Origin of the sequence: Actinacidiphila rubida, assembly GCF_900110255.1 — a bacterium.
GTDB classification, from domain to species: domain Bacteria; phylum Actinomycetota; class Actinomycetes; order Streptomycetales; family Streptomycetaceae; genus Actinacidiphila; species Actinacidiphila rubida.
The window spans coordinates 1-42,373 of the sequence record NZ_FODD01000056.1 but is presented as its reverse complement, the minus strand read 5'-3'; the positions used below and the strand labels follow the sequence as shown (position 1 = coordinate 42,373).

General features: G+C 75.3%; 41 protein-coding genes. 22 read left to right on the top strand and 19 right to left on the bottom strand.

What is annotated here, in order from left to right:
- Window positions 1–204: 204 nt before the first annotated feature.
- The 4 genes from BMW99_RS35155 to BMW99_RS35140 all read left to right on the top strand — a co-directional run bounded on the left by BMW99_RS35155 (window position 205) and on the right by BMW99_RS35140 (window position 3,564).
- Window positions 205–699: a MarR family winged helix-turn-helix transcriptional regulator gene (locus BMW99_RS35155; RefSeq protein ID WP_069467105.1), complete on the top strand. Its 495-nt coding sequence runs from the start codon at window positions 205–207 to the stop codon at window positions 697–699.
- A 68-nt stretch (window positions 700–767) separates the two neighbouring features.
- Window positions 768–2,474, top strand: coding sequence for a SpoIIE family protein phosphatase (locus BMW99_RS35150; protein ID WP_075018208.1), 1,707 nt, complete (start codon window positions 768–770; stop codon window positions 2,472–2,474).
- A gap of 65 nt (window positions 2,475–2,539) precedes the next feature.
- The gene (locus BMW99_RS35145) at window positions 2,540–2,950 is read left to right on the top strand and encodes a DnaJ family domain-containing protein (RefSeq protein ID WP_069467116.1); all 411 of its coding nucleotides are present in this window, start codon (window positions 2,540–2,542) and stop codon (window positions 2,948–2,950) included.
- Between the two features lie 29 nt (window positions 2,951–2,979).
- Window positions 2,980–3,564, top strand: a complete 585-nt coding sequence (locus tag BMW99_RS35140; RefSeq protein WP_245791762.1) for a hypothetical protein — start codon at window positions 2,980–2,982, stop codon at window positions 3,562–3,564.
- A gap of 33 nt (window positions 3,565–3,597) precedes the next feature.
- Here BMW99_RS35140 and BMW99_RS35135 read toward each other — a convergent pair whose 3' ends face one another.
- A complete protein-coding gene (locus BMW99_RS35135; protein WP_075018207.1) occupies window positions 3,598–4,695 on the bottom strand; it encodes a TolB-like translocation protein in 1,098 nt (365 codons plus the stop codon).
- A 208-nt stretch (window positions 4,696–4,903) separates the two neighbouring features.
- Here BMW99_RS35135 and BMW99_RS35130 point away from each other — a divergent pair, with 208 nt between their 5' ends.
- Window positions 4,904–5,167, top strand: a complete 264-nt coding sequence (locus BMW99_RS35130) for a hypothetical protein (protein WP_075018206.1) — start codon at window positions 4,904–4,906, stop codon at window positions 5,165–5,167.
- 82 nt (window positions 5,168–5,249) lie between these two features.
- On the opposite strand, the gene BMW99_RS35125 is transcribed toward BMW99_RS35130, so the two are convergent.
- Window positions 5,250–5,798, bottom strand: coding sequence for a DUF5949 family protein (locus BMW99_RS35125; RefSeq protein WP_079176292.1), 549 nt, complete (start codon window positions 5,796–5,798; stop codon window positions 5,250–5,252).
- Window positions 5,799–6,093: 295 nt separating this feature from the next.
- Between BMW99_RS35125 and BMW99_RS39610 the strand changes: the two genes are divergently transcribed.
- Together BMW99_RS39610 and BMW99_RS35115 are read left to right on the top strand one after the other, a co-directional pair.
- Window positions 6,094–6,690 (top strand): hypothetical protein, encoded by a 597-nt coding sequence (locus tag BMW99_RS39610; protein ID WP_079176291.1) that lies wholly within the window; start codon window positions 6,094–6,096, stop codon window positions 6,688–6,690.
- Window positions 6,691–6,809: 119 nt separating this feature from the next.
- Window positions 6,810–7,076 (top strand): chaplin, encoded by a 267-nt coding sequence (locus BMW99_RS35115; protein ID WP_069466884.1) that lies wholly within the window; start codon window positions 6,810–6,812, stop codon window positions 7,074–7,076.
- Between the two features lie 101 nt (window positions 7,077–7,177).
- Here BMW99_RS35115 and BMW99_RS35110 read toward each other — a convergent pair whose 3' ends face one another.
- Window positions 7,178–8,044: a tyrosinase family protein gene (locus BMW99_RS35110; RefSeq protein ID WP_069466885.1), complete on the bottom strand. Its 867-nt coding sequence runs from the start codon at window positions 8,042–8,044 to the stop codon at window positions 7,178–7,180.
- Between the two features lie 19 nt (window positions 8,045–8,063).
- Window positions 8,064–8,489, bottom strand: a complete 426-nt coding sequence (locus BMW99_RS35105; RefSeq protein ID WP_069466886.1) for a tyrosinase family oxidase copper chaperone — start codon at window positions 8,487–8,489, stop codon at window positions 8,064–8,066.
- A 439-nt stretch (window positions 8,490–8,928) separates the two neighbouring features.
- On the opposite strand from BMW99_RS35105, the gene BMW99_RS35100 reads away from it, so the two are divergent.
- Complete coding sequence (locus tag BMW99_RS35100; protein WP_075018205.1) at window positions 8,929–10,407, top strand: glycoside hydrolase family 26 protein; 1,479 nt, start codon at window positions 8,929–8,931, stop codon at window positions 10,405–10,407.
- Here the strand turns inward: BMW99_RS35100 and BMW99_RS35095 are convergent.
- Genes BMW99_RS35095 through BMW99_RS35055 form a run of 8 tightly spaced genes read right to left on the bottom strand, consistent with a single transcriptional unit; the run spans window position 10,379 to window position 21,630 of the window.
- A complete protein-coding gene (locus tag BMW99_RS35095) occupies window positions 10,379–11,599 on the bottom strand; it encodes a GNAT family N-acetyltransferase (RefSeq protein WP_079176290.1) in 1,221 nt (406 codons plus the stop codon). The genes BMW99_RS35100 and BMW99_RS35095 overlap by 29 nt on opposite strands.
- Window positions 11,596–12,321 carry a YveK family protein gene (locus BMW99_RS35090; RefSeq protein ID WP_075018204.1) on the bottom strand — a complete coding sequence of 242 codons (726 nt, stop codon included), beginning with the start codon at window positions 12,319–12,321 and terminating at the stop codon, window positions 11,596–11,598. The genes BMW99_RS35095 and BMW99_RS35090 overlap by 4 nt, the downstream gene beginning before the upstream one ends.
- Before the next feature lie 8 nt (window positions 12,322–12,329).
- On the bottom strand, window positions 12,330–13,640 hold the full coding sequence (locus BMW99_RS35085) for a glycosyltransferase (RefSeq protein WP_075018203.1): 1,311 nt from the start codon (window positions 13,638–13,640) through the stop codon (window positions 12,330–12,332).
- Window positions 13,637–14,452, bottom strand: a complete 816-nt coding sequence (locus BMW99_RS35080) for a polysaccharide deacetylase family protein (protein WP_075018202.1) — start codon at window positions 14,450–14,452, stop codon at window positions 13,637–13,639. Before BMW99_RS35080 ends, BMW99_RS35085 begins: the two co-directional genes overlap by 4 nt.
- Window positions 14,449–16,185, bottom strand: coding sequence for a lipid II flippase MurJ (locus BMW99_RS35075; RefSeq protein ID WP_079176289.1), 1,737 nt, complete (start codon window positions 16,183–16,185; stop codon window positions 14,449–14,451). Before BMW99_RS35075 ends, BMW99_RS35080 begins: the two co-directional genes overlap by 4 nt.
- Window positions 16,182–18,011: an O-antigen ligase family protein gene (locus BMW99_RS35070; protein ID WP_075018201.1), complete on the bottom strand. Its 1,830-nt coding sequence runs from the start codon at window positions 18,009–18,011 to the stop codon at window positions 16,182–16,184. Before BMW99_RS35070 ends, BMW99_RS35075 begins: the two co-directional genes overlap by 4 nt.
- Window positions 18,011–20,422 (bottom strand): exopolysaccharide biosynthesis polyprenyl glycosylphosphotransferase, encoded by a 2,412-nt coding sequence (locus tag BMW99_RS43000; protein ID WP_079176288.1) that lies wholly within the window; start codon window positions 20,420–20,422, stop codon window positions 18,011–18,013. The genes BMW99_RS35070 and BMW99_RS43000 overlap by 1 nt, the downstream gene beginning before the upstream one ends.
- Window positions 20,419–21,630 carry a glycosyltransferase family 4 protein gene (locus BMW99_RS35055; RefSeq protein WP_075018200.1) on the bottom strand — a complete coding sequence of 404 codons (1,212 nt, stop codon included), beginning with the start codon at window positions 21,628–21,630 and terminating at the stop codon, window positions 20,419–20,421. Before BMW99_RS35055 ends, BMW99_RS43000 begins: the two co-directional genes overlap by 4 nt.
- A 399-nt stretch (window positions 21,631–22,029) precedes the next feature.
- Here BMW99_RS35055 and BMW99_RS35050 point away from each other — a divergent pair, with 399 nt between their 5' ends.
- The 11 genes from BMW99_RS35050 to BMW99_RS35000 all read left to right on the top strand — a co-directional run bounded on the left by BMW99_RS35050 (window position 22,030) and on the right by BMW99_RS35000 (window position 30,361).
- A complete protein-coding gene (locus BMW99_RS35050) occupies window positions 22,030–22,440 on the top strand; it encodes a rodlin (RefSeq protein WP_069467202.1) in 411 nt (136 codons plus the stop codon).
- A gap of 350 nt (window positions 22,441–22,790) precedes the next feature.
- Complete coding sequence (locus tag BMW99_RS35045) at window positions 22,791–23,036, top strand: chaplin (RefSeq protein ID WP_069467203.1); 246 nt, start codon at window positions 22,791–22,793, stop codon at window positions 23,034–23,036.
- Between the two features lie 121 nt (window positions 23,037–23,157).
- Entirely contained in the window at window positions 23,158–23,658 is a 501-nt protein-coding gene (locus BMW99_RS42995; protein WP_069467445.1) for a chaplin, read from the top strand.
- 167 nt (window positions 23,659–23,825) lie between these two features.
- Window positions 23,826–24,179 carry a hypothetical protein gene (locus BMW99_RS35035; RefSeq protein WP_069467446.1) on the top strand — a complete coding sequence of 118 codons (354 nt, stop codon included), beginning with the start codon at window positions 23,826–23,828 and terminating at the stop codon, window positions 24,177–24,179.
- A 154-nt stretch (window positions 24,180–24,333) separates the two neighbouring features.
- Window positions 24,334–24,741 (top strand): rodlin, encoded by a 408-nt coding sequence (locus tag BMW99_RS35030; protein ID WP_069467447.1) that lies wholly within the window; start codon window positions 24,334–24,336, stop codon window positions 24,739–24,741.
- Window positions 24,742–24,849: 108 nt separating this feature from the next.
- Window positions 24,850–25,431: a dihydrofolate reductase family protein gene (locus BMW99_RS35025; protein ID WP_069466296.1), complete on the top strand. Its 582-nt coding sequence runs from the start codon at window positions 24,850–24,852 to the stop codon at window positions 25,429–25,431.
- A gap of 137 nt (window positions 25,432–25,568) precedes the next feature.
- A complete protein-coding gene (locus tag BMW99_RS35020) occupies window positions 25,569–25,976 on the top strand; it encodes a hypothetical protein (protein WP_245791761.1) in 408 nt (135 codons plus the stop codon).
- Between the two features lie 68 nt (window positions 25,977–26,044).
- Window positions 26,045–26,632, top strand: a complete 588-nt coding sequence (locus BMW99_RS35015; RefSeq protein ID WP_075018198.1) for an RNA polymerase sigma factor — start codon at window positions 26,045–26,047, stop codon at window positions 26,630–26,632.
- Window positions 26,629–27,399, top strand: a complete 771-nt coding sequence (locus BMW99_RS35010) for a hypothetical protein (RefSeq protein ID WP_143080599.1) — start codon at window positions 26,629–26,631, stop codon at window positions 27,397–27,399. Before BMW99_RS35015 ends, BMW99_RS35010 begins: the two co-directional genes overlap by 4 nt.
- Before the next feature lie 899 nt (window positions 27,400–28,298).
- The gene (locus BMW99_RS42990; protein WP_322900219.1) at window positions 28,299–29,573 is read left to right on the top strand and encodes a hypothetical protein; all 1,275 of its coding nucleotides are present in this window, start codon (window positions 28,299–28,301) and stop codon (window positions 29,571–29,573) included.
- Complete coding sequence (locus BMW99_RS35000) at window positions 29,570–30,361, top strand: isocitrate lyase/PEP mutase family protein (protein ID WP_069465881.1); 792 nt, start codon at window positions 29,570–29,572, stop codon at window positions 30,359–30,361. Before BMW99_RS42990 ends, BMW99_RS35000 begins: the two co-directional genes overlap by 4 nt.
- A 12-nt stretch (window positions 30,362–30,373) precedes the next feature.
- Here the strand turns inward: BMW99_RS35000 and BMW99_RS34995 are convergent, their stop codons facing one another.
- A complete protein-coding gene (locus BMW99_RS34995; RefSeq protein ID WP_069465880.1) occupies window positions 30,374–30,991 on the bottom strand; it encodes a class I SAM-dependent methyltransferase in 618 nt (205 codons plus the stop codon).
- 150 nt (window positions 30,992–31,141) lie between these two features.
- On the opposite strand from BMW99_RS34995, the gene BMW99_RS34990 reads away from it, so the two are divergent.
- Together BMW99_RS34990 and BMW99_RS34985 are read left to right on the top strand one after the other, a co-directional pair.
- Window positions 31,142–31,528 (top strand): VOC family protein, encoded by a 387-nt coding sequence (locus BMW99_RS34990; protein ID WP_069465879.1) that lies wholly within the window; start codon window positions 31,142–31,144, stop codon window positions 31,526–31,528.
- On the top strand, window positions 31,525–32,163 hold the full coding sequence (locus tag BMW99_RS34985) for a TetR/AcrR family transcriptional regulator (RefSeq protein WP_079138803.1): 639 nt from the start codon (window positions 31,525–31,527) through the stop codon (window positions 32,161–32,163). The genes BMW99_RS34990 and BMW99_RS34985 overlap by 4 nt, the downstream gene beginning before the upstream one ends.
- A gap of 97 nt (window positions 32,164–32,260) precedes the next feature.
- On the opposite strand, the gene BMW99_RS34980 is transcribed toward BMW99_RS34985, so the two are convergent.
- The 6 genes from BMW99_RS34980 to BMW99_RS34955 all read right to left on the bottom strand — a co-directional run bounded on the left by BMW99_RS34980 (window position 32,261) and on the right by BMW99_RS34955 (window position 40,148).
- Window positions 32,261–33,499 carry a S8 family peptidase gene (locus BMW99_RS34980; RefSeq protein ID WP_075018196.1) on the bottom strand — a complete coding sequence of 413 codons (1,239 nt, stop codon included), beginning with the start codon at window positions 33,497–33,499 and terminating at the stop codon, window positions 32,261–32,263.
- 269 nt (window positions 33,500–33,768) lie between these two features.
- Window positions 33,769–35,580: a discoidin domain-containing protein gene (locus tag BMW99_RS34975; protein WP_079138276.1), complete on the bottom strand. Its 1,812-nt coding sequence runs from the start codon at window positions 35,578–35,580 to the stop codon at window positions 33,769–33,771.
- Between the two features lie 212 nt (window positions 35,581–35,792).
- Entirely contained in the window at window positions 35,793–36,140 is a 348-nt protein-coding gene (locus tag BMW99_RS34970) for an MmcQ/YjbR family DNA-binding protein (protein ID WP_069462741.1), read from the bottom strand.
- An 87-nt stretch (window positions 36,141–36,227) separates the two neighbouring features.
- Entirely contained in the window at window positions 36,228–36,968 is a 741-nt protein-coding gene (locus tag BMW99_RS34965; protein ID WP_069462742.1) for a DUF72 domain-containing protein, read from the bottom strand.
- A gap of 81 nt (window positions 36,969–37,049) precedes the next feature.
- On the bottom strand, window positions 37,050–38,819 hold the full coding sequence (locus tag BMW99_RS34960; protein WP_069462743.1) for an FG-GAP repeat domain-containing protein: 1,770 nt from the start codon (window positions 38,817–38,819) through the stop codon (window positions 37,050–37,052).
- A gap of 234 nt (window positions 38,820–39,053) precedes the next feature.
- Window positions 39,054–40,148: an alpha/beta hydrolase gene (locus tag BMW99_RS34955; protein ID WP_079138277.1), complete on the bottom strand. Its 1,095-nt coding sequence runs from the start codon at window positions 40,146–40,148 to the stop codon at window positions 39,054–39,056.
- A 119-nt stretch (window positions 40,149–40,267) separates the two neighbouring features.
- Here BMW99_RS34955 and BMW99_RS42985 point away from each other — a divergent pair, with 119 nt between their 5' ends.
- Window positions 40,268–42,238: a SpoIIE family protein phosphatase gene (locus tag BMW99_RS42985; RefSeq protein WP_079138278.1), complete on the top strand. Its 1,971-nt coding sequence runs from the start codon at window positions 40,268–40,270 to the stop codon at window positions 42,236–42,238.
- The last annotated feature ends 135 nt before the right edge of the window (window positions 42,239–42,373 follow it).

The window sequence follows — 42,373 nt, the reverse complement described above, 5'->3', positions numbered from 1 at the left end:
GGAACTGCGCGAGCAACCCACCACCGGCCGGTGGACGGCAACGCACCGCAAGGGGCTGGGCGGACCCCGAAAGGGGCGCGGGGAACTGCGCGACAAGCCACGACGAGACCGGCGGACGGCAGCGCGCAGCGCGTGGCGCGGGGCAGGACGGAAGCCGAACCCAGCAAAACCCGGTGGCACCCCGCCGGCGGGGAGAATGAGGGGATGGCTGGGGAACTGCTCGGGACGAGGCTGCGGCATTTGGTGGAGGTGCTGGACGGCGACGTCGCCGCCGCGTACCCGGCGCTGGGGCTGGGCGGCGGCTTCCGGCCCCGCTTCACGCCTGTCGTGCGGGCGCTCGCGGCCGGCGGGCCCGCGTCGATCAGGGATCTCGCCGCGACGCTCGGCGTGACGCACTCCGCCGCGAGCCAGACCGTCGCGCAGATGGTCCGGCAGGACCTCGTCGTCACGGAGGCCGGCGCCGACGCCCGGCGCAGGATCGTGCGGCTGACCGCGAAGGCCGAGGCGCTGCTGCCCGCGCTGGAGCGGGAGTGGGCCGCCACGGTGGCGGCGGTCACCGCGTTCGAGGCGGAGCTGGCGTATCCGCTGGGCCGCCTCGTCGAGGAGGCGCTGGCCGCGCTGGAGCGCACGCCGCTCCGTGACCGGATCGCCGCCGCCCTGGAGGAGGCGCACGGCGACAGCGCGCCGCCCGGCCCCTGAATCGCCGATCCGCGGTGCTGCCCGCACTGTGGAAGGCGGGGCCGTACCAGGGACAGGAGGGCCGGACGATGGACCTTCCGCCGGACGACTGGCTCTCGCATGCGCTGCTGGACGGCACGCAGGCGGGCGTCGCCGTGCTCGACACCGACCTGCGGTACGTGTTCGTGAACCCGGCATTGGCCAGGATGAACGGCGTTCCGGCCGGTGAGCACATCGGCCGGACGACCGGCGAGGTCGTGCCGGGTGTGGACCCCCGGGAGGACGTGCTGCGGCAGGTGCTGGCGGACGGTCTGAGCCGGGAGGCGGTGTCCAGCGGGCAGACCCGCGCGGACTCGGTGCACGCCCGGCGGTACTGGCACGGCAGCTACCACCGGCTGGAGGATCCCCACGGCCGGGTGCGCGGCCTGGGCGCCATCGTGATGGAGGTGAGCGCGGACCGCGAGACGCAGCGCGAGGTGGAGCGGACCCGGGAGCGTCTGCTGCTGCTGGACGCGGCGGCGGTGCGGATCGGCTCGACGCTGGAGATGGAGCGGACCTGCCAGGAGCTGTGCGACCTGCTGGTCGAGGTGATCGCGGACGTGGCGACGGTGGAGGTGCTGTCGCTCGCCGGGGACGGGCACCGTCCGGCGCCGCCGGGGATGCTGCGGCTGCGCAGGGCGGCGATGGCGGCGCGGGTGCCGCTGGCGGGCAAGGTGGGGCAGTTCGGCGTGCCGGGCGAGTACGTGGACTACCAGCGCGGCTCGGCGATCCCGACGTGCCTGGAGACGGGGCGTCCGGTGGTGTCGAACTACGGGTCGGACGAGGCGCTGAGCCGGTCCGCGCCGAATCCGGAGCGGGTGGCCGCCTACCGGGCGGCGGGCATCCATTCGGGGATGGTGGTGCCGCTGTCGGCGCGCGGCGCCCGGATCGGAACGGTGTCGATGGTCCGTGCGGGCGACTCGCCGGCGTTCACGGAGGACGACGCGGCGGTGACCCGCGCACTCGCCGACCGGGCCGCGATCAGCCTGGACAACGCCCGCCGCTACAGCCGCGAGCACGGGATCGCGGTGGAGCTGCAGCGGGCGCTGCTGGCCGCGCCGGGCACGCCGCATCCGCGGGTGGACGTGGCCACGCGCTACCTGCCGGCGGGCGCGACCGACCTGGTGGGCGGCGACTGGTTCGACACCCTGGCGCTGCCGGGCGGGGTCACGCTGCTGGCGATGGGCGACGTGATGGGGCACGGCGTGGAGGCGGCCGTGGAGATGAGCCACTACCGGTCGATGCTGCGGGTGGTGGCGGGAGACTTCATGAGGGCGGCGGGGACGGTGGGGGCGCGGGCGCCCGGCCGGATCCTGCGGCGGCTGGACGACCTGCTGACGGCGGCCGGCGCCGAGCGGCCCGGGACCTGCCTGATCGGGCTGGCGGATCCGGCGTGCGGCGGCGCGTGGTTCGCCAACGCCGGGCATCTGCCGCCCGCGGTGATCAGTCCGGACGGCGACGTGTCGCTGCTCCCGGTGCCGCCGGGGCCGCCGCTGGGGGCGGACCTGTGCGGGCGGTACGAGACGGTGCGCGTGGAGTGGCCGGGCGGCCACACCCTGCTGCTCTACACCGACGGCCTGGTGGAGCGGCGCACCGAGGACATCGACGTGTCCCTGGAGCGGCTGGCGGGCCTGAGCCTGCCGCAGGCGGCCGGGCCGCTGGACGGGCTGCTGGGCGGGATCGTCAGCCGGCTGGCGCCCACCGCGGCCGAGGACGACGTGGCGCTGCTGGCGGCGCGGGCCCGGATCGGGGCCTGACGTAGGCTCGAAGGCGCGGACGCGTCCGCCGACGTGCCCGCTCGCCGGCCCCCGAGGAGTGAGCCGTGACCGAACGCAAGCCGCCCGGCGTGTCCTTCGAGACGTGGGCCGACCGGCAGATCCGTGAGGCGGAGGAGCGCGGCGCGTTCGCGAACCTGCCCGGTGCGGGCAAGCCGCTGCCGTCGGCGAACGCCCCGTACGACGAGATGTGGTGGATCCGCGGCAAGATGCAGCGCGAGGGCCTGTCGTTCCTGCCGCCGAGCCTGGTGCTGCGCAAGGAGGCCGAGGACGCGCTGGCGGCGGTGGACGCGGCGCGCTCGGAGGACGAGGTGCGGCGCCTCCTGCGCGAGGTGAACGCGAAGATCGAGGAGGCGATCCGCGTTCCGCCGGAGGGTCCGCCGCTGAACCTGGTGCCGTACGACGTCGAGGAGAAGGTCGCCGACTGGCGGCGCCGGCAGGGGAGTTCGCCTTCCTGACGGCGGGTGGCAGCTGGTAGGCATGGGGCGTGCGCTTCGATTCCGTGCCCATGCCGCCGGCGGTCGGTGCCCGGCCCCGTGACGTGCGCGGCTATCCCGTGCCGGCGATCACCCCGTGGGAGGGCGACCAGCCGCAGTTCGCGCTGACCGACTACGCGCGCAGTGCGAACTGCGCGCGCGGGCGGCGGTGTTCGGTGTGCGACGTGCTGATGCCGCGCGGCCCGGTGTGGCGGGTGGTGGGTGCGGCCGAGAGCGCCGCGATCGGCGAGGCGCTGGCCGCCGGGCGCCCGTACCGCAACATGGCGCCGACGCTGGAGGGTCCGGGGCACCGGGCGTGCATGCTCTACGCGTCGATGGTGTGCCCGTACCTGGCGCGGCCCAACGCCCGCCGCGGCCTGGACGCGCAGGACCCGGACGCGATGACGGAGCACGTCGTCCGGGGCGCGGCGCGCGGCGCGTCGGGCGCGGTGGTGGGCTTCGCGGACTACGAGTTCGCGGTCACGCCGGACCGGGTGCTGTTCCGGTTCGTCGACGTGGTGGAGTTCCTGCCGCACGACTCGGCCGACACGCACCTGCCGGAGCTGCGGGCCGAACTGGCCCGCGGGGAAGGGTGAGGAAGGCCGGGCAGCCGGCGGGCCGCGGCGGCGTCAGGCGCGGTAGGCGGGCAGGCCGGTGTAGCCGGAGACCCTGACCGGGGCGTGCGAGCCGTCGGCCGGCAGCGTCACGATGCCGGCCGGGGTGCGCGCGGCGATGGTGCGTCCGTCGGGCGACCAGGCGGGCTCGGTGTAGTCGGTGATCGCGTCGGGGGTCAGGTCCCGGTAGGTGGGGCCGCTGTTGGCGGAGTGCTCCAGGAACAGGTGGTCGTGGCCGCCGACGGAGCGGACGAACACGACGTCCTCGTCCTGGGTGGGTGCGAGGGCCGGCTCGGAGCCGTGGGTCAGCGCGGAGCCCTGCTGGCGCAGGTAGTCGTCGCGGAGGTAGACCTCGCCGGTACCGGAGTTGGCGTAGACCGCGGTGCCGTAGCGGCCGGCGGAGCTCGGCCAGCTGTTGCCGGTCTGCGGCAGCGGCGCGACGTTCGCGCCCGACTCGCGGTTCAGGCCCAGCACCTTGGGCGTCGCGCCGTGCGCGGTGGCCGGCACGGAGACGAGGGTGGCGACGCCGGCGGCCGAGCGGACCGCGAAGACGAGGTTGTCCAGGGCCGGTTGACTGGTCTGGGGGTCGGCGGCGCGCACCTGCCACGTGGGGTGCGACCAGTTCTGGCCGCCCGGATTCCTCGCGACGACGACGCGGCCGCTGCCGTCGGGGTCGCTGACCGCGAGGTCGCCGTCGCCGTCGACGAACGCGGCCCTGCGGCCGTCGGGCGACCAGGCCAGGTCGCGCACCTCGGTGCCGAAGTCGACGCGGGTGCCGTTCATCACCACGAAGCGGGTGCCGTTGCTGATCGTCAGCCCGTTGTGCGCGGTGCCGTTGGGCACGGGCGACGCCGACCCGACCGGCTTCACGCCGGAACCGCCCTGGCCGCTGCCGCCGTTGCCCGTCCCGCCGCCGGATCCGTTGCCGGAACCACTGCCCGATCCGCTGCCGGATCCGTTGCCCGCGGCGCCCGTGCCGGTGCTGCTGGGCGAGGCGGAGCCGGTGGCGTCGTTCGGGCCGCACGCGGACAGCATCAGTGCGGCACCCGCGGTGATGCCGGCGGTCAGGGCGATGGCGGCGGCGGTGCGGCGGCGCTTGTTCGGTGCGGACATGGCGGTTCCCCCCAGGAACGGCTCGCGGGCGCGAGGGCGCGGCTTGCGCTGAGTCCAGCGTGCCGCGCCGACTTCCGGACGCTGTCAGCCCGTTGTCACGGCCGCGCAACAGGGGCGCGCGACCTGACCGGGTGAAGTCCGCGGACGGGAGGTGACGGTTGGGGGCCGTGGGCGTGCCCTGGCGAGGGGGGCGGGCGTTGTAGGGATCATGAATGTTTGCCGAATCCTCACCACCGCCGCGGCCGGCTCGTTCCTGCTGGCCGCCGCCGCACCCGCCGCCCTGGCCGCCGACCTCGGCGGCACCCTGACCAGCACGGCGCTGACCGCCCAGGCCGCCGGGACGTCCGCGGGCTCGGCCACCTCCGGCGTCCTCGGCGAGACCGGGGTCGGGCAGAAGGTCACCGCGGTGAAGAAGGCCGTGCAGGCCGGATCCGACGCCGTCAGTGCCGGCAACGAGCTCGTCAACGGCTGACCGGGTCCACCACCCGCGCTGTCGCTCAGGGGCGCCCCCACCGCGGGGGCGCCCCTGCGTGCGTGCGGGGGTGGTCCGGCGGCTACTGGAGCGAGCCGACCGGGACCAGGGCGTGGGCGGCGGTGCCCAGCACCTCCGGGTCGGCGGCGAACTCCCGCAGCTCCGCCTCGCCGAGCGTCGCGCCGGGCGTGGCCTGCGGCCAGGGGCGGCTGGCGAGGATGACGTAGACCGAGCCGCGGGCCCTGGCCGCCGCCGTCCACTGGTCCGGCACCGGGCAGTTGGCGTGCAGGTACGGCATGCTCAGCACCGCCTTGCCGCCCTCGACGAGCACCTTGATCGCGGGCCGATGCGCGCGGGCCACGTCGAGGATCGCGCCGCCGACGGGCAGGCCGATCTCCTCGGCGGCCTCCAGCACGGCCTGCTGCGTGCCCTGCGGCCCGTCGACGCCGTCGCCGAGGGAGTACGCCATCAGGAACGGCATGTCGTCGCCGTCCTCCTCGTGCGCGCCGGCCCAGGGGATCACCACGAGGGTGCCGAGGCGCCGCGGCAGGGGCGCGGCGGCGCCTCCGGACGGGGTCCGGGAGGACGGGTTCGGGGTGGGCGGGGAGGGCACGGCGTTCGTCTGGCTCATGCGTCCGGACCCTATTCCCCGGGCGACCGCGGCGGCCGCCGATATCACCTCAGCGGGCGACCGGCAGAGCCCGGATTCGCCCGTTCGGGGATATCGCCGCACACCCGCGTCCCCGAACGGACCAACCGGTTATCGCACTTCTGATCGGATCAACGGCGAATCCTGGTGGCCGAATTGCGCGGCCGGGGCCGTCCGGCCCCCGGCGACGGCGCGTCGGCATCGGTTGCGGCGCGACAGTCCGCTTTTCACCGTGGGCGACGTAGGTTTTTTCACTTCCGAAGGGAATTCCGTCCCCATGCGCAGCAACCGGATCACGGGCGCGGTGGTCGCCACCGCTCTCGTCGCCGGCGTCACCGGAGGCGTGCTCACCGTCACGTCCGCCACCGCCGATGCCCCCCACCACTCCGCCCTCACCCGCCCGGCGGCGGCCGACACGGCAGCGACGACCCTCATCGACCAGGCCCGCGCGCTCGGCAGGGTCGGCCACCTGGCCACCCCCGTCGCCCGGCTGGTCGAGGACTCGCTGACCGGCACCGCCTCCCGCGACACCCTCTCCCAGGACGCGGCCGCCGCCCGCGCGTCGATCGACGCGACCCGGCAGGCGAACGCGGCCCGCACCACCGACCGCGCCGCCCGCGACGCGACCTCCGACGCCCTAGCCGACCTGCAGAAGGCCGTCAGCGGGCTGATCTCCTCGCTGACCGGCACGCTCAGCGGCCTGCTCAGCGCGGCCACAGGCGTGGTCGGCGGCCTGCTCAGCACGATCAGCGCGGTCCTCGGCGGGGCGCTGGGCAGTGCGCCCAGCGTGCCGTCGACCCCGTCGCTGCCCGCTCCCACCGCCACCGCTCCCGTCACCACCGCCGCCCCGTCCACCGCGGCGCCCGCCGCATGAGTCCTCCTCGAACATCACCGGTTCAGCTCAACATGCGTGACCACGGGTGATCCCGAGCCGTTGGCAGGGCGTCAAAAGCCGCAGGGTTTGCGGCTGATTCTCGTCTCAGGGAGATCTTGATGTCGCGTATCGCAAAGGCCGCGGCCATCGCCGCCGCCGCAGGTGCCGTGCTGGCCGTCGGCGCTGGTGCGGCTGCGGCCGACTCCGGCGCCCAGGGTGCCGCGGTCGGTTCGCCGGGCGTGGTGTCCGGCGACCTCGTCGAGGTGCCCGTCAACGTTCCGGTGAACCTCTGCGGCGACACGGTCGACGTGATCGGCCTGCTCAACCCCGGGTTCGGCGACCAGTGCTACAACGTCTCCGCGCACGAGGACGGCGGCAGCTGGTAGTCCGGAGCCTCCGGTGGCCCCCCGCCTCCTGAACCCACATCAGGAGGCGGGGGGCCGCTGCCATGTCCGGCCCGCGCGGCGCACTGCCCGCGCCTCACCCGTCACTCCTCGTAGGTGTAGAACCTGCGGTGGTCCATGACCGCCGACGGCTTCACGGAGAACGGCGGCATCGGCTCGTTGAGGCTGATCACCCGGCCGTGCTCGGGGTCGTGCGCCCGCAGCGGCCTGGCCGGCAGGTAGCCGGAGTGCGGGTGGCGGCGCTGCCAGCGCACCCAGATCAGGTCGATGAAGGCGTGGTGCAGCCAGAAGACCGGGTCGTTCGGCGAGGACCCGCCGATCATGTGGCCGCCGATCCACTGGTGCACCCGGTTGTGCAGGTAGCCGCCCTTGGTCTCGCTGACCGTCCAGCCCTCGATCTTGTTCCGGAAGCCCTTGGTGGCCGGCGCGGAGTTCCACGGCGCCGTGTCGTACGTGCTCATCGCGAGCGCGCCGTCCAGTTCGCTCCTGGTCGGCAGCACGATCGGCCGGTCCGGGCGGCCGATGTTGCGGGTGAGGTAACGCTCCTGCGTGACGCCGTAGGTGATCGGCCAGTCGCCGTACCGGTACGCGAACGGGCCCGTCATCACCTGGCCGTCGCTGTCGCGGCCGTTGCCGCCCATGAAGTCCGGTGCCCACAGCGGCGAGGAGGCCGACCGGTCCCGGGTCCAGTCCCAGTAGGGGACGGTCACCCCGGGGTCGATCATCTGCAGCTCGTGTTCGAAGGCCAGCAGGAACTGCCGGTGCCAGGGGAAGAACGTGGGGGCCATGTGGGCGAGCCGCAGGCCCGTCTCCCCGTCGGACGCGAAGTACTTGGCGTGCAGGGTGACGTACTTGTCGTAGCCGCCCATGCGCTTGAGCTCCAGGACGGCCTGCACGAACTGGCTGCGCTGGCTGCTGGTCAGGTTCCGCTGGTTCCTGCGCGTGTACACGGTCGGGCCTCTCTCCCCGTCAGTGGCGGAGGATCGGGAGCTGGACGGGGGCGGCGGCCAGCACGGCGTGCCCCATCACGTCGACCGCGCCGCGGGCCGTCGCCAGCGGGGTCGCGAAGGGCTGGTAGTGGTTGGCCATGCTGATCCAGCTGCCGTCCACGCGCCGCATGACGTGCAGCGGACGGCCGTCGACGAGGATGCCGATGCGGTCGTCGTCGGCGGTGGTGAAGCCCTGGATGCGGCGGCCGCGGTAGACCTCGTCGAACAGCGGCGTGCCGGCCGGCCGGGCAGGTGCCGCGGCGCCCTGGGCGGCGACGGCGGCGCCCGCGCCGTCGTGGCCGCCGGACTGCCCCGCGGCGAGCATCGGCCGCAGCGCGGCCCCCGTGCCGGAGACGGCGGCCACCGTGGTGAGGCCGGTTCTGAGCATCCTCCTGCGCGTCACCATGCCCCGTTCCTCTCTCGTCAGGTCTCGATGGCCGGAGCGGCCGGAATATCCGATGGGCCGGAACAGCCGGAACAGCCGGATGAGCCGGGTGAGCCCGGAGCAGCCGGAATACGGTGCAGGGCGGCCCTCATCCTCTCCCCGGGAGGACGGGAAACGGCGGATGATCGGTAAGCGGGGAACGGAAATTCATCCGCCCGAGTGATGTCGCGGGAATCGCCGCGGCGGTATTGGCGGAGAGGCTCGAAGGTCCATCCGTGGGAACGGCCGGCCGGTCGCGGGTAGGGGAATGCCGGACGGCGAAACAGGGCCCGCACGCTCGGCGCAGTCAAAAGCGCGTTTCTGTTCTTCGTACGTTATGACTGATCGTCAGAGTGCGGTGCGACTCGGGGCGCCGTGTGCCGACGACGAGGGAGTGACCATGGGCGGCCGGCGTCATTGGGTGGCGAGAACGGGTGTCGGTGCGGCCACGGCCGCGCTTCTGGCGGCAGGTCTGGCGACGGCGGCGCTGGGCGGCGAGTCGCCGTCGGGCCGAAACGCCGCGTCGGCGGGTCGTGCGTCCGGCGGAGCCGCCGGGGCGCTGCCGGCGGGCGGCTCGGGCAGCGGCTCGGGCAGCGGCCGGGGCGGCGGCCCGGGCGCGGCGGCCGTGGCCGGCGGCCTGCTCGGGGGGCCGGGCGGCGGTTCGGAGGGCGCGGCGCTGTCGCCGATGGGCGCGTTCACCGACTCCGGCGAGCAGGGCGTGCAGAACCTGGCGGGTCTGCAGGAGTGGCTGGGCGGCACCACCGTCCGCGTCGGCCACACCTACCTGCCGGGCGACAGCTGGGACTCCATCGAGGGCGCCGGCGACCTGCTGGACCCGTGGGCGCAGTGGAAGCACGCCGCGCCCGGCCGGCTGTTCGTGCTCAACGTGCCCATGCAGGAGCACAACGAGGACCGTCTGTCGGACGACGAGGTCCGCGGCCTCATCCGGTCCGGCGCGCAGGGCGCCGACGACGCCCACTTCACCAGGCTCGCGCAGCGGCTGGTCGCGCTGGGCGTCCCCGACACGGTGATCGTGCTCGGCTGGGAGATGAACGGCACCACGTACGCGCACCGCTGCGGGCCCGACCCGCAGGGCTGGAAGACGTACTGGAACCGGATCGTGGCCGCGATGCGGGCCGTGCCCGGCCAGCACTTCCGCTTCGACTTCGCGCCCAACCGCGGCCAGGACGCGGTCGCGTGGACCGAGTGCTACCCCGGCGACGCGAGCGTCGACATCGTCGGCATGGACTCCTACGACCAGCCCGGCGGCGAGAGCTTCTACGACCAGATCAACGAACCGTACGGGCTCCAGGCGCAGGTGGACTTCGCCGCCGCGCACAAGAAGGCCATCTCCTACCCGGAGTGGGGCCTGTTCAGGAACGGCGACAACCCCGACTACATGGCGCTGATGCTGTCCTGGATCTTCACCCACCGCCCGATGTACCAGACGGTCACGGACTACTGCCCGCACGGCGTGTGGCAGTGCGCGGAGAACCCGAAGGCGTCGGCGGTCTACCACGCGCTGATGGCCGGCCGGAAGACCGCCGCCCCCTCCGTCACGCCCTCCGCCGCGACCTCCGCCGCGACCTCCGCCGCGACCACCCCGAAGCCCGCGGCCACGGCCACTCCCTCGCCGGCCTCCGCGACCTCGCCCGTGACCTCACCCGCGTCCGCGTCCGCGGCGGATTCCGCCGCCACCCCGTCCGATCCGTCCGATCCCCCCACTCCCGACGGCACCACCCCCAGCACCGCCCCGTCCGCGCCGGCCCAGGGCTCCGCGGACGCGCACGGCGCCGCCGAGAACTGCTCGCCGATGCAGCTCAGTGCCCAGATGCAGCAGCAGTACGCCAGCGGCGAGGTGTGCGTCCGGCTCAGCCCGAAGAGCGGCCGGTCCGGCTGAGCAGCAGCGCGCGCAGCCGCCGCAGCCGGGCCGAGCGGGCGGCGGCGGCGCGCGCACGGGCCAGTCCGTAGCGCAGCAGCAGCGCCGGCGCCGACGCACGCCCGGCCATCAACAGCCTCTGGTTGGTCCGGTGTTCGGGCTGCCAGTGGAACTTGTGCGGCTCCGCGCCGCGCAGCAGGCTCAGGGTCGCCCGGCCTCCGCCCGCCGACTGCCCGACGCCGTGCCGCATCAGCAGGGTGGTGACGTCGACCTTCGCCGCCCGCAGCACCGGGTCCGCGCCGAACAGGTAGCCGCCGGCCAACTGCGGTGACAGCACGGTCAGGTTGGCGGCCACGACCCGGCCGTCCATGCGGAACTCGGTGACCGACGCGGCGCCGTCGGCCGCCATCCAGGCGGCCGCCCTGGCCAGGTGGCGGGCGAACCGGGGCCGTTCGTGCTCCGGCGTCACCCCGCGGCCGCGCCACTGCAGCAGGTGCAACCGCATCATCGTCTCGATCGCGGACGGCACCTCGTGCGGCGGCACCTCGCGCTCCTCCACACCGGCCGCCTCCAGCTTGCGCAGCGACGCCCGGATCCGCTGCCCGCGCGAGCTGCCGACCCGCGCGATCAGCCCGTCCATCGGCAGCCCCGGCAGCTCCAGGCAGACCGAGTCCGGCAGCCGCCGCGTCGTGCCGCGCCAGCACGCGAGGAGCCGTTCGGCCGAGGCGCCCTCCCGTACCTCCCGCAGGTCGACCACGGCGCCGCGCGCCGCCCGCCGGACCCCCGCGGCCAGCGCGGTGGCGACCCCGGCCTCGGCGTCCGCGAGCAGGACGTCCGTGTAGTCGGTGATCGCCCCGCCGAGAGGGACCAGCGCGGGCAGCGGCCGGTGGACGCGCATCAGCGGCGCGGCCGCCACGAGTTCGCCGCCGCGCCGGACCAGCACCACGCGCAGGCCGCGGCGCCCGCCGTACGACAGCCACCACGACCACAGCCAGGCGTGGCTCTGGAACGCGGTGGCCGTGTGGCAGCGCTGGTACAGCCCCGCCCACTCCCGCGCGAGTCCGCCGAACTCCCCGGCGTTCCGGCACACATGGACGGTCAGGGGGAGGTGCACGCTGCCGTCCGGACCGGCGGGGGCGTGCCCGTCGCGAGGAGCGGGCGTCCGCGGGGCCGCGATGGGGGCGGGGGCCTGCTGGGGATCGGTGGCGGTCATACGGAGGCCCGGGGGTGCTCGTGGGGGGACGGGGACGGGGCGGGGAACGCGGACGGGCGCGCGTCGTACGGGTCGTGGACGTCGTGGGGGCCGCGGCCGTCGCGAACGTCGCGGCCGTCGTACGGGCCGTGGGCGTCGTCGGGCCGGCGGCGGGCGAGGAGGGCGAGGGCGCCGAGCAGGCCGCCCGCGCTGGCGCCGACCGCGCCCGACAGGCCGGTCGACGGCGAGGACGGGCTCGCGGGCGCGGTGGCGGGGGAGAACAGCAGCAGCCGCACGCCGGTCGACGCCGAGGTGCGGTTGCCCGTCGCGGTCAGCGAGTCCGCGACGGCGTCCGCGATCCGCGCCGCCCGCGCGCCGCTGTCCGACGTGCCGGTCACGGAGATCATCGGCGCGTCGGGCGAGGTCGCCGCCTGCACGTGCCCGCGCAGCTCGGGCGCGGGCGTGCCGGCCGCGCTCTGCGCGCCGGCCAGCACCGCGGTCCCCGCGGTGATCCTGCCGTAGGCCTGAGCGAAGCCGAGCGCGGTCTGGGAGTCCGTGGCGTGCTGGGGGACCACCAGCACGTACGCGGTGGCGGCGTACTGCGGTGCGGCGGTCAGCCCGTAGCCGAGGCCGCAGGCCAGCCCGAGGCCGATGCCCAGGGGCAGTGGCGTCCAGCGCGGGAGGCGGTGCCACCAGCGGGCGCCGCGCGCCCCGCGCGCGTTCGGATCGCGGACGTCGTTCATCGGCAGGCTCATTTCTCGGCGGATGCGGGCGAGGCGGCGGGTGCGGCGGCGGGCGCGGGTGCGGCGGCGGGAGCGGGTGCGGTGGCCGGCGCGGCCCCGGGGGCCGGCTCCGGTGCGGCGCCGGGCGGTGACGCGGGCTCGGGGACGGAGACCGCGGGCGGCGCGGACGCGGCGGCGGGGACCGCCGTGTCCGCGGCCGTTGCGGCGGAGGAGCGGGCCGAGGCGGCGAGCAGCTCCTCGTACAGGGCCATCACGCGTTGCGCGGTGCGGGCGATGGCGTAGTGCTCGACGGCCGCGGGCACGGGCAGGCGGCGCGGCCCGGTGAGGCGTTCCTCGCGGACCGCGGCGGGCAGCTGGTACGCCTCGACGCGCCGGGCGCCCGGCGCGTCGTGCGGCGGCAGGTCCTCGACGGCCGGGCAGGCGACGTACAGCGCGGGCAGTCCGGCCGCCAGCGCCTCCAGGACCGCGACACCGAAGGTCTCCTCGGGCGACGGCGACACGAACAGGTCCATGGCGGAGAGGAGTTCGGGCACGGTGGGGTTGTCCGCGCTGGGGTCCTCGGCGGGTCCCGCGAACCGCACCCGGTCGCCGATGCCGAGCTGGTGCACCAGCCGCAGCAGCATCACGTGCTCGGGACCGTCGCCGCCGAGCAGCAGGTACGTGTCGGGGACGGCGGCGACCGCGTGGATCAGGCTGTCGAAGCTCTTGCCGCGCACCTGCCGGCCCACCCCGCCGACCACGTAGGCGGACAGCGGGATGTTCAGCCGGTTCCTGGCGGCGACCCGCGCGGGCGCGGAGAAGCGGAACGCGGCCGCGTCGATGCCGTTGGGCGCCACATGGACCCGCTCGGCGGGCACGCCCCAGCCGGTCAGGCGGCGGGCGACCGTCTCGGACACCGCGAGGGTGCCGCTGCCCAGGCGCTCGGCCGCCCGGTACAGGGTGCGGGTGCTCCCGGTCAGCGGCCGGCCCTCCAGCTGCGTCTCGCCCAGCGAGTGCTCGGTCGTCACGACCGTGCGCACCCGGGCGAGGCGCGCGGCGACCGTGCCGTACACGCGGGCCCGGTACAGGTGGGTGTGCACCAGGTCGTAGCGGCCCGCGCGGATCAGGCGCCGCAGGCGCGGCAGGACCGTCAGGTCCCGGTTGCCCGTCATGCCCAGGTGGGTGACGGGGACGCCGTCGGCGGTCAGCGCGTCGGCGACCGGGCCGGGGTTGGTGAGCGTGACGACCTCGCACTCCGCGGGCAGCGCCCGCAGCAGCAGCCGCAGTTGCTGCTCGGCGCCGCCGATGCCGAGGCCGGTGATGACGTGCAGGACCTTCATGAGTCCTCCCTCGGGAGTGCGGACGGCTCCGGGCGCTGGGGGCGGTCGCCGTGTCCGGACGGGTCGGTCAGGTACGGTCCGCGCATCCGGTGCAGCAGCCTCTTGGCGTGCAGGCGCGGGGAGTTGTCGCGGTTGCCGACGTAGGCGCGGGGCAGCGCGTACAGGCCGGCCAGCGGACCCGGGTCGACCGCGCACGCGTAGGCGTACCCGGCGCGGCGCACCGCGGCGAGCGTGCGGGTGTCCAGCGCGCCGTAGGGGTGGCAGAAGCCGACGGGCGCGGTGCCGGTGATCTCGCCGATCAGCCGGCGGCTCTCGGTGGCCTCGGCGGCGAGCGTCGCGTCGTCGGCGGCCGTCAGGTCCTGGTGGACCAGGCCGTGCGAGCCGATCTCCATGCCCGCGGCCTCCGCCGCGCGGATTCCCGCCGCGTCCAGCAGCGGCCGGCGCGGCCCCTCGGCATCCCAGTCGTTGGCGCCGCCGAGCCGGCCCGGCAGCACGAACACCGTGGCCGTGTGGCCGTGTTCGCGCAGCAGCGGCACCGCCTCGGTGAGGAAGTCGGCGTAGCCGTCGTCGAAGGTCAGGCCGACCAGCCGGTCCGCCCTGCCCTGCTCACGGGCCGCCAGCAGCTCGCGCATGCTGACGCCGGTCAGCCCGTGGCGGCTGAGCCAGCGCAGCTGCCGCGCCAGCCGTTCGGGGCCCACGGTCACCAGGTACGGGTCGTCCCGTGGGTCCCCCACCGCGTGGTACATCAGCGCCCAGGGCGCGCGCGACGCGGTCCGCGACCGCCGTGCGGGGAGGACGAGTTCAGGGGTCATGAGCGGGCCTTACGTGTCACGGTGGCGATCAGGGACGGGATTTCCGGGGCGCGCACGGCCAGCGCCACGGCGGCGAACACGGCCGGGACGGCGACGCCGCCGAGCAGCACGGCGCAGAGCGCCCCCGGCGCGACGGCGGCCAGCGCCCAGCCGGCGGCGGTCGCGGCCGCGGCGGCGAGCGCGATGCGCGCCAGCCCCGGGGCGAGGCTGCGGGCCCGGACGGCGGCGCCGTCGCGCAGCCGCGCGCCGATGCCGTGCAGCAGCAGGACCGCGGTGACGGTGATGCCCGCGGCGTTGCCCGCGGCGATGCCGCACGCCCCGAAGGGCCGGGCGGCCGCGGCGTCGACCACCGCCGTCACCAGCAGCCCGGCGGCCATCGACACCGCCGGGTACCAGGTCGGACGGGCCGCGGAGAAGTACGGCCGCACCAGCGCGCCGACCATGCTCTGGCCGAGCAGCCCCAGCGCGTACACCCGCATCACCGCAGCGGTCGCCGCGGTGTCGGCCGGGCCGAACTCCCCGCGCTGGAACAGCACACGGACGATCGCGGGCGCGCAGGCCGCCACGTACGCGGCGCCGAGCAGCACCACCACGGCGGCGAGCGTCAGGTCGCGTTCGACGCGGCGCCGGGCCCGCTCCCGGTCGCCGAGTGCCAGGGCGCGGGAGACCGCCGGGAAGGTGACGGTGCAGATCATCAGCGACATCACCATCGGCAACTGCGCGACCTTCTGGGCGTAGTTGAGGTGCGAGATCGCGCCGGGCGCCAGGGGCGCGGCGAAGAACCGCTCCAGCAGCACCTGCGCCTGGCGTCCGAGGGTGAACACCACGACGGGCACGACCAGGGCGAACGCGAGCGCGTCGCGGCGCCCGCCCGCGGCGGGTTCGGGCAGTCGCGGCCCCAGCCCCCGCAGGAACGCCGGGAGTTGGACCAGCACCATCAGCACGCCGCCGGCCGCGACGCCCGCCGCGGCCGCCCGCACGCCGTAACGGCCGTGCAGGGCCAGCAGGGTGGCGACGATGCCGACGTTGTAGGCCACGTAGATCGCCGCCGGCGGCACGAACCGGCGCTGGGCGCGCAGCGCCGCGCTGAGGTAGCCGGTGAGGCCGAACGTGAAGACGGTCAGCGCGGTCAGCCGGGTGCAGGCCACCGCCGTCGCCGGGTCGGCCAGCCCCGGCGCGAGCAGCCGCACCAGCAGCGGCGCGCCCGCCGCCAGGCCCGCGGTCAGCACCGCGAGGACGGCGAGCAGCCGCGGCAGCGTGCCCCGGACCAGCGGGCGCGGCCCGGCGCCGCGCGCCAGCACCGCGCTGAACGCGGGCACCATCAGCAGCGCCATCGCGTCCTCGATGAGCACGGTCGCCGCGACCTCCGGCACCGTCCACGCGACGAGGAAGGCGTCGCTCTCGGCGCCCGCGCCGAACAGGTGCGCCACCGCCTGGTCCCGGACGAGACCGAGCACCGAGCCGGCGACGGTCAGCGCCGCGGTCACGCCCGCGGCACGCGCCAGCCCCCGGGGCGCCGCGTCGTCCCCGCGCTCCCTCGGCGCGGCGTCGGGGCCGCCGCTGGTGCCCGCCTGCGCCGGGACGCCGGCGGCCGGGGCGGCGGCCGGGTGGGCCGACTCCCAGGGACCGGGCGGCGCTTCGTGCGCGCCGGGCACCGTCGCGTACGTCCCCGGCGTCGGCTCGGGCGCCGGGACGGGGCCCCGGAGGGGGCCGCCGGCGGGAAGGCTGCTCATGGCCGGCCGCCGGGACGGGTGAGAGGCGCCGCGTCCGGGCGCGGGTCCTGCGCGGGTACGGCGGCCGGCGCGGTGGTGCCGCCTGCACGGGCCGAACGGGCCGTCGACCTGCGGGCGGTGGGTCCGGCGGTGCTGCGGGCGGGTGCCGTCCGTCCGGTCGTGCGGGGCGCGGCGGCCGGGCGATGCTCGTCGTCCGAGCCGTGGTCCGCGCCGTGGTTCGGGTCGTCGTTCGCGCCCTCGCGCAGGCGGGCGTTCGTGCTGCCGGGCGCCCCGTCGTGCCCGCCGTCCGGCGCGTCGTCCGGTTCCTCGACGGCCCAGCTGGGGCGGCGGACCGGGCGGACCGGGAGCGCGGGGAGGACCGGCGGGGCGGGCGGCGGCACCGGCCGGCGTCGTCGCGGCGAGCCCGCCAGATCGCGGCCCGGGTGCAGCGGCCACCAGGCGCACAGACCCAGGACCAGGGCCGTCAGGACGGTCGCGGGCCCGCCGATGTCGGCGTACAGGAAGTCCACGCACGTCCACAGCAGCAGGCCGACCGCGGCGAGGCCGCAGGCCGGTGGCCCGGTGCGGCGGACCGGCGGGCGGGTCCGCGGGTGCGGGAGCGGGTCCGCGAACCGGCGGGGGCGGCGGGGCCGGAGGCGGGCGGTGCCCGCGACCAGGAGCGCCGCCCACGACCCGGTCAGCAGCGCGCAGCCCAGCAGGCCCTGCTCGCTGAGCACCAGCAGGTACATGTTGTGCGGGGACAGCAGCGGTTCACGGGCGAACGCCTGTCCGGCGCCCGCGGTGTCGCTGCCGGACGACAGGGCCAGGGACGCGTGCGAGTCGCGCTCGTCCGGGAAGCGTTTGAGGCCCACCCCGGTGACCGGGTGCTCGCGCCACATCGACACGGCCGCGCCCCACAGCGCGTACCGGTCGGTGACGGACGAGTCGGGGGTGCTGGTGACCTGCGTGATGCTCGCCACCCGCTGGCCGATCATCTGCGAGCCCACGCCGACCCCGCCGACCAGCACGCAGGCGGACGCCGCGGCCACCGCGCCCACCCGCAGCGCCTGGCGGCGGCCGGCCAGCAGCGTCATCGCCGCGCACGCCACGGCCGTGGCGATCCACGTCCCGCGGCTGAACGACACCACCAGCGGCACGGCGAGGGCGCCCGCGCAGGCCAGCGCGCCCAGGCGCAGCCGCCGCGACCCGCCGGGCGCCAGGGCGTAGGCCGCGGCGATCACCAGCCCGTACGCGACGACCGTCGCCATGCCCATCACGTCCGACGGGCCGAACGTGCCGACCGCGCGCACGTCCTGGCCCGCGTACGAGGCGCCGGTGCGCGTCGCGTACTGCCACACGCCCACGCCGCCCTGCACCAGTGCCAGGACGACGACCGCGCCCGCGACCACGGCGAAGTCCCGCCGGTCCCGCAGCAGCAGCACCACCGCGGCCGGCACCAGCACGAACACCTGGACGTAGCGCAGGAATCCGGCGACGCCCGTGCCCGGGTCGAGGGAGGTGACCGTGGCGGCCGCGAAGCCCACCACGGGCGCGCCCAGCACGAACGCGCCCAGCCGCCCCAGCGGCCGCCGACGCGTCCCCGCCAGCCGTAGCGCGCACCACAGCACGAGCACCGCGGAGGCCGCGTCGGCCGGGGTGACCTTGCCGGACGTGCTGACGTCGCCCGCGGCGACCGGCACGGCCAGCAGCAGGACGGTCGCGACCGCCGGTGCCAGGGGCGCGGCGTGCGCGAGCCGGGCCCGCCACCGGGGGGCGGCGGGTCCGCCGCGGGCGGGAGAGGCACCGCCGGTGGAGCGGCGGCGGACCGGGGGCGGGGCGAGGGACATCAGCTGCCGCCCACCCGGAACAGTTCGAGGGCGGTCCGCAGGATGATCGCCACGTCCTGCCACAGCGACCAGCTGTCGATGTAGTGGTTGTCGAACCGGGCGCGGTCGGCGATCGAGGTGTCCCCGCGCAGCCCGTGCACCTGGGCCAGCCCGGTCAGCCCGGCGGGCATCCGGTGCCGGTCCTCGTAGCCGGGGTAGGTCGTGCTGAACTGCTCCACGAAATAGGGGCGTTCGGGGCGCGGCCCGACCAGGCTCATGTCGCCGCGCAGGATGTTCCACAGCTGCGGCAGCTCGTCGAGCGACGTGCGGCGCAGCAGGCGGCCGACGGCGCTCATGCGGTGGTCGCCGGCGATGTTCCAGCGGGTCGCGGACTCGTCGGCGTCGCGCGGGCGCAGCGTGCGGAACTTCAGCAGCGTGAACGGCCGCCCGCCCAGGCCGATCCGCTCCTGGTGGAACAGCACGCCGGGGCCGTCCGTGAGGCGCACGGCGAGCGCGCACGCGCCGAGCACCGGCGCCAGCACGAGCAGCGCGAGGCCGGCCGCGCCCGCGTCCATGGCCCGCTTGGCCCAGCGGCCGGGGCGCGGCGCCGGGTACGGCTCGACCTCCAGCCTCCGGCAGGAGAAGCCCCACAGGTGGGCGGTGGGCACGGGGCCGCGGCGGGCGCGGCCGCCCTCCTCCGCCTGCCAGATGCAGCAGCCCTGCGCGGCCAGCAGCCGCACGGTCGCCGTGGTGCGGGCGTCCAGGGTCGGCGGGCCCACGACGACGGCGAACCGCACCGAGTTCTGGATCACCGCGCGGGTGATCTCGGCGTGTCCGGCCAGCACCGGCAGCGGCAGGTCGGGCGGGTCGTCGGGGGCCTGCGCGTGCAGCGCGGCGGCGAGCAGCCGGACGGCCGGGTCGGACGCGTCGGTGCCGGGCCCCGGCGTGACGACGCCCACCGGGCGCATCCCGTACTCGGGGTGGGCGTGCAGCGCGGCCGCGACCTGGCGGACTCCGGGCCCGGCGCCCACGATCAGGGTGGAGCCGGGCGCGCGGCGCGCGGCACGGCGCCGCAGCCCGTACACCGACGCCCGCAGCAGGCAGGCCGCCGCCGTGGTGACGGCGGCCGCGCCGAGCAGGCCGGGCAGGTCCATGGACGTGACGACCGCGGCGGCCGCGCCCCAGCCGACGGCGGCGCGTCCCGCGACGGCCGGCACTTCCCCGAGGGCCGAGGGCGCGAAGCCCGGCCGGTACAGGCGGCCCTGGTAGAGGGCCAGGAGCAGGACCGTCGTGGCGACGGCGGCCGCGACGGGAGGCGCCCCGGCGGCCAGCGCCCCGGCGACCGCGCCGGCGGCGTCCGCGCCCATCAGCAGCGTGGCGCCGCGGGGCCGGAACGCGCGGTGGCGCGGCTGGGGTTGGGCACGGACACCGGTCGCGGCCGGCTCAGGCGCGGCGGGCAGCGCGGCGGGGGACCGCGGCAGCTCGCGGACCGTGTCGGGTGGCGCGGGGGGCGCGGTTGGCAGCTCGGGCAGGACGGCCGCGGGCTGTTCGGGGCGCAGGGCGACGACGGTGCCGCGGGACGGCGTGGCGGCGACGGCCTCCACCACCACGGGGGCCGGATGGGGGGCGGCTCCGGCGCGGCCGCCGGTCCGCAGCGTGAGCGTGGGGGAGTCGACGCCGGACCCCGCGCGGCTGGCGAACGGGGTGACGTACCCGGAGTGGCCCGACAGGCCGACCGGGCCGAGATGGGCGGGGTGGCCGGGGTGGGCGGCGTGCCCCGGGTGGCCGGGCGGTCCGGGATGGCTGCCGCCCGCGTGCCCCGGGGGGCCCGGGTGGCCGAGGTGGCCGGCCGGGACGAGGTGGCCCAGGGGCGCGGGGTGCCCGGGCGGGGCGGTCGGCACGAGCTGGTGTCCGACGTGAGGGACGTGACCTCCCGGTCCGGCGTGGCCGAGCTGGCCGACGTGGGGGACCTGGCCGACCTGGCCGACCTGGCTGACATTGCCGACGTGACCGACGTGGCCGACGGAGGGCGCCGACGTGGGGAACGCCTGCGGTACGAGCGGGACGATCCGGCCCACCGCCGCGTTCGCCGTGCGGTCTGCGGCGCCCGGCTCCGACAGCCAGGCGTGCGGGGCCTGTTCGGCCCGTTCGGCCCGTTCGGCCCGGTCAGGGCGCGGTGCAGGCCGGGCGTCGCCGCTCTTCGCGGGTGCCGTCGAGCGTTCCGCCGCGGCCTCCGCGGTGCTCTCGACGGCCCGCGGCCGTCCGCCGGGCGGCTGCGGGGCGGCGCCACCGGCGCCCAGGGTGCGGCGGGGGGCGCGCGCCGGCGAGGGGCCGCCGCCCGCGAGGTCGGCGGCGTGGGCGGTGTCGGCGGTGTCGTGGAGGCCGGCGGTGTCGGCGGGGCCGTAGGGGGTGCCGTCGGGGGTGCGGGTCATCGGGGGGCTCCCAGCTGGGGCGCGGGGAGGGCCGTGGGCGCAGTGCGGTCGCCGGGGTCGTCGGGGTCGGCGTGATGGGTGAGCGCGGCGTAGAGCTCCGCGACCGCGTCCGTGGCGGTGTCCAGGGCGTGGTGGTCGCGGGCGTGGGCGAGGGCCCGCCCGGCGGTGTCGCGGCGCAGACCGGGATCGGTGAGCAGCCTCAGCAGGGCCGTGGCCAGCGCGGGTGCGTCGCCGACGGGCACCACACAGCGGGCCGCGTCGCCGTCCGGCAGGCTCTCCCGGGCGCCCGCGACGTCGGTGAGCACGACCGGCCGGCCGCACGCCATCGCCTCCAGGGGGGCCAGCGCCATGCCCTCCCAGCGGGAGGGCTGCACCACGACGTCGGCGGCCTGGTACCAGGGCAGCGGGTCGGCGACGGGACCGGCCAGCAGCACGCCGTCGGGGGCGCGGGCGAGCAGGCGGCGGGCGTCGGGGCCGTCCCCGACCAGGGCCAGCCGCGCGCCGGGCAAGGCTGCGGCGACCGCCGGCCAGGCGTCCAGCAGCACGTCCTGGCCCTTCTGCGGGCACAGCCGCCCGACGCAGACCACGAGGGGCGCGCCGGGACGGACACCGGCCAGGGCGGGCAGCGTGGCGCGGACGGCGGCGGGGTGCTCGGCGGGCGCGAAGTGCCCGGTGTCGACGCCGTTGGGGATCACCGACCACGCGCCGCGGATGCCGTGCGCCAGGCCCGAGGCGCGCTCCGCTTCGCTGACGCACAGCAGGCGGTCGGTCCAGCGGGCCGCGTGCCGTTCCCAGCGCACCGCGGCCGCGGCGACGGGCCCGCGGGCGGCCTCGTACGACCAGGCGTGCGGCTGGAAGACCGTCGGCACGGTGCCGTGCGCGGCCAGCCGGCCGGCCAGCCCGGCCTTGGCGCTGTGCAGGTGCAGCAGGTCGGGGTCGACGTCGCCGAGGACGTGGGCGGCGGCCGTGACCTCGACGGGCAGCCCGGGGCCGGGTGAGCGGCGGGCCGGCCAGCGCACGGCCTCGGCGCCCACCGCCTCGACGGCCCGGGTGAGCGGCCCACCGGGCGGGCAGGCGACGACGACGCGTGCGCCGTCCCGCACCTGCGCGGCGGCGAGCTGGGCGACGACGCGTGCGACGCCGCCCTCGACCGGCTGCGTCATGTGGAGCACCGTCAACCCGGCGAGTGCGTAGGGGTGTTGCGGCATCGCGGCGCCGTTCCCTCTCTCCGGGGTTCCTCCGGGAGGCCCCGGAGCAGCCCAAGTCCAGTCAGTGCGCGGCCCGTTCCCCCCGGAGGGCGGCGGGTCGCGTGCAGTCAACGATTTCCGTGCCTGTCAGGTAATCCCCACAGAACAGGAATGCACGCCGATGCGTGAAATCGGGTACGACGCGCGGCACTTCACTTCTCCTGATTTCGTATGACGATCGCATGATCGGGGTGGACGGCAGGTCAATCACCGGCCCTTCACGACACCCCTGCGGGAGGGTGAAATCCCTGCGCAGTGCCCGTTCTATCCATTCGGGTGAAGGATCATTACCAACCGGGATCAGCGGTGTTGGTCAGACCGGCCCTGGTACCGGGGCACCCTCTCTCAGAAGGACCAACCGTGATCAAGCAGATCCTCGCGACGGCAGCTGTCGCCGCCTCCTTCGCGGGCGTCTCCGCGACGGTCGCGCCGCAGGCGATGGCCCTCGGCGACGACCAGGGGACCACCACCGCCAACGGCAACGACTCCACGCAGGCGTACGGCAACACGTACACCAGCGGCTACATGAGCCCGTCGTTCGCGCTCGTCCAGGGCTCCCTCAACAAGCCCTGCATCGCGCTGCCCGCGAAGGCCAACCTGGGCTCGCTGGTGGGCGGCATCCCGATCACCGTGCAGGACCTCAACGTGCTGTCCTCGCCGCAGAACCAGCAGTGCACCGAGAACTCGACGCAGTCCAAGGGCGACGAGCCGCTCTCGCACATCCTGGACAACATCCCGGTGCTGTCCGGGAACGGCACGCACAACGGCTGACCGCCGCCGCCGGCCGCGCCGGCCTTCGCCCCGGCCCCGCGCAGCCCCGGCCGAAGGGCCGCCGGGATGTCCTCCCGCGGGCCGCGGAGCCGCCCGGCGTTCTTCCGGGTCCGCGAAGCCGCGGCGCCACGGAATTCCTGCGGTGCCTCTCTCTCCGTGAGCCCGGATTTCCCTGCCCGTTCACCGTCCATTCGAGTGGATAGTGATCGGCATGCGGGCCGGGGAGTTGCCTCAGGTCAGTAGTCCTCGTTAGCCCCGTCGAAAGCGGTGCGCTCCGGCCCGGATATTTCGGGACGGCCGCCACGAAAACCGTGGTGGAAATCAGCGCCGCAACGGAAAAGGAGTCACAAGTGAAGTACACGAAGGTCGCGGCCCTCGCCGCGGGCACGATGATCGCCGTCGGTTGCGCCGCTGCGCCCGCTTTCGCCGACTCCGGTGCGAGCGGTGTCGCGATGCACTCGCCGGGCGTCCTGTCCGGCGACGCCGTCGAGGTCCCGGTGGACATCCCGGTCAACCTGTGCGGCGACACCGTTGACGTCATCGGGCTGCTCAACCCGGCGTTCGGTGACAACTGCGCCAACCTGAGCGAGCACTGACCACCTCGCCCCTTCGGGCCCCGCAGTCTGAACAGGTACCGCCCCGGAGCGCGTGTCCCGCGCGCCGGGGCGGTGCGTCTCCCGGCCCCGCCCACTTCTCAGCGTGGAGAAACGATCGACCATGCGACAGATCCTGAGCCGCAGCGTGCTCACCGTCGCCGCAGCGAGCGGCATCCTCGTCGCCGCGGGCGGCCTGGCGAGCGCGGACTCCGACGCCGACGGCACCGCGGCCGGGTCGCCCGGCCTGCTGTCGGGCAACTCCGTGGAGGTCCCGGTGGAGGTCCCGGTGAACGTCTGCGGCAACAGCGTGGACGCCGCCGCGCTGCTCGACCCGGCGCTGGGCGACACCTGCTCCAACGGGGACCGCGTGCCGCCGGTTGCGACGCCGCCGCGCACCGCCGTGCCCCCGGCGCCGGTCCCGCCGCACCGGGCCGCGCCGCCGAAGGCCGCCCCTCCGTCGCTGGCCGAGACCGGGACCAGCGGCCGGCAGTTCGGCGCCGCGGGCGCGACCAGCGCGGCCCTGCTGCTGGGCGGCGCGATGCTCTACCGGCGCGGTGCCCGCCCCGCCCCGGCATTGACCGGCGCCCGGCACCGCGGCGGACCCGCGCACGCCCGGCATTAGACCGGCGCACATCCGGCATTAGATACGAGCAATAGCGCGCCGTTTCGCACCGTTCGGGTGATTGTCCGTTTCGCCGTTTACTCGACGTTTCCGTTGCAATCCGTGGTCGTTGTCCACGGAGAACGACAGCCGGGGAAATACGGCGTCGGCTACCGAAAGGGCGGCAAGTGAAGTACTCGAAGATGGCAGCGGCCGTGGCGGGCTCCGTGATCGCGGTCGGTGTGGGGGCTCCCGCCTTCGCGGACAGCGGAGCGGCGGCCACGCCCGCGATGCCCACGAGCATCAACGGCGGCGTCGACGAGCTCCTGGCCGCCCAGCCGGTGCAGAAGACGGTCGAGGGCACGCATCTGGACCGCGCCCTGCAGGGCGCGGACCGGACCACGGACACCCTGGGGTCCCAGGTCCCGGCCGAGGCGCTTCTCGGGCAGGCCGTCGGCGCCGCCCAGGGCGCCGCCCTCCCGGCGGTCACCGGAGCCCTGCCCGGCACCTCCCTGCTGGGCGGCCTCCCGCTCGGCGGCTGATGTCGGCGCCGGCCCGTCCGGCCCGACGTCACCGCAGGTCCGGCTCTCGCCCATCGGAGTGAAACGCCGGAACCAATTCCCTGGTGGGCGGTTGATCAGATCGCTCCACCAGACCCTCCGAACCGTGCATCCAAGCACCAAATAAGGGACAACAATGATCAAGAAGATGCTCGCCGGTGCTGCTCTCGCCGCTTCGGTCGCGGCCGTCGGCGCCACCGCCTCCCCGGCGATGGCCATCGGCAACGACGAGGGCACCACCACGGTGAACGGCAACGGCGCCGAGCAGGCCTACGGCAACACCGCGACCAGCGGCACCGAGAGCCCCCAGATCGGTCTGGTCCAGGGCACCCTGAACAAGCCCTGCGTGGGCCTGCCGGTCAAGGCGAACGTCGGCTCGCTGATCGGACTGATCCCGATCACCGCGCAGGACATCAACGTGCTGTCCTCGCCGCAGAACCAGCAGTGCGCCGAGAACAGCAGCCAGATCAAGGGCGACGAGCCCGCGTCGCACATCCTGGACAACATCCCGGTGCTGTCCGGCAACGGTGCCGCCAACCACTGAGGCACCCCGCCCCGCAGCGGGCCGCCGGCCGATCTCGGCCGGCGGCCCGTTCGCCGTTTCCCGGCGCGGAACCCCCGCCGCGCCCCCACCCCCGCCTACGGTGGGACGATGGCGCACCTCACCCAGCCCCCGGCGGGTCCCCGGACCACCTACTACACGGCCACCAGCATCGACGGCTTCATCGCCGATCCGGACAACTCCCTCGACTGGCTGCTGGGCATCGAGGGCGGCGACGACACCTTCGCCCCGTTCTTCAAGCACGTCGGCGCCTTCGCGATGGGCTCCACCACGTACGAGTGGGTGCTGAACCACGAGAACGTCGGCGAGCAGCCGTCGAAGTGGCGCAAGTGGTACGGGCACACGCCCTGCTGGGTGTTCACCCACCGCGACCTGCCGGGCGTCCCCGGCGCCGACATCACCTTCGTCCACGGAGACGTGCGGCCCGTCCACGAGGCCATGACCCGGGCGGCCGGCAAGCGCAACATCTGGCTGGTGGGCGGCGGCGCCCTCGTCGGCGCGTTCGCCGACGAGGGCCTGCTCGACGAGATCGTGCTGACCGTCGCCCCCGTCACGCTGGGCGCCGGGGCGCCCCTGCTGCCCCGCCGCCTGGCCTCCGGCGTCCTCGAACTGACCGGTGTCGAGGCCAACGGCCCGTTCGTCTCGCTCAGCTACGCCGTTCGTCGCTCCTGACCCGATCCGCCACGGTTCGCGACCCCCGGTGTGACGTTTTGCCGCCGTTCTGCGCCCCCCGTTGTAGTGCCGCGCGCGACCCGCGCGGCCGTAGCAGCGGACGGACCAGCGGGCGGAGGGACTTGATGGAACACGCGGTGACCGACACACCGCCGGCCACGAGCGCGCCCCGGCTCGCGGCGGACATCGTCGCGGTCGTGCGGGAGGGGACCGGCATCCGGCTCGACTACACCCCGGCCAGCCTGGCCGAGGCCGACCGGGTCATCGGCAGCATCCGGCGCGAACACCCGCCGATCGAGGCGGTGCTGCCCGCGCTGCACGGGTTCGGCGCGTACCTCGGCGAGGTCCTGGCCCGGACCACGACGGCGGCCTGGGTTGTCCTCGACGCGGAACAGCGCGGTACATTCGGCCAGCCGTTCGGCCTGCGCACGCCCGACGGGCGGATCTGGGACCCGCTCGGCAGAGCCGTCCAGCGGTACGAGAACGGGCCGCAGGACGCCCTGCACCGGTTCTACCGGGAGGTGGCGGACTGGGCGCGGACATGAGGACCGCCGGTCCCCGTGACCGGGCGGCACAGCAAGGTCGCACGTGTCGGTGAGCGCGAAGAGGTGCAGTGGGCAAGGCGGAGGTGCGCCGGCGCGCGAGGATGGACGACGCGGAACTGGGCGACGCGGTCACGCGGGCCCGGGGCGGTGACGAGGCGGCCTTCGCCGTCGTCTACCGCGAGGTCCACCCGATGCTGCTCGGCTACCTGCGCGGCCTGGTGGGCGACGACGCCGACGACGTGGCCTCCGAGACGTGGCACGACGTGGTCCGCGACCTCGACGGCTTCCGCGGCGACGGCCAGGGCTTCCGCGGCTGGGCCGCGGCGATCGCCCGGCACCGGGCGCTGGACCACATGCGGCGCATCAAGGCGCGCCCCCGCACCGCGGCGTTCGACGAGCGCACCACGGAGCCGGTGACGCTCCAGGACTCGGCGGGCGAGGCGATGGACAACCTGTCCACCCGGCAGGCCCTCACGCTCATCGCCGAACTCCCGCAGGACCAGGCCGAGGCCGTCCTGCTGCGGGTGGTGCTGGGGCTCAACGCCCCGATGGCGGCGAAGGTGCTGGGCAAACGGCCGGGTGCGGTACGGACGGCCGCGTACCGCGGCCTGAAGCGGCTGTCGGAACAGATCGCGGCGGGGAGGGGAGAGGAATGAGGCGCGGGACAGCGGGACGCGACGCCGAACGCGGCACGGCGGAACGTCTGATGGACGGGCTCGACGACGGCAGCGACGTGGCGCGGCTGCTGGCCGCGGCGGCGCGGCCCCTGGAGGGGCGCGCGGAGGACGAGGCGGCGGCGATCACCGCGTATCGCGCTGCGCGCGCGGCTTCCGTCTCGGCCTCGGCCCGTGCTGTCCCGGCCTCGGCCTCGGCCTCTGCCTCGGCCCGGCGCGGGCGCGGCTTCACGCTCAAAGCGGTGGCGGGCGCCGCGGCGTCGGTGCTCGTGCTCGGCGGTGCGGCGATCGCCGCGTCGGCGGGTGTGGGCGGCCCCTTCCACCGCGGTCGCGCGGCGGCTCCGGCGCCGGCCCCGCCGTTCGCCTCGTCCGCGTCCCCGTCCGGGCCGGCGCCGTCGCCCACGCGCGGGCCCTCCGTGCGGCCCACCGCGCCGTCGTCCGCCCCCACCGGCGGGGGCGGTTCCCCCTCCGCGACCCCGTCCGGGCCGTCGCCCTCCCCCAGCGGCACCGCCGCGCCGGGCGCCGCGGGCGGCCTCCGCGGCCTGTGCGTCGCCTATCTCCGCGACGTGTCCGGGGCGCCGGGCGGGCGCCGCCTCGACCCCGCGTCGCTGGCGCGGCTCACCGCGGCGGCGGGAGGACCCACCCGGGTCCGCACCTACTGCACGGCGCTCGCCCCCCACCCCACCGACGCGCCATCCCTCTCCCTCACCCTCCACCTCTCCCTCCCCCCGCCGTCCCCACTCCCCTGAGGGTTCCCTCCGGGGGTCAGCGGGTTCGACCAACGGGGTGCCGGCGGGGTGCCCCCGGGGCTTGCTGGGTTCGGCTTCCGTCCTGCCCCGCGCTGCGCGCTGCCGTCTGCGGGTCTCGTCGTGGCTGTTCGCGCAGTTCCCCGCGCCCCTTTCGGGGTCCGCCCAGCCCCGTGCGGTGCGTTGCCGTCCACCGGCCGGTGGTGGGTTGCTCGCGCAGTTCCTCGCGCCCCTGGTGTGCGTGCCCTTTGTCCGTGGGGTCGGGGGCGCTCCGGAAGCGTCTCCTCGGAAATGTGCATACGGGTTCGTACGTATCGGCACCCGGGGGCCGCGCACATTTCGCTGCGGGGAGCACTTCCTCCCCACCCCCTCCCGCTGATCCACCGTGCGGCGGGGGACATGGGGCACGGCCAATGTCCTCCCGCAGACGGGGACGGGCCGGAAGGGGACGATCCGGGTGTGTCCCCGCAGAACTGTGCATCCACCCGCCCAGCCGAGCGGAAGGACGGTGCACGCACAGTTCGAGGAGACACTCCCGGAGTGGCCCCTGACCCCACCCACGAACGTGCACCGCCAGGGGCGCGGGGAACTGCGCGACCAGCCACGACGAGACCGGCAGACGGCAGCGCGCAGCGCGGGGCACCCCGGAGGCCGAAGGGGCGCGGGGAACTGCGCGAGCAACCACGACGGCGCGGCACACGCCGGAACAAGCCCCGGGGGCACCCCGTTGGCGCGACAAGCCACGGCGGCGCGGCACACGCCGGATCAAGCCCCGGGGGCACCCCGTTGGCGCGACCAGCCACGATGGCGCGGCACGCGCAGCCCCCGGGGGGACCACCAGGGCGAACCCCCGGAGGGAATGTTCGGGGGGGACCGAAGGGTGGCGCTCGTACGGTGGGGGGATGGCGAGGGAACACGTGGTGCGGGGGTACGAGGAGGTCGTGGGGGCGCTCGGCGACCCCCACTTGGTGCCGGTGCCGGCGGAGGGGGGCGCGCCGTACGGGGCGGAGTGGCTGCGTGGCAGCGCCGCGCGGTTCAGCGCGGCGGACGACCCGGCCCACCTGCGCCGCCGCGCGATGGCGGAACGGGATCTGGCCCGGGTCGAGCCGAGCGCCCTCCGCAGCGCCGCCGCGGCCGGGGCGAGGGCCGGGGAGGGCGACGACCGCCTCGCCGTCGTGGGCGTGCTGGCTCAGGCACTGGGCCTGAAGGAGCCCGCCGCGATCGCCGCGGCCGTCACCACCGTCGCCGCGGCCTACTTCGGCGGCGCCGGCGCGAGGGCGGCCGCGGCCGCCGACGACGCCGTGGCCTGGCTCGTGCCGCGGATGGACGCCGCGGACGACGAGTCCGCGGCGAACCGCGTCGCGCTGCTCGTGCAGGCCTGCGACGCCACGGCCGCGCTGGCCGAACGGTCCCGCCGGGCGGCGGCCCACGCCGCGCCGGGCGTGACCGTCGACGAGCTGCTGGCGCGGACGCTGCGCGACGACCCGCCGGTCACGGCGCTGCGCCGGCTCGCGGTGCGGGACACGCGCGTCGGTGAACTGGCCGTCGCGGCGGGCGACCTCGTGCTGCTGGACGTGGCCGCGGCGAACCGGGACCCGGCCGGACGGCCGCCCCTCACGTTCGGGGTGGAGCCGCGCCGCTGCCCGGGTGCGGCGCACGCCCTGGCCCTGGCGGCCGGCCTGCTGTCGCGGCCCGAGGAGGAGGACGTGCCCGCGACGGACGGGCGCGACCCGGCGCGGGTCGTCGCGGACATGGTCGCGCACGTCCTGGACGCCGCGCGGACGTGGACGTCCTGGGACGGGGAGCCGGTGCCGAGCGGCGACCGGCTGTACACGCCGCACAAGGCGGTCCGCCGCGTCGCGGACCATCTGCTGGACCATCTCGCGGAGTTGGAGGCGCGCCTGGCGGGGGAGGAGCCGGAGCCCGACCACTGGCACGCCTCGGCGACGACGACCCCGGCCGACCTCGCGCCGTTCACCGCGGAGGATCTCGACGAGGCGCGCAGCCGGCTGACCCGGCTGGCGCGGATGTGGTCGCAGCGCCTGGGCGCGTTCAGCGGCGAGCAGCTGGACCGCTCCCCCGGCCCCGGCTGGTCGTTCCGCCAACTCGCCTTCCATCTGGAGGGTTCGGCGTACTACGCGGACTCCGTCGGCCGCCTGCCGGGAGGTGCGGCATGACCGGATCGGCCGCCTGCGCGGAGTTCGCGGCGCTCCACCGGCGTCCAGGGGTACCGCTGTTGCTGCCCAACGCCTGGGACCACGCGTCGGCGGCGGCGCTCGCCGCCGAGGGGTTCGAGGCGGTCGGGACGACGAGCCTGGGGGTGGCGGCCGCGGCCGGGCTGCGGGACGGCGCGGGCGCGGCGCGCGCGGAGACGCTGGCGGTGGCCCGACGGCTCGGCGGGGGCGGCCGGCTGCTGTCGGTGGACGCCGAGGGCGGGTTCAGCGACGACCCGGAGGAAGTCGCCGCGTTCGTGGCCGAGTTGGCGCGGGCCGGCGCGGTCGGGGTGAACCTGGAGGACGGCCGGGCGGACGGCGGCCTCACGCCGATCGCCGTCCATGCGGCGAAGGTCGCCGCGGTGAAGGCGGCGGTGCCCGGGGTGTTCGTGAACGCCCGCACCGACACGCACTGGCTGCGCCCCGAGGGACCCGACGAGACCCGGGCGCGCCTGTCCGCCTATCAACAGGCCGGTGCCGACGGGGTGTTCGTGCCGGGGCTCACCGATCCGGAGGCGATCGCGGGGCTCGTCCGCTTCCTGGACGTGCCGTTGAACGTCCTCTACACGCCCGCGGGCCCGTCCGTCGCGCGGCTGGCGGCTCTGGGCGTGGCGCGGGTCAGCCTCGGCTCGCTGCTGTTCCGGCGGGCGCTGGGCGCGGCGGTCGCGGCCGCGGTGGACGTCCGCGAGGGCCGGGTCCCGCGGGGGCCGGTCCTGGGGTACGGCGAGGTGCAGGAGCTCAGCGGCCCCTGAGGGCGCGGGCCGTCACGGCGAGACGGCAACGCCCAGCGTGTCCGCGCCGAGCGCCTTGGGCGCGCCCTTCTCGTAGAAGATGTCGACTTCGGCGAGGGTGAAGCCGGCGGCCCTGAGCATGTCGGCGACCGGCCGGGTGAGGTGGCAGCCGCCGAACAGCCGCTTCTGCAGCGGCTCCAGGCGGTACTGCCAGCCGCGGACCGACGGGTCGGGGGCCAGGCCGTGCTCGACGAAGTGCAGGGTGCCGCCGGGCTTGAGGACGCGGCGCAGTTCGCGCAGCGCCGCGTCGGCGTCGGGGATGGTGCACAGCGTCCAGGTGGACAGCGCCGCGTCGTGGCCGCCGTCGGGGAACGGCAGCCGCTGCCCGTCCAGCCCGGAGCGGCGGACCGGGACCCTCGCGCCCTCCAACCGCCGGGCGGCCAGCTTCCAGCCGACGTCCGAGGGTTCGACGGCGTCGACGCCGGTGACGGCGGCCGGGTAGTAGGGGACGTTGTGGCCCGAGCCGAAGCCGATCTCCACGACCTCACCCGCCAGGCCCGCGCACACCCGTTCGCGCAGCCGTCCCGCCTCGCCCAGCCCGCAGGCCACGTTGATCACCCGCGGTACGACCTGCTCGGTGTACACACCCATGAGGACCTCCGATGCCTTCCAGTCTCCCACCGGGGCCCCGCCGCCGTTGCGCCGTTCGCGGGATCGGTATTACGATACGAACCGGGTCGGATCGAAATCCCGCCGGGATCCGGACGACCGCACGACCGCGACGACGGCAGGGGGAACCTCATGCGTGTGACGGCTTTCGATCATCTGGTGCTCAACGTGGCCGATGTCGAGCGGGCCCTGGACTTCTACGGCGGACAGCTCGGGCTGGAGCCCGAGCGCGTCGAGGAGTGGCGGGCCGGCTCCGCGCCCTTCCCCTCGGTGCGGATCACCGAGGGGACGATCATCGACCTGGTGCACGGCCCGCGCGGCGAGTCCAACGTCGACCATCTGTGCCTGGTCGTCGAGCCGCTGGACTGGCAGGAGGTGCTGGACTCGGGCGCGTTCACCGTGCGGGAGGGTCCGGTCCGGCGCTGGGGCGCCCGCGGCTGGGCCACCTCCGTCTACGTCGCGGACCCGGACGGCAACACCGTCGAGCTGCGGTGGTACCCGCAGGACGTCGAGGCGTGAGCACCGCCGCGGGCCGGCCCCGCGACCCCGCGATCGACGCGGCGGTGCTGGCCGCCACGGTCGGGCTGCTGCGCGAGGGCGGCTACGCGGGCTTCGCCCTGGAGAAGGCCGCCGCCCGCGCCGGGACCACGAAGGCCGCGATCCGCCGCCGCTGGCCGGCACGGCAGCGGCTGGTGATCGACGCGCTGGCCACCGTGGTGGTCACCCCGCCCGTACCCGACAACGACTGCACCCGCTGCGACCTGCATGAGAGCGTGCGGCTGCTGGCCGAGACGCTGGACGAGCGGCTGCCGCCCGGCGTGCTGGCGCCGCTGGTCGCGGACTGCGCCGCCGACCCCGAGCTGCACCGCGCGCTCGTGGAGACCCTGGTGCAGCCCAGCCGGGGCGCGGCGGCCGTCGCGGTCCGGCGCGCGGTCGGCCGCGGGGACCTGCGCCCCGAGGTGGACCCCGAGCTGTTCGTCGACCTGCTGGCCTCGGTGGTCTACCAGCGCGCCCTGTTCGGCGGCGCGCCGGTCGACGCGGCGGCTGCCGCGCGGCTGGTCGACCTGCTGCTGCGCGGCGTGGCCGTCGACTTCGACCACCTGGTCCACATCGGCCGTCAGCCGCGTGAGGACCGGCACCGGCACCGCCACTGAGCACGGGACGTCTCCCGCCCGCACGGGTGAGGACCTCTGAGGCCGGGGAAGGGGCCTCAGAGGTCCTCGGGAGTGTGGTGCGTGGGGGTCGGACCCGTCACAGCCCGCCCGTGTAGAGCATCAGGTTCGGCGAACCGCCGTTGACGGTCAGCACGTTCTGGGTGGCGTTCGCGGTCAGCGCGTCCGCGACGGCCAGGGCGTCGGCGTCCGGGTGCTCGGCCTTGTAGAGCAGGGCCGTGCCGGCCGCGTGCGGGCTCGCCATCGACGTGCCGCTCAGCGTGGTGCTGCCGCCGCCGAGCTTGGCCGAGACGATCGAGGTGCCGGGCGCGAACATCGACACGCACGAGCCGGAGTTGCTGTAGCTCGCCTCGTGGTCGGTGCGGTCGGTCGCGCCGAGCGTCAGCACCCGGGGGGCGCTGGCGGGCGAGACGTTGCAGGCGTCGGCGCCGTCGTTGCCCGCCGCCACGACGGGCAGCACGCCGCTGTCGGACAGCGCGTCGGCGGCGTCGTTGAGCGCGGGCGAGTAGCCGCCGCCCAGGGAGGCGTTGGCCACGGCCCGCTGGTGGGCGTTCTGCGCCACCCAGTCCATGCCGGCGATGATGCCCGCGAGGGTGCCCTCGCCCTGGCAGTCCAGCACGCGGACGCTGACCAGCGTCGCCTGGCGCGCGACGCCGTAGGTGGCGCCGCCGATCGTGCCGGCCACGTGGGTGCCGTGACCCTCGCAGTCCTGGCCGTTGCGGCCGTCCCCGATCGCGTCGTAGCCGGGCACCGCCCGGCCGCCGAACTCGCTGTGGCTGTAGTCGATCCCGGTGTCCAGGATGTAGGCGGTGGCGCCCTGGCCCTCGCCGATCGTGCTGAAGCGGTCGTCGAGCGGCAGGGTGCGCTGGTCGATCCGGTCCAGGCCCCACGACGCGGCGGCGGCGCGGCTGGCGCGGGGGCCGTCCTGCCGGTGCGCACGGTCGGCCGTCGTGCCGTGCAGGTCGTCGGCGGTCACCGTGGCGTTCTCCTCGACGGAGGCGACGCCGGGCGTGCGGCGCACGGTGTCCAGCTGCGCGGCGCTGAACGTCGAGGCGAAGCCGGAGAAGACCTTGGTGTAGTGGAACATCGGCAGGACCCCGAACTTCTTGGCGAAGGCCGAGGGGTCCAGGCCGTTGTCCAGGGTCACGATGTACTGGTGGGGCACCGCGTTGCCGGCCCGGTGCAGCGGGGCCGGGGTGGCGCGGACCTGCTGGGCCGCGGCGCTGGTGTGCGTGGTCTGGGCCGTGGCCGCGGGCAGGGCCGCGGCTGAGGCGAGCAGCGTGACCGCGGCCGTGAGGCCGCGCGCGAGCATACGCATCTGTGGACTCCGTGGGACTCCGTAGGGGACAGCGACGGCCCGCGTGAACGCGTCACGCGGGGTGAGAGCGGTCCCAAAGTCCGACGATCATCCGTTCCGATGATCACGACACACCGTCAGAAGCCGTATCGGTCAGCCGATTGGCGGCGTCAGGGCGTCCCATGGGAGCGCCCCGCGCCGCACGCCTGGACGGCGCGGACGCGGGGCGGGGAGCGGGCAGGGGACGATCCGGTGACGAGCCGGGGAGCTGCGCCGGCCCGGGTCGCGGCTCAGCTGCCGTAGACCTGGAACTCCCACAGCGAGTAGCCGTACTGCGTGGCCCGTGCGGTGCCGTTCATCCGCACGTACCGGCCGGAGCCGGAGACGTTGAGCGTCTGGTTGCCGCCGGTGCCGCTGGTGGTCGAGTAGATGGTCGTCCAGTTGGTGCCGTCGTTGGACGTCTGGATCTGGTAGGCGGTGGCGTACGCCGCCTCCCAGTTGAGGGCCACCTGGCTGATGGTGTGGGTCGCGCCGAGGTCGACCTGCAGCCACTGCGGGTCGGAGAAGGCGCTCGACCAGCGGGTGCCGGTGTTGCCGTCCACCGCGTTGGGTGCGGTGAAGCTGCCGTTCTCGGTGGACGAGGCGGTGGCCGTCCTCCCCTGCGACAGCAGGGTGGACCCGCCGGTGCCGCCGCCGGAGCCCGGAGTGCCGTACAGCGACAACTCGTAGAGCGAGTCGCCCCATTGGGAGGCTCTGCCGGTGGCGTAGACCCGTACGTAGCGCCCGGAGGCGTTCAGCGCGGTGTCCTGGATGTCCTGGGGACTGTTGGAATTGGTGTACACGGTCGTCCAGTTGGTGCCGTCGTTGGACGTCTGCAACTGGTAGGCCGATGCCGCGGCCGCCTCCCAGGTGAGCGTGGCGTGCGTGAGGTTGTAGCTCTGGCCGAGGTCGACCTGCACCCACTGCGGGTCGCTGAAGGCGCTGGACCATCGGGTGGTCAGGTCGCCGTCGGTGGCGTTGGACGCCGGGAACGACGCGCTCTCCACCGACGATGCCGTGGTCGGCTTGCCCTGGGCGATGTCGGTGCCCAGGCTGCCCGCCGCCTTGTTGTAGACCGCGACGTAGTCGACGTTCAACTGCCCGCCGGAGACGGTGTTCGCGTTGGGCCCGCCGCCGAAGGCCGCGGGGAAGCCGCCGCCCATGGCCAGGTCGAAGATGATGAAGAAGCTGTGGTCGACGGCGTTGGCCCAGGTGGTCGCGTCCACCTGGTTGGCGTTGATGGTGAAGTAGTTCGCGCCGTCGAGGTAGTAGCGGATCTGCTCGGGCGAGGTGGAGCGGTCGATCTCCACCGCGTAGGTGTGGTAGCCCGTCTGGCAGCCGGAGCAGGCGCGTTCACCCGAGCCGATGCCGGTGGTCTCGTTGCACGGACCGCCGGAACCCACCCCGCAGTGGAGGGTGCCGAACACCGAACCGCGGCCGTTGATGTCCTCGAGGATGTCCACCTCGCCGGAGCCCGGCCAGCCGACGCCGATCCGCAGCGGGGAGCCGAGCATCCAGAACGCCGGCCAGTAGCCGGCGCCGTTGGCGGTGGTGACGTCCGGCTGCTGGATGGACGCCTGCATCCGCACGACGCCGCCCGGCACCGCGCCGAACCCGTCGGCCTGGGTCTCCACCCGGCCCGAGGTCCAGCCGGAGTTGGGGTCGGTGCCCGAGTGCAGGGCCTTGAGCACCAGGTGGCCGTTGCCGTCGTGGTAGACGTTCGCGGTGCTGGTGGTCGTCGTCTCGATCTCGCCGGTGCCGAAGCTGCTGCCGGGCCCGGCGTCGTACCGCCAGGCGCCGGTGTCCAGACCGGTGTTGGCGGTGCCGTTGAAGTCGTCGCTCCAGGTCGTGGTGAACCCGGCCGGCGCGGCCGGCACGGTGGACGGCTGGACCGCCGCGGGCCTGGCCGCCTGGGCCGCGCTGTCCGTGGGGGGTTGCGCGGCCTGGGACGGCGCCCCGGCCAGGGCGACCGTGGCGAGGGCGGCCAGGGCCACCGCCCCGACCGCGGTCCGCCCGGCGGACCAGCGCCGCCGTGCCCGCGACCGCGTGTCTCTGAGGAACATGCGTACTCCTCTTCACCTGTTGTGGGGGGTGGCGGCCGCGACTGGTCGGGGCGCGGCCGCCGGGGGTGTCAGGGAACTGTGAGAGCGCTCTCAGGAGAGTCGTCGCTCCCCGCACCTCTGTCAAGAGATCCGGCAACGTTTACGGAGCCCCGCAACTGCCCTTTTTCCGGGGCCACTTGCGTGCGCGCCGCATCGGGGCGGCGCCGCCCCGGTCAGGGCGCCGGCGGCGGGAAGGAGTCGGCCAGGTCGGCGGGCGCGGCCTGCCGCCACGAGTCGAGCAGGATGTCGTACAGCTCGCCGGCGTCGTCCAGGGCGGCGAGCCGGGCCCGCACCCAGGAGGAGTGCGCCTCGTGGGGCGGCACCCAGAACTTGCCCGGCTCCGCGGCGATCAGCTCGGCCCGCTCGTGCCGCGGACAGCGGACGGCGAACGACGTGCCGTCGTCCGGCACGGTGACGAACATGCGGCCGGCGACGTGGAACGTGGGGTGGTTCCACAGCTCCTTCTCCACCGTCGCGGGGAACGACAGGGCGACGCGGCGGACGTCCTCGGCATCGAGCATGGCGGCGGGCCTCCGGTCGGGGCCGCGGGGACGCGGCGCGTGGCTCCATCATCGGGCCGCCGGGCACCCGGGCGGGACGCCGGGGTCTCAGCCCGCGGAACCCGTGGCGCGGGCGAACGCCGCCGCGTCCACGACGGCCGCGCCGCCCGTGTCGTTGTTGAAGTACGCGTACACGTCGTCCGCCGCGCCCGGCCACGCCTCGCGCACCCGCCGCGCCCAGGTGTGCAGCGCGGTGCGGCCGTACCGGGGGGACGGGGTGGCGCGGCCGCCGTGGAAGCGCAGATAACCCCACGGCGCGGTGGTCCACAGCGGCGCCACCGGGCGCGACCCGCGGTCCGCCCAGCACAGGGCGCTGCCGCGGCGCTCCAGCACCGCCCGCAGCGCGCCCTCCGCCTCCCACCACGACGGGTGCCGCGGCTCGACCGCCACCCGCACCGCGCGCGGGAAGCAGCGCAGACAGGCGTCCAGGGCGTCCGGGTCGGCGCGCAGGGTCGGCGGCAGCTGCAGCAGGACCGGGCCGAGCCGGTCGCCGAGGGACGCGGCCCGCTCCATCAGCCGGTGCACCGGCTCCTCGGGGTCGCGCAGGCGCTTGATGTGCGTCAGGTAGCGGCTGGCCTTGACGGCCATCACGAACCCGTCGGGCGTGCGCCGCCGCCACGCGGCGAACGTCTCCGCCTCGGGCAGCCGGTAGAAGGCGTTGTTGTTCTCGACGGTGGCGAACCGGCCCGCGTACTCCTCCAGCCACAGCCGCTGCGGCAGCTCCGGCGGGTAGAGCACGCCGCGCCAGTCCCGGTACTGCCACCCCGAGGTTCCGATGTGCACGGGCATGAAGCGATACGTGCCCGGTACGCGGTGAGGCGTACCGGGCACGTGGTGCGGTTCTCGGCCGGCCCAGGGGGCCGGGTCGGATCAGAACAGCTTGCTGTAGGTGTTCCAGCCGGCGGTGCCGATCTCCACGCGCTTGGCGAACGTGGAGGTGCCGGCCTTGCCCGTGCCGCTGTAGCGGTAGAGCTGGCCGCCGGAGGTCGCGGCGACGATGTCGGCGCGGCCGTCACCGTCCAGGTCGCCGACCGCGGCGAGCTTGCTGTAGGTGTTCCAGCCGGCGCCGATGTCCACGCGGGCCTTGAACGGCGCCGGGCCGGAGCCCGTGCCCTGGTACAGGTACAGGTGGCCGTTGCTCGCGCGGGCCACGATGTCGGAGAAGCCGTCGCCGTTGATGTCGCCGGCGCCGACGATCTGGTTGTAGCCGCCCCAGCCCGCGCCGACCTTGCCGCGGCCGTAGAACGTGCCGTCGCCCTTGCCGGTCAGCAGCCACAGCACGCCGCTGCCGTCACGGGCCAGCAGGTCCGAGCGGCCGTCGTTGTTCAGGTCGCCGGGGCCGAAGACGGTGTTGTAGCCGCCCCAGCCGGAGCTGATGTAGGTGGACGGGTTGGTGTCGTCGTCCCAGAGCTGGCCGTTGTAGATCTGCAGCAGCGGGTCCCAGCCCTCGTCGGTCAGGGGCATCGGGTAGAGCACGTTGGCGCCCTGCCAGACGCCGGTCTGGCCGAACTGCTGGCGGGTGCTGAGGCCGCCGGTGTTGTCGCCGTAGTAGTAGTACAGGTTGCCCGAGGACGTCTGGGTCATCAGGTCGCCCCGGCCCCAGACCTGCTCGTGTCCCTGGTTGGCGATGACCGCGGTGTTCCAGCCGTTGCCCAGCTCGATGCGCGGGGCGAGGGTGCCCGTCCCGCTGCCGTCGGCCCGGTATCCCCACAGGGTGCCGTCGAGCGACCGGCCCATGATCTGGTACCCGTACAGGGCGCCGTCGCCCCAGCCGACGAGCTGGTTGTAGACGCCCCAGCCGTGGCCGATCTTCACCCGCGCGGCGACCGGGCTGGCGGCCGTGCCGTCCAGCTTGTACATCCACAGGTCGCCGTTGAGGTCGCGGGCCACCAGCGTCTCGTAGCCGGTGCCGGTGAGGTCGCCGGCGCCGATCAGCTGGTCGTAGATGCCGTACCCGTGGCCGACCTTGACCCGCCCGGAGAACGGGGCGGAAACGTTGCCGGTGCTCTTGTAGAGGTACAGGTCACCGGACGGCGTGCGGGCCAGCAGGTCACCGAAGCCGTCGCCGGTGATGTCGCCGACGGCCACGACCTGGTTGTAGCCCTGCCAGCCGCCGCCGCTCCACAGCGTGGAGCCGCCGACCAGGCCGCTGGTGGAGAACATGCTGAGGCGACCGGACTGGGTGAGTGCCAGGACCTCGTCGCCGGCGTAGCTGTCGGTCAGGTTGCCCGGCGTGAGCAGCGAGTTGTAGTAGACGCCGGGCTTACCGAGATCGGTGTAGCCCTGCTGGCCCTGCAGGGCCTTCGCGCTGCTCAGCACGCCGACCGAGTGGTCGCCGATGTCCTGGACCAGCATGTCCCCGACGCCGTCGCCGTCGTAGTCGTAGCGCGGCGTCTGCGCGGCCGTGCCGGCCGCCGTGGAGTAGCCCGACTTCGCGGACTTCGGCAGGGTCAGCGTCGGGTGCTGGGTGACCTGCGGGGTGATGCGCTGGACGGAGTGCGGCGCGGTGCCGCTGTCGGCGCTGGCGATGCCGGCGGGGGCGAGCGCGAACGCGGTCGCGGCCAGCGCGCCGGTGGTGCAGGCCGCCAGCAGGCGGCCGCGGCGGCGCGCGGCAGGGCGCGCCGAAGAAGATGAGAACACAATCCCCCCCAGGGATGTGAGTGCTGCTGCGCAGTGGCGCAGCGAAGGAGGCCGGGGAGCAAAAGTGCTCTGCCCGGGCCAGGTGAGTCTAGACCTGCCCTCGCCGGACGCGCAGCGGCATATCCCCTCTGACGCCAGGCCGGCCGGCACCACCCCGGTTCGCGCAGGTCGGACGGCGTGGCGGCCCGCCCGGAAGGACCGGCGGCGGTCCTCGCGGGACCGGCCCGCGGCCGTTCAGGCCCGGGTGGGGGCGATCTGCTGGGAGATCCAGGTCAGGGCGGTGGGCAGCATCGAGCGCCACACCTGGGTGTTGTGGCCGCCGCGCTGGATCGTCAGCAGGCGGCTCTCGCCGGGGTGGTGGAGTGTGCTGAGCAGCGCGCGGGCCGCGAACACCGTGTCGCTGTCCTGGTAGCTGCCGGCCATGAGCAGCACGATGTCCGGCTGACGCTTGGCGTTGTGCAGTTCCAGGTACGGGTTGTTGGCGCGGGCCAGCGCCGGATCGCGGGTCACCAGGCCCGCTTCGGGCGCGTTGTAGCCGGAGAGGCTGACCACGGCGTGGAACGCCCTGGGGTGGTGCAGCGCGGTGTTGGCGGCGCAGTAGGCGCCCGCGGAGTAGCCCATGATCGCCCAGTGGTGCGGCCCCGGCTCCGCTCTGAAGCGGTGCGTGACGAGGTCCGGGACGTCCGCGCCCAGCCACGTCGAGGTGTGCGCGCCGTGCGGCAGGTCCGCGCAGCCCGGATCCACCCGCCCGAGGACGTTCATCTTCGGCGCCACCAGGATCATCGGCGCCACCTTGCGCTGTTCGATCAGCGACGCCATTTCGCGGCCCGCGCCCATCGCGCCGAACCACGCCCCCGGGCTCCCGGGGTAGCCGGGCAGCAGTTCCACCACCGGGAAGCGGGCGTGCCGGTACGCGGGCTGCCCGTACTGCGGCGGCAGCCACACCAGGACGTTGCCGGTGATGTGCGAGCGCGGCCCGGTCACCATCGCCGTGAGCACCCCGTCCTTGCCCGGGACGAAGTCCGCCTGCCGGGCGGCGGTCGGGTCGGCCGGGACGCCGGCGTTCCCCGGGCCCGCCGCGTTCAGCTGCACCTGCCCGTTGTCGCCCATCAGGTCGCTCCACGACTCGTACAGGCCGTAGGTGTTGTTCACCCAGATCAGCACCGCGAGCACCGCCGCCGCCTGGCTGACCACCACCATGCCCAGCCGGCCGGCGATCCGGACGCCGTACGGACCCGGCAGCCGGTTCCACGCCAGCAGCATCAGCACCATCACGACCGGCACCAGGAGGATGCTCAGCACGAAGAGTGCGGTGCCGGTGAGACTCATGACGCTCCCTGGTTTCGTGGTCGGCCGGGCGGCGGGGTGGGGGACCGCCGGCGGATCCGCCGCGGTCCTCGGACGGGCGGCCCACCGGGCGGGTCCTTCCGCATCCACCCGTTAGATGGGTGTTCGGCAGGAATGGTTCAGTCGTGGCAGGCCACTCCTTTCCGTTCATCCCGCTGCGCCGCGGCGCGCCGACGGGCACACTCGGTACCCGGAACCCTGCCGGCCGGGGCGGAGGTGGTGCCGTGAACGGGATTCCGCTGCTCACCGTGCGGGGTGTCAGCAAGCGGTTCGGGGCCGTGCAGGCGCTGTGTGACGTCGATCTCGACGTGCGCGCCGGCGAGGTCGTGGGCCTCGTCGGCAGCAACGGCGCCGGCAAGTCGACCCTGGTCAAGGTGATCTCCGGGGTCACCGTGCCCGACGACGGCAGCGTCGTCTGGCGCGGCCGCGGCGCCGACCCGCGCCGGCCCATGGACGCCCAGCGCCTCGGCATCGCCACCGTGCACCAGAACCTGGCGCTGTGCGACAACCTCGACACCGTCGACAACCTCTACCTCAACCGCGAGCTGCGCAGGTTCGGCATGCTCGACGAGGTCGGCATGGAGAAGCGCGCCCGCGCCATGCTGGAGTCGCTGTCGGTGCACGTCCCCAGCCTCCGGGTGCCCGTCGCCTCGCTGTCCGGCGCCCAGCGCCAGGGCGTGGCCATCGTGCGCGCCCTCATCGGGCGGCCCGATCTCGTCGTGCTCGACGAGCCCACCGCCGCGCTCGGGCCGAGCCAGGCCGACCAGGTGCTGGACCTGATACGCCGGCTGCGCGACGACGGCGCGGCGGTGATCTTCGTCAGCCACGAGATGGAGGAGGTGCGGGCGGTCGCCGACCGCGTGGCGGTGCTGCGGGTCGGCCGCAACACCGGCTTCTTCGACACCCGGTACACCACCCAGGAGCAGATCGACTCCGCCGTCACCGGCAACCAGCGGATGGCGGTCAACCTCCAGCACAGCCTGCTGCCGCACGGGCTGCCCGAGCAGGACGCGCTCGACGTCGGCTACCGCTACCTGCCGGCGCAGGCCGGCGTCGGCGGCGACTGGTTCGACGTCATCCCGCTCTCCGGCGCCCGCGTCGCCCTCGTCGTCGGCGACATCGTCGGCCACGGCCTGCACGCCGCCGCGACGATGGGACGGCTGCGCACCGCCGTCCACAACTTCTCCATGCTCGACCTGCCGCCGGACGACCTGCTCGCCCACCTCGACGACCTCGTCGCCCGCATCGACAAGGACGAGGCCGACGCCGACGGCGGCGCCACCATCGCCGGGGCGACCTGCCTCTACGCGATCTACGACCCGGTCTCGGGCACCTGCGAGATGGCCCGGGCCGGGCACCTGCCGCCCGCACTGGTCCTGCCCGACGGCACCACCGCGTTCCTCGACCTCCCCGCCGGGCCGCCGCTCGGCCTCGGCGGCCTGCCCTTCGAGTCCGTCGCGCACCACCTGCCCGAAGGCAGCCGCATCGTCCTCTACACCGACGGCCTCGTCGAGGACCGCACCCGCGACATCGACGCCGGGCTCGACCTCCTGCGGGCCGCCCTCGCGGCCGGGCCCGGCCGCACCCCCGACGAGATGTGCGACGCGGTCGTCGGCGCGCTGCTCCCCGCGGTGCCGCAGGACGACGTGGCCCTCCTCGTCGCCCGCACCCGGGCGCTGCCCGACGACCACATCGCCTGCTGGGACGTCCCCGCGGACCCCGCGGCGGTCTCCGCGGTCCGCACCCGCGCCAGCGAGCAGCTCGCCCGCTGGGGCCTGGCGGAGCTGGAGTTCGGCACCGAGCTGATGCTCAGTGAGCTGGTCACCAACGCGATTCGGCATGCCGCCGGGCCGATCCGGGTGCGCCTGCTGCTGGACCGCACCCTCATCTGCGAGGTCGCCGACGCGAGCAGCACCGCGCCGCACCTGCGGTACGCGGCCACCACCGACGAGGGTGGGCGCGGGCTCTTCCTCGTCGCCCACGTCGGCGAGCGCTGGGGTACGCGGTACACGCCCGAGGGCAAGATCATCTGGGTCGAGCAGCGGTTGCCGGCGGGGTGCCACCGGGGTTAGGCCGGCCGGCGGGGTGCCACCGGGGCTTTTGGGGTTCGGCTTCCGTCCTGCCCCGCGCTGCGCGCTGCCGTCTGCGGGTCTCGTCGTGGCTGTTCGCGCAGTTCCCCGCGCCCCTTTCGGGGTCCGCCCAGCCCC

Excerpts from the sequence above, each read along its gene's own strand:
- BMW99_RS35155 (WP_069467105.1), top strand. The coding sequence starts at position 205 with ATGGCTGGGGAACTGCTCGGGACGAGGCTGCGGCATTTGGTGGAGGTG.
- BMW99_RS35150 (WP_075018208.1), top strand. The coding sequence starts at position 768 with ATGGACCTTCCGCCGGACGACTGGCTCTCGCATGCGCTGCTGGACGGC.
- BMW99_RS35135 (WP_075018207.1), bottom strand. The coding sequence starts at position 4,695 with ATGTCCGCACCGAACAAGCGCCGCCGCACCGCCGCCGCCATCGCCCTG.
- BMW99_RS35130 (WP_075018206.1), top strand. The coding sequence starts at position 4,904 with ATGAATGTTTGCCGAATCCTCACCACCGCCGCGGCCGGCTCGTTCCTG.
- BMW99_RS35125 (WP_079176292.1), bottom strand. The coding sequence starts at position 5,798 with ATGAGCCAGACGAACGCCGTGCCCTCCCCGCCCACCCCGAACCCGTCC.
- BMW99_RS39610 (WP_079176291.1), top strand. The coding sequence starts at position 6,094 with ATGCGCAGCAACCGGATCACGGGCGCGGTGGTCGCCACCGCTCTCGTC.
- BMW99_RS35115 (WP_069466884.1), top strand. The coding sequence starts at position 6,810 with ATGTCGCGTATCGCAAAGGCCGCGGCCATCGCCGCCGCCGCAGGTGCC.
- BMW99_RS35105 (WP_069466886.1), bottom strand. The coding sequence starts at position 8,489 with ATGGTGACGCGCAGGAGGATGCTCAGAACCGGCCTCACCACGGTGGCC.
- BMW99_RS35095 (WP_079176290.1), bottom strand. The coding sequence starts at position 11,599 with ATGACCGCCACCGATCCCCAGCAGGCCCCCGCCCCCATCGCGGCCCCG.
- BMW99_RS35090 (WP_075018204.1), bottom strand. The coding sequence starts at position 12,321 with ATGAACGACGTCCGCGATCCGAACGCGCGCGGGGCGCGCGGCGCCCGC.
- BMW99_RS35085 (WP_075018203.1), bottom strand. The coding sequence starts at position 13,640 with ATGAAGGTCCTGCACGTCATCACCGGCCTCGGCATCGGCGGCGCCGAG.
- BMW99_RS35080 (WP_075018202.1), bottom strand. The coding sequence starts at position 14,452 with ATGACCCCTGAACTCGTCCTCCCCGCACGGCGGTCGCGGACCGCGTCG.
- BMW99_RS35075 (WP_079176289.1), bottom strand. The coding sequence starts at position 16,185 with ATGAGCAGCCTTCCCGCCGGCGGCCCCCTCCGGGGCCCCGTCCCGGCG.
- BMW99_RS35070 (WP_075018201.1), bottom strand. The coding sequence starts at position 18,011 with ATGTCCCTCGCCCCGCCCCCGGTCCGCCGCCGCTCCACCGGCGGTGCC.
- BMW99_RS43000 (WP_079176288.1), bottom strand. The coding sequence starts at position 20,422 with ATGACCCGCACCCCCGACGGCACCCCCTACGGCCCCGCCGACACCGCC.
- BMW99_RS35055 (WP_075018200.1), bottom strand. The coding sequence starts at position 21,630 with ATGCCGCAACACCCCTACGCACTCGCCGGGTTGACGGTGCTCCACATG.
- BMW99_RS42995 (WP_069467445.1), top strand. The coding sequence starts at position 23,158 with ATGCGACAGATCCTGAGCCGCAGCGTGCTCACCGTCGCCGCAGCGAGC.
- BMW99_RS35030 (WP_069467447.1), top strand. The coding sequence starts at position 24,334 with ATGATCAAGAAGATGCTCGCCGGTGCTGCTCTCGCCGCTTCGGTCGCG.
- BMW99_RS35025 (WP_069466296.1), top strand. The coding sequence starts at position 24,850 with ATGGCGCACCTCACCCAGCCCCCGGCGGGTCCCCGGACCACCTACTAC.
- BMW99_RS35010 (WP_143080599.1), top strand. The coding sequence starts at position 26,629 with ATGAGGCGCGGGACAGCGGGACGCGACGCCGAACGCGGCACGGCGGAA.
- BMW99_RS42990 (WP_322900219.1), top strand. The coding sequence starts at position 28,299 with ATGGCGAGGGAACACGTGGTGCGGGGGTACGAGGAGGTCGTGGGGGCG.
- BMW99_RS35000 (WP_069465881.1), top strand. The coding sequence starts at position 29,570 with ATGACCGGATCGGCCGCCTGCGCGGAGTTCGCGGCGCTCCACCGGCGT.
- BMW99_RS34995 (WP_069465880.1), bottom strand. The coding sequence starts at position 30,991 with ATGGGTGTGTACACCGAGCAGGTCGTACCGCGGGTGATCAACGTGGCC.
- BMW99_RS34990 (WP_069465879.1), top strand. The coding sequence starts at position 31,142 with ATGCGTGTGACGGCTTTCGATCATCTGGTGCTCAACGTGGCCGATGTC.
- BMW99_RS34980 (WP_075018196.1), bottom strand. The coding sequence starts at position 33,499 with ATGCGTATGCTCGCGCGCGGCCTCACGGCCGCGGTCACGCTGCTCGCC.
- BMW99_RS34975 (WP_079138276.1), bottom strand. The coding sequence starts at position 35,580 with ATGTTCCTCAGAGACACGCGGTCGCGGGCACGGCGGCGCTGGTCCGCC.
- BMW99_RS34970 (WP_069462741.1), bottom strand. The coding sequence starts at position 36,140 with ATGCTCGATGCCGAGGACGTCCGCCGCGTCGCCCTGTCGTTCCCCGCG.
- BMW99_RS34965 (WP_069462742.1), bottom strand. The coding sequence starts at position 36,968 with ATGCCCGTGCACATCGGAACCTCGGGGTGGCAGTACCGGGACTGGCGC.
- BMW99_RS34955 (WP_079138277.1), bottom strand. The coding sequence starts at position 40,148 with ATGAGTCTCACCGGCACCGCACTCTTCGTGCTGAGCATCCTCCTGGTG.